Source organism: Nitrosovibrio sp. Nv6, assembly GCF_900110495.1.
GTDB lineage: Bacteria > Pseudomonadota > Gammaproteobacteria > Burkholderiales > Nitrosomonadaceae > Nitrosospira.
In genome coordinates this window covers 1-56,217 of sequence record NZ_FODX01000002.1, presented here as the reverse complement: position 1 = coordinate 56,217, position 56,217 = coordinate 1, and the positions used below count along the sequence as shown (strand labels likewise).

At 53.0% G+C, this 56,217-nt stretch carries 59 protein-coding genes, 1 tRNA gene, 4 pseudogenes and 1 riboswitch (1 of these 65 only partly in view); of the genes and pseudogenes, 38 read left to right on the top strand and 26 right to left on the bottom strand.

The genetic code is table 11. The annotated features are described in order from the left end of the window. From polA to rplS, 5 genes are all read left to right on the top strand, one after another. Nucleotides 1-2,511: the 3' portion of a DNA polymerase I gene (gene polA, locus BMX66_RS07030; protein WP_090880148.1), read on the top strand. 225 nt of this gene lie to the left of the window's left edge; only the last 2,511 of its 2,736 coding nucleotides appear in the window; its start codon lies off the left edge, out of view; it ends in the stop codon at nt 2,509-2,511. Between the two features lie 195 nt (nt 2,512-2,706). Then, complete coding sequence (gene rpsP / locus BMX66_RS07025) at nt 2,707-2,970, top strand: 30S ribosomal protein S16 (RefSeq protein ID WP_090880145.1); 264 nt, start codon at nt 2,707-2,709, stop codon at nt 2,968-2,970. 22 nt (nt 2,971-2,992) lie between these two features. Next, on the top strand, nt 2,993-3,505 hold the full coding sequence (rimM, locus tag BMX66_RS07020) for a ribosome maturation factor RimM (RefSeq protein WP_090880142.1): 513 nt from the start codon (nt 2,993-2,995) through the stop codon (nt 3,503-3,505). A gap of 2 nt (nt 3,506-3,507) precedes the next feature. Further along, the gene (gene trmD / locus BMX66_RS07015) at nt 3,508-4,278 is read left to right on the top strand and encodes a tRNA (guanosine(37)-N1)-methyltransferase TrmD (protein ID WP_090880139.1); all 771 of its coding nucleotides are present in this window, start codon (nt 3,508-3,510) and stop codon (nt 4,276-4,278) included. An 84-nt stretch (nt 4,279-4,362) separates the two neighbouring features. Next, complete coding sequence (gene rplS, locus BMX66_RS07010; protein WP_090880136.1) at nt 4,363-4,779, top strand: 50S ribosomal protein L19; 417 nt, start codon at nt 4,363-4,365, stop codon at nt 4,777-4,779. A 169-nt stretch (nt 4,780-4,948) separates the two neighbouring features. On the opposite strand, the gene BMX66_RS07005 is transcribed toward rplS, so the two are convergent. The 5 genes from BMX66_RS07005 to BMX66_RS06985 form a co-directional block, all read right to left on the bottom strand. Beyond that, nucleotides 4,949-5,527: a c-type cytochrome gene (locus BMX66_RS07005; protein WP_090880133.1), complete on the bottom strand. Its 579-nt coding sequence runs from the start codon at nt 5,525-5,527 to the stop codon at nt 4,949-4,951. A 115-nt stretch (nt 5,528-5,642) separates the two neighbouring features. Continuing rightward, complete coding sequence (locus BMX66_RS07000; protein ID WP_090880130.1) at nt 5,643-6,128, bottom strand: DUF411 domain-containing protein; 486 nt, start codon at nt 6,126-6,128, stop codon at nt 5,643-5,645. Beyond that, a complete protein-coding gene (locus tag BMX66_RS06995) occupies nt 6,125-6,589 on the bottom strand; it encodes a cupredoxin domain-containing protein (RefSeq protein ID WP_090880128.1) in 465 nt (154 codons plus the stop codon). Before BMX66_RS06995 ends, BMX66_RS07000 begins: the two co-directional genes overlap by 4 nt. Before the next feature lie 365 nt (nt 6,590-6,954). Next, nucleotides 6,955-7,926: a CorA family divalent cation transporter gene (locus BMX66_RS06990; protein WP_090880125.1), complete on the bottom strand. Its 972-nt coding sequence runs from the start codon at nt 7,924-7,926 to the stop codon at nt 6,955-6,957. A gap of 46 nt (nt 7,927-7,972) precedes the next feature. Next, nucleotides 7,973-8,176 (bottom strand): hypothetical protein, encoded by a 204-nt coding sequence (locus BMX66_RS06985; RefSeq protein ID WP_090880123.1) that lies wholly within the window; start codon nt 8,174-8,176, stop codon nt 7,973-7,975. A gap of 199 nt (nt 8,177-8,375) precedes the next feature. Next, nucleotides 8,376-8,555: riboswitch (yybP-ykoY riboswitch) on the top strand. 6 nt (nt 8,556-8,561) lie between these two features. On the opposite strand from BMX66_RS06985, the gene BMX66_RS06980 reads away from it, so the two are divergent. Continuing rightward, nucleotides 8,562-9,137, top strand: a complete 576-nt coding sequence (locus BMX66_RS06980; protein ID WP_090880120.1) for a TMEM165/GDT1 family protein — start codon at nt 8,562-8,564, stop codon at nt 9,135-9,137. Nucleotides 9,138-9,248: 111 nt separating this feature from the next. Continuing rightward, the gene (locus tag BMX66_RS06975) at nt 9,249-10,400 is read left to right on the top strand and encodes an aldose epimerase family protein (RefSeq protein WP_255398851.1); all 1,152 of its coding nucleotides are present in this window, start codon (nt 9,249-9,251) and stop codon (nt 10,398-10,400) included. A gap of 58 nt (nt 10,401-10,458) precedes the next feature. Here the strand turns inward: BMX66_RS06975 and BMX66_RS06970 are convergent, their stop codons facing one another. From BMX66_RS06970 to BMX66_RS06935, 8 genes are all read right to left on the bottom strand, one after another. Continuing rightward, on the bottom strand, nt 10,459-10,782 hold the full coding sequence (locus BMX66_RS06970) for a DUF167 domain-containing protein (protein WP_090880117.1): 324 nt from the start codon (nt 10,780-10,782) through the stop codon (nt 10,459-10,461). Continuing rightward, nucleotides 10,782-11,342: a YggT family protein gene (locus tag BMX66_RS06965; protein WP_369826969.1), complete on the bottom strand. Its 561-nt coding sequence runs from the start codon at nt 11,340-11,342 to the stop codon at nt 10,782-10,784. The genes BMX66_RS06970 and BMX66_RS06965 overlap by 1 nt, the downstream gene beginning before the upstream one ends. A gap of 45 nt (nt 11,343-11,387) precedes the next feature. Continuing rightward, nucleotides 11,388-12,200: a pyrroline-5-carboxylate reductase gene (proC, locus tag BMX66_RS06960; protein ID WP_090880996.1), complete on the bottom strand. Its 813-nt coding sequence runs from the start codon at nt 12,198-12,200 to the stop codon at nt 11,388-11,390. Nucleotides 12,201-12,582: 382 nt separating this feature from the next. Beyond that, a complete protein-coding gene (locus BMX66_RS06955; protein ID WP_143058215.1) occupies nt 12,583-13,356 on the bottom strand; it encodes a COG3904 family protein in 774 nt (257 codons plus the stop codon). Between the two features lie 251 nt (nt 13,357-13,607). Next, a complete protein-coding gene (gene mutM / locus BMX66_RS06950) occupies nt 13,608-14,471 on the bottom strand; it encodes a bifunctional DNA-formamidopyrimidine glycosylase/DNA-(apurinic or apyrimidinic site) lyase (protein ID WP_090880108.1) in 864 nt (287 codons plus the stop codon). Between the two features lie 117 nt (nt 14,472-14,588). Then, the gene (locus BMX66_RS06945) at nt 14,589-15,941 is read right to left on the bottom strand and encodes a GldG family protein (RefSeq protein ID WP_090880105.1); all 1,353 of its coding nucleotides are present in this window, start codon (nt 15,939-15,941) and stop codon (nt 14,589-14,591) included. A 20-nt stretch (nt 15,942-15,961) separates the two neighbouring features. Beyond that, nucleotides 15,962-16,711 (bottom strand): ABC transporter permease, encoded by a 750-nt coding sequence (locus BMX66_RS06940; RefSeq protein ID WP_090880102.1) that lies wholly within the window; start codon nt 16,709-16,711, stop codon nt 15,962-15,964. 129 nt (nt 16,712-16,840) lie between these two features. Further along, nucleotides 16,841-17,584 (bottom strand): ABC transporter ATP-binding protein, encoded by a 744-nt coding sequence (locus BMX66_RS06935; protein WP_090880099.1) that lies wholly within the window; start codon nt 17,582-17,584, stop codon nt 16,841-16,843. A 244-nt stretch (nt 17,585-17,828) separates the two neighbouring features. Here BMX66_RS06935 and BMX66_RS06930 point away from each other — a divergent pair, with 244 nt between their 5' ends. From BMX66_RS06930 to BMX66_RS15330, 23 genes and pseudogenes are all read left to right on the top strand, one after another. Beyond that, entirely contained in the window at nt 17,829-19,547 is a 1,719-nt protein-coding gene (locus BMX66_RS06930) for a tetratricopeptide repeat protein (RefSeq protein WP_090880096.1), read from the top strand. 205 nt (nt 19,548-19,752) lie between these two features. Further along, the gene (lolB, locus tag BMX66_RS06925) at nt 19,753-20,265 is read left to right on the top strand and encodes a lipoprotein insertase outer membrane protein LolB (RefSeq protein WP_143058214.1); all 513 of its coding nucleotides are present in this window, start codon (nt 19,753-19,755) and stop codon (nt 20,263-20,265) included. Further along, nucleotides 20,249-21,130: a 4-(cytidine 5'-diphospho)-2-C-methyl-D-erythritol kinase gene (gene ispE / locus BMX66_RS06920; RefSeq protein ID WP_090880090.1), complete on the top strand. Its 882-nt coding sequence runs from the start codon at nt 20,249-20,251 to the stop codon at nt 21,128-21,130. The genes lolB and ispE overlap by 17 nt, the downstream gene beginning before the upstream one ends. A gap of 1 nt (nt 21,131) precedes the next feature. Continuing rightward, nucleotides 21,132-21,206: transfer RNA gene (locus BMX66_RS06915), tRNA-Gln, on the top strand. A gap of 126 nt (nt 21,207-21,332) precedes the next feature. Continuing rightward, nucleotides 21,333-22,283 carry a ribose-phosphate pyrophosphokinase gene (locus BMX66_RS06910; protein WP_090880993.1) on the top strand — a complete coding sequence of 317 codons (951 nt, stop codon included), beginning with the start codon at nt 21,333-21,335 and terminating at the stop codon, nt 22,281-22,283. Nucleotides 22,284-22,420: 137 nt separating this feature from the next. Further along, complete coding sequence (locus tag BMX66_RS06905; RefSeq protein WP_090880087.1) at nt 22,421-23,107, top strand: 50S ribosomal protein L25/general stress protein Ctc; 687 nt, start codon at nt 22,421-22,423, stop codon at nt 23,105-23,107. Nucleotides 23,108-23,205: 98 nt separating this feature from the next. Continuing rightward, nucleotides 23,206-23,781 carry an aminoacyl-tRNA hydrolase gene (gene pth, locus BMX66_RS06900; protein WP_090880990.1) on the top strand — a complete coding sequence of 192 codons (576 nt, stop codon included), beginning with the start codon at nt 23,206-23,208 and terminating at the stop codon, nt 23,779-23,781. A gap of 96 nt (nt 23,782-23,877) precedes the next feature. Beyond that, a complete protein-coding gene (gene ychF / locus BMX66_RS06895) occupies nt 23,878-24,969 on the top strand; it encodes a redox-regulated ATPase YchF (protein ID WP_090880084.1) in 1,092 nt (363 codons plus the stop codon). Nucleotides 24,970-25,427: 458 nt separating this feature from the next. Next, nucleotides 25,428-25,631, top strand: a complete 204-nt coding sequence (locus tag BMX66_RS06890; RefSeq protein WP_090880081.1) for a hypothetical protein — start codon at nt 25,428-25,430, stop codon at nt 25,629-25,631. 224 nt (nt 25,632-25,855) lie between these two features. Continuing rightward, entirely contained in the window at nt 25,856-26,152 is a 297-nt protein-coding gene (locus tag BMX66_RS06885) for an FmdB family zinc ribbon protein (protein WP_090880078.1), read from the top strand. Nucleotides 26,153-26,172: 20 nt separating this feature from the next. After that, entirely contained in the window at nt 26,173-26,844 is a 672-nt protein-coding gene (locus BMX66_RS06880) for a DUF502 domain-containing protein (protein WP_090880075.1), read from the top strand. A 28-nt stretch (nt 26,845-26,872) separates the two neighbouring features. Next, on the top strand, nt 26,873-28,639 hold the full coding sequence (gene aspS, locus BMX66_RS06875) for an aspartate--tRNA ligase (protein ID WP_090880986.1): 1,767 nt from the start codon (nt 26,873-26,875) through the stop codon (nt 28,637-28,639). Nucleotides 28,640-28,757: 118 nt separating this feature from the next. Next, nucleotides 28,758-29,234: a dihydroneopterin triphosphate diphosphatase gene (nudB, locus tag BMX66_RS06870; RefSeq protein WP_255398850.1), complete on the top strand. Its 477-nt coding sequence runs from the start codon at nt 28,758-28,760 to the stop codon at nt 29,232-29,234. 81 nt (nt 29,235-29,315) lie between these two features. Next, nucleotides 29,316-30,416, top strand: a complete 1,101-nt coding sequence (gene nadA / locus BMX66_RS06865) for a quinolinate synthase NadA (RefSeq protein WP_090880070.1) — start codon at nt 29,316-29,318, stop codon at nt 30,414-30,416. Between the two features lie 105 nt (nt 30,417-30,521). Then, nucleotides 30,522-31,274 (top strand): endonuclease/exonuclease/phosphatase family protein, encoded by a 753-nt coding sequence (locus BMX66_RS06860; RefSeq protein ID WP_090880067.1) that lies wholly within the window; start codon nt 30,522-30,524, stop codon nt 31,272-31,274. An 8-nt stretch (nt 31,275-31,282) separates the two neighbouring features. Next, the gene (locus BMX66_RS06855; RefSeq protein WP_255398849.1) at nt 31,283-32,356 is read left to right on the top strand and encodes an L-threonylcarbamoyladenylate synthase; all 1,074 of its coding nucleotides are present in this window, start codon (nt 31,283-31,285) and stop codon (nt 32,354-32,356) included. After that, a complete protein-coding gene (locus BMX66_RS06850; RefSeq protein WP_090880061.1) occupies nt 32,353-33,162 on the top strand; it encodes an HAD family hydrolase in 810 nt (269 codons plus the stop codon). Before BMX66_RS06855 ends, BMX66_RS06850 begins: the two co-directional genes overlap by 4 nt. 113 nt (nt 33,163-33,275) lie before the next feature. Then, nucleotides 33,276-33,716: a phosphate-starvation-inducible protein PsiE gene (locus BMX66_RS06845; RefSeq protein WP_090880058.1), complete on the top strand. Its 441-nt coding sequence runs from the start codon at nt 33,276-33,278 to the stop codon at nt 33,714-33,716. A gap of 15 nt (nt 33,717-33,731) precedes the next feature. Beyond that, nucleotides 33,732-34,223: a 5-(carboxyamino)imidazole ribonucleotide mutase gene (gene purE / locus BMX66_RS06840; RefSeq protein WP_090880055.1), complete on the top strand. Its 492-nt coding sequence runs from the start codon at nt 33,732-33,734 to the stop codon at nt 34,221-34,223. Beyond that, nucleotides 34,220-35,419: a 5-(carboxyamino)imidazole ribonucleotide synthase gene (locus BMX66_RS06835; protein WP_090880052.1), complete on the top strand. Its 1,200-nt coding sequence runs from the start codon at nt 34,220-34,222 to the stop codon at nt 35,417-35,419. The genes purE and BMX66_RS06835 overlap by 4 nt, the downstream gene beginning before the upstream one ends. Nucleotides 35,420-35,442: 23 nt before the next feature. Next, a complete protein-coding gene (locus BMX66_RS06830; protein WP_090880049.1) occupies nt 35,443-36,333 on the top strand; it encodes a phosphoribosylaminoimidazolesuccinocarboxamide synthase in 891 nt (296 codons plus the stop codon). Nucleotides 36,334-36,434: 101 nt separating this feature from the next. After that, nucleotides 36,435-36,644 (top strand): annotated as a pseudogene (locus tag BMX66_RS16130) (recombinase family protein); the annotation flags it as partial. A 4-nt stretch (nt 36,645-36,648) separates the two neighbouring features. After that, entirely contained in the window at nt 36,649-36,879 is a 231-nt protein-coding gene (locus tag BMX66_RS15330) for a LuxR C-terminal-related transcriptional regulator (protein ID WP_199679295.1), read from the top strand. 263 nt (nt 36,880-37,142) lie between these two features. Here the strand turns inward: BMX66_RS15330 and BMX66_RS06820 are convergent, their stop codons facing one another. Further along, nucleotides 37,143-38,072: a hypothetical protein gene (locus BMX66_RS06820; protein WP_090880046.1), complete on the bottom strand. Its 930-nt coding sequence runs from the start codon at nt 38,070-38,072 to the stop codon at nt 37,143-37,145. Nucleotides 38,073-38,515: 443 nt separating this feature from the next. On the opposite strand from BMX66_RS06820, the gene BMX66_RS06815 reads away from it, so the two are divergent. Genes BMX66_RS06815 through BMX66_RS06805 form a run of 3 tightly spaced genes read left to right on the top strand, consistent with a single transcriptional unit; the run spans nt 38,516 to nt 39,996 of the window. After that, the gene (locus BMX66_RS06815; RefSeq protein WP_090880043.1) at nt 38,516-38,758 is read left to right on the top strand and encodes a CopG family ribbon-helix-helix protein; all 243 of its coding nucleotides are present in this window, start codon (nt 38,516-38,518) and stop codon (nt 38,756-38,758) included. A gap of 3 nt (nt 38,759-38,761) precedes the next feature. Then, nucleotides 38,762-39,037, top strand: coding sequence for a type II toxin-antitoxin system RelE/ParE family toxin (locus tag BMX66_RS06810; RefSeq protein ID WP_090880040.1), 276 nt, complete (start codon nt 38,762-38,764; stop codon nt 39,035-39,037). After that, on the top strand, nt 39,034-39,996 hold the full coding sequence (locus tag BMX66_RS06805; RefSeq protein WP_199679340.1) for a tyrosine-type recombinase/integrase: 963 nt from the start codon (nt 39,034-39,036) through the stop codon (nt 39,994-39,996). Before BMX66_RS06810 ends, BMX66_RS06805 begins: the two co-directional genes overlap by 4 nt. Before the next feature lie 38 nt (nt 39,997-40,034). On the opposite strand, the gene BMX66_RS06800 is transcribed toward BMX66_RS06805, so the two are convergent. After that, the gene (locus BMX66_RS06800; protein WP_369826972.1) at nt 40,035-40,229 is read right to left on the bottom strand and encodes a PEP-CTERM sorting domain-containing protein; all 195 of its coding nucleotides are present in this window, start codon (nt 40,227-40,229) and stop codon (nt 40,035-40,037) included. 370 nt (nt 40,230-40,599) lie between these two features. Here BMX66_RS06800 and BMX66_RS15800 point away from each other — a divergent pair, with 370 nt between their 5' ends. Beyond that, a complete protein-coding gene (locus BMX66_RS15800; protein ID WP_199679339.1) occupies nt 40,600-40,740 on the top strand; it encodes a hypothetical protein in 141 nt (46 codons plus the stop codon). Between the two features lie 111 nt (nt 40,741-40,851). On the opposite strand, the pseudogene BMX66_RS16125 reads toward BMX66_RS15800, so the two are convergent. The 7 genes and pseudogenes from BMX66_RS16125 to coxB form a co-directional block, all read right to left on the bottom strand. Continuing rightward, nucleotides 40,852-41,009, bottom strand: a pseudogene (locus tag BMX66_RS16125) (recombinase family protein); the annotation flags it as partial. Between the two features lie 120 nt (nt 41,010-41,129). Continuing rightward, a complete protein-coding gene (locus BMX66_RS06790) occupies nt 41,130-41,888 on the bottom strand; it encodes a helix-turn-helix domain-containing protein (RefSeq protein WP_090880980.1) in 759 nt (252 codons plus the stop codon). A 4-nt stretch (nt 41,889-41,892) separates the two neighbouring features. Beyond that, on the bottom strand, nt 41,893-42,405 hold the full coding sequence (locus BMX66_RS06785; protein ID WP_090880035.1) for an RrF2 family transcriptional regulator: 513 nt from the start codon (nt 42,403-42,405) through the stop codon (nt 41,893-41,895). A gap of 68 nt (nt 42,406-42,473) precedes the next feature. After that, nucleotides 42,474-43,325: pseudogene (locus tag BMX66_RS06780) on the bottom strand (cytochrome c oxidase subunit 3). A 40-nt stretch (nt 43,326-43,365) separates the two neighbouring features. Further along, entirely contained in the window at nt 43,366-43,521 is a 156-nt protein-coding gene (locus BMX66_RS15620) for a hypothetical protein (RefSeq protein ID WP_158593433.1), read from the bottom strand. A 21-nt stretch (nt 43,522-43,542) separates the two neighbouring features. After that, a complete protein-coding gene (gene ctaD, locus BMX66_RS06775) occupies nt 43,543-45,120 on the bottom strand; it encodes a cytochrome c oxidase subunit I (RefSeq protein WP_090880032.1) in 1,578 nt (525 codons plus the stop codon). 127 nt (nt 45,121-45,247) lie between these two features. Continuing rightward, a complete protein-coding gene (gene coxB, locus BMX66_RS06770; RefSeq protein ID WP_090880029.1) occupies nt 45,248-46,384 on the bottom strand; it encodes a cytochrome c oxidase subunit II in 1,137 nt (378 codons plus the stop codon). Between the two features lie 1,425 nt (nt 46,385-47,809). On the opposite strand from coxB, the gene nirK reads away from it, so the two are divergent. Continuing rightward, nucleotides 47,810-49,195, top strand: coding sequence for a copper-containing nitrite reductase (gene nirK, locus BMX66_RS06760; RefSeq protein ID WP_199679338.1), 1,386 nt, complete (start codon nt 47,810-47,812; stop codon nt 49,193-49,195). Nucleotides 49,196-49,496: 301 nt separating this feature from the next. After that, a complete protein-coding gene (locus BMX66_RS06755; RefSeq protein ID WP_090880023.1) occupies nt 49,497-50,507 on the top strand; it encodes a 2-hydroxyacid dehydrogenase in 1,011 nt (336 codons plus the stop codon). 197 nt (nt 50,508-50,704) lie between these two features. Here BMX66_RS06755 and BMX66_RS06750 read toward each other — a convergent pair. Both BMX66_RS06750 and BMX66_RS06745 read right to left on the bottom strand, forming a co-directional pair. Continuing rightward, nucleotides 50,705-51,358, bottom strand: a pseudogene (locus BMX66_RS06750) (IS110 family transposase); the annotation flags it as partial. Between the two features lie 281 nt (nt 51,359-51,639). Beyond that, nucleotides 51,640-53,943: a TonB-dependent siderophore receptor gene (locus BMX66_RS06745; protein ID WP_255398848.1), complete on the bottom strand. Its 2,304-nt coding sequence runs from the start codon at nt 53,941-53,943 to the stop codon at nt 51,640-51,642. Between the two features lie 599 nt (nt 53,944-54,542). On the opposite strand from BMX66_RS06745, the gene BMX66_RS06740 reads away from it, so the two are divergent. Next, nucleotides 54,543-54,818, top strand: a complete 276-nt coding sequence (locus BMX66_RS06740; RefSeq protein WP_090880016.1) for a type II toxin-antitoxin system RelE/ParE family toxin — start codon at nt 54,543-54,545, stop codon at nt 54,816-54,818. 11 nt (nt 54,819-54,829) lie between these two features. Continuing rightward, nucleotides 54,830-55,138 carry a HigA family addiction module antitoxin gene (locus tag BMX66_RS06735; RefSeq protein WP_090880012.1) on the top strand — a complete coding sequence of 103 codons (309 nt, stop codon included), beginning with the start codon at nt 54,830-54,832 and terminating at the stop codon, nt 55,136-55,138. Between the two features lie 275 nt (nt 55,139-55,413). Here the strand turns inward: BMX66_RS06735 and BMX66_RS06730 are convergent, their stop codons facing one another. After that, a complete protein-coding gene (locus BMX66_RS06730) occupies nt 55,414-55,629 on the bottom strand; it encodes a recombinase family protein (RefSeq protein ID WP_121169292.1) in 216 nt (71 codons plus the stop codon). 111 nt (nt 55,630-55,740) lie between these two features. After that, nucleotides 55,741-56,193: an SOS response-associated peptidase family protein gene (locus BMX66_RS06725; protein ID WP_143058213.1), complete on the bottom strand. Its 453-nt coding sequence runs from the start codon at nt 56,191-56,193 to the stop codon at nt 55,741-55,743. Nucleotides 56,194-56,217: the final 24 nt, after the last annotated feature.

The following is a 56,217-nucleotide window of genomic DNA, read 5'->3' as shown; positions in this document are numbered from 1 at the left end:
CGTCCACCCATGCCGGCCGATCTTGCGGCCCAGATATCACCGCTTCATGAATGCATCATTGCCATGGGGTGGCCAATGCTGATCGTGGAAGGAGTGGAAGCGGATGATGTGATTGGTACCCTGGCAAAACAGGCCGAACGCGAGAACATGCGCTGCATCATTTCCACCGGCGACAAGGACATTGCACAGCTGGTGAATCCGCACGTGACACTGGTCAATACCATGACCAACATAACGCTCGATGAAGCGGGCGTGCTCGGCCGGTTTGGGGTAGCCCCTGCGCGTATGCTCGACTATCTGGCGCTGGTTGGCGATACCTCCGACAACATTCCCGGTGTGGCAAAGGTTGGTCCTAAAACGGCAGTAAAATGGCTCGCGCAATATGGCACGCTGGATAACCTCATTATTCATGCGCATGAAATCGGGGGCGTCATCGGGGATAACTTACGCAACGCGCTCGATTGGTTGAGCAGGTCCCGCGAACTTCTCACCATCAAGTGTGACGTTCCGTTGCCGGTAAGTTTGCACGACCTTGGGCTGCAACCGCAGAATACTGCGAAGCTGGCGGAATTGTACGAAAGACTGGACTTCAAAAGCTGGTTGCGGGAATTGCAGCAGGAATCGGGCGCAGGGGCAGGCGGCAATACGCCTTCCGCCATTGCATATGAGCAGTCAGATGCGATGCAGCCGCGCTCGGATCTGGTGCAGGCAGACTATCAAACCATCCTCACCCTATCCCAGCTCGATGAATGGATCATGCACATCAATGCCGGACCACTCGTTTCCCTGGATACCGAAACAACCGGGTTGGACCCTATGCAGGCAGAACTCGTCGGTATTTCGTTTTCCATCGAGCCTCATCGGGCGGCTTATCTACCGCTCGCGCACCGGTATGCTGGCGCACCCCAGCAACTACCCATGGACATCGTGCTCGATAAACTCAGACTCTGGCTGGCGGACCCAACCAAACCCAAACTGGGGCAGAATCTCAAGTATGACAAGCATATCTTCGCCAATCATGGTATCGCGTTGAACGGTATTACCCATGACACGCTGTTGCAGTCCTATGTGCTCGAATCACACCGTTCGCACGATATGGATAATCTTGCGTTGCGGCATCTTGGCGTCAAAACCATCAGCTACGATGAGATCACCGGCAAGGGGGTTGCCCGGATAGGTTTTGAGCAGGTGGAACTCGAACGGGCATCGCACTATGCAGCCGAAGATGCGGATATTACGCTTCAACTGCATCACAGGCTTTACCCTGAAATTGCGAGGGATGGAAAGCTCGATCATATTTATCGATCACTCGAAATGCCGGTAATGGACATACTGTTCGAAATGGAGCGCACTGGCGTACTACTGGACTTGAAGCTGCTGGAAAGTCAAAGCCGTGAACTCGGCGAGAAAATGCTGGCGCTGGAGGATCGGGCATGCCTCATCGCGGGGCAGCCATTCAATTTGAATTCAACAAAGCAAATTCAGGAAGTCCTTTTCAACAAGCTCAAACTACCTGTCATTAAAAAAACACCGGGCGGCGTGCCTTCCACCGATGAAGACGTACTGCAACGGCTTGCGATGGATTACCCACTGGCAAAAGTCCTCCTTGATTACCGCAGTCTCGCCAAACTCAAATCCACTTACACGGATAAACTCCCGCGCATGGTGGACGCCGCTACCGGTCGGGTGCATACCAATTATGCACAGGCAGTAGCAGTGACCGGCCGACTTGCCAGCAACGAACCGAATCTACAAAATATTCCGGTACGCACCGCCGAAGGCCGCCGCATTCGCGAAGCATTTATAGCATCACCAGGGTACAGTATCATCTCCGCTGATTATTCCCAAATCGAATTGCGCATCATGGCGCACATTTCGCAGGACGCGGGGCTGCTCAAAGCCTTCGCCGCGAATGAGGACATACATCGCGCCACGGCCTCCGAAGTATTCGGCGTCCCGCTGGAAGCGGTCGACAGCGAACAGCGTCGTTATGCGAAAATCATCAACTTCGGCCTGATCTATGGGATGTCCGAGTTTGGACTTGCCTCACAGCTCGGCATTGACCGCGCCGCCGCCCGGGCCTACATGGACCGTTACTTTGCCCGCTATCCAGGGGTGGCAAATTATATGCAGCGCACCAGAGAAACTGCCAGAGAAACGGGCTACGTCGAAACCGTACTCGGACGCAGGCTATGGCTGCCGGAGATCAACAGTGCCAATGGCAACCGGAGACAAGGTGCGGAGCGTGCGGCAATCAACGCACCGATGCAGGGCACCGCAGCGGACATCATCAAGCTTGCCATGATCGCCGTGCATGGCTGGCTGGCATCGGAGAACCTCCGTAGTAAACTTATCATGCAGGTTCACGACGAACTGGTACTGGAAGTGCCGGCCGATGAAATCGAAACGATAAAACACGAATTGCCGAAACTCATGGGTAATGTTGCCAGGCTGGACGTGCCGCTACTAGTGGAGGTGGGCGTGGGGCCAAATTGGGAGGTGGCGCACTGACGCACTGACTTCGCTGACTTTTATGCGAGGAATCTTGACGAATTGCGCTAACCTGAAAATCCGGATAGTGGTGGCATCGCTTCATCACTATGCCATACTTGGCGAACAGCAAGTATCGCTTGCTAATGCGGCGAAAACTACCGTAAAATCACCCCCTTTTCGGTTTTAGACCTTCTCCATAGGCACAAACAACACATGGTCATTATTCGACTGGCGCGAGGCGGCGCCAAGAAACGCCCTTTCTTTAATATGGTAGTTGCGGATTCCCGCAACGCCCGTGACGGCAAGTTCATCGAGCGCATCGGCTTTTATAATCCCAGGGCAGCGGAAGGGGAAGAAGCGCTGCGTGTTCAACTCGATCGAATCGCCTATTGGAAATCGAACGGTGCGCAGTTATCAAGTACCGTGACAAGGCTGGTCAAGCAGTTTGGCGCCAAGCAAGAAGCCGCAGGAAGCTGAACCAGGCGAAGCAGTCGGACCAGTGGCGGTAATGGGGCGCGTGATCGGCCCCTATGGTGTGTCGGGCTGGATCAAGGTTTTTCCTTATACCGAATATATAGATGGGCTGCTTGACTATCCGACCTGGTGGTTGGGCAGAGGCGATGGGGAATGGCGCAAGTTCAAGGTCAATGCGGGCGAGGTGCACGGAAATATATTGACCGCTTTACTTGAGCAATATTCTGATCGGACGGCCGCGATGCGGCTGAAGGGCTTGCAGGTTGCGATTCCTCGTACCCAGTTGCCGGTTTTGCCAAAAAGCGGTAAAGACGGCTATTACTGGTCAGACCTGATCGATCTCGAGGTCGTTAATTTGCAGGGCGAAGAACTGGGGAAGGTGGCTGGATTACTTGAAACCGGCGCAAACGATGTGCTTCAGGTGAAAAGTATGAACGAGGATGAAACGGAAAGATTGATTCCGTTCATCAGCCAGGTAATTGCTAAAGTAGATTTGAAGGCGCGCCGGATTACGGTGGATTGGGGCGTGGACTATTAAGCATGACTTGTGAATTTGATGTCGTCACGCTCTTCCCTGAAATGTTTGACGCAATCACTAGGCATGGCGTAACCGGCAGAGCGCACGAAAACGCGGTTTACCGTTTACAGACCTGGAATCCACGCGACTTCACCGAGGACAATTACCGTACGGTAGATGACCGCCCATACGGTGGCGGGCCGGGAATGGTGATGCTGGCGGCGCCACTGGAAAAAGCCATTATTGCCGCCAGGAACAGGCAGATAGCCAATGGTGTTGAAGGGACAAAGGTAATCTATCTTTCCCCCCAGGGACGGCCTCTGGATCATGGCCTGGTTATGGAACTATGCGGATTGCCTGGAATGGTGCTTCTCGCCGGACGCTATGAAGGTGTAGATGAGCGCTTGATAGAGCGTCAGGTGGATTACGAAATTTCCATAGGCGACTATGTCCTCTCTGGCGGCGAATTGGCGGCCATGGTGCTGATGGATTGTCTGGTGAGGCAGATGCCGGGTGTGCTGGGCGACCCCGAGTCAGCCAGCCAGGACTCATTTGTAGCGGGCTTGCTGGATTTTCCCCAGTACACGCGGCCGGAGGTCTACCACGGGAATGTTGTGCCTGAAGTTCTGATGTCAGGCAATCACGCCAGAATCAAGCGCTGGCGCCTACAGCAGTCGCTGGGCCGGACATGGCTGAGGCGGCCGGATTTGCTGGCGTTGAAAATCGAACGTGGCTTGACGGGAGAAGAGAAGAAGTTGCTGGAAGAATTTCAGCACGCCTACGAAACCAATTGAACCATTGAACATTGAACCAATTGCACCAATTGAACCGGATTGAACCGGATTGAAACCAAGGAATAGAAAAGCAAGGAGTTACAAATGAACCTGATCGAACAACTTGAAAACGAAGAAATCAGCCGTCTCGGCAAAACGATTCCCGATTTCGCGCCTGGGGATACCGTAATCGTCAGCGTCAAGGTAGTAGAAGGCGAGCGTAAACGGATACAGGCTTACGAAGGCGTCGTTATTGCCAAGCGCAACCGTGGTCTCAATTCGGCCTTCACCGTACGTAAGGTATCCAGCGGCGAGGGTGTCGAGCGGACTTTTCAGACTTATTCACCGCTGATTGCAAACATAGAGATCAAGCGTCGCGGCGACGTCCGCCGCGCGAAACTTTATTACCTGCGGGACCGCTCCGGCAAGTCTGCGCGTATTCGCGAGAAGCTTCCTGCGCGCGCTACGGTAAAAAAGGGAAATAACGGAGAGAAAGGGATCCCGAAGGCCGAGTTGGCCTAGGTTTTTATTGGCGACTCATTGATCACTCAGTGGCGACTCGCGCTCCAAAGATTGAGCGACGGCCGCACGTATGGGACAACTTGTCAATCTGATCATTAGGGCAGAGATTCCGGCGTAGTCCTGCCCGTAGTCCTGCGTCATGCTCCTTCGATACTTATACCGCAATCCTTCAATTCTGTTTCGGTTGCGGCTTGTTTTCAATCTCCTTATACCAGATATCGTAAACTTCATCCGGCCATAGGGATTTGATCCAGACAATCACGTCGTCGATCTGCTGATTTGTCAATTTTCCGTCCCAGGCCGGCATGCCTCCGGCCGGACTGCCTTCACGGATCATTTGTTCCAACGTTTCAGTTGAGTGATGCCAGGCGTGAGCGCTACCGTCCAAAGGCGGCGGGGGATATCTGCCGTCGGGTCCCTGAATGCGCCATCCTGGAGTGGCTTCACCATTTGGACCGTGACAGCTTGCACAATTTTTGCGATAAACATCTTCACCGCGCTTGATTTTTTCAGGGTCCAATTTACGTGCCGCCAGATTTCTGGGCTGCTCCACGGGTGGGGTAGCAGCCTGCTGCTCTGCAGCAGGCTGACTCACGTCGGCAGGAGGTGCAGGTGCGACGGCAGGCAGCTCAGGCGTCTCGGATTTCGCGGTTGGCGGCGTCGGTGTTGAAGCAGGGGGTTTTGGATCGCTGCAACCCGCAACGAGTCCAATCGTCATACTGATCAGGAGAAAAAGCCGGACGGTCATGACTGCACCGTTTTTGTGCTTACCGAATTCGAATCTTGGACTCCTGGCAAGATAGTAACGGTTAAACGTTTCTTTTTCTGATACGCGCGGACAGTAACAAGAGACTTCATACTCCTCATTTCAGTCTCATCACGGATTCTTTCGGATCAGACGGAAGATGGCGGCTGTAAACTGTTGTGTCGCCTTGTTTGTTTATTAAAAGCACATCGTAAGGATCGCTGCGCGCGCCTTCCATTCCGGGAGAGCCATGAGGCATGCCGGGAGCGGTCAAGCCAACGGCGCGGGGACGTTCTTTGAGAAGGCGTTTGACATCCTGTGCAGGCACATGGCCTTCAATTGCATAGCCATCTACCAGCGCGGTATGGCATGAACCGAGCTTCGTAGAAATCCCCGCTTGCTCGCGGGCTTCCTTGTTGCCGACATCGTGAGTGTTGACAGTAAACCCATGTGCTCGCATATGGTCGACCCACTTGGCGCAGCATTTGCAAGTCGCACTCTTGTAGACATCGACCGTTGTTGCAGAGGCATAAACGCCGGTTCCCATCAGTGAACTGATTAGGATGGATCCGGCTAATACTGATATGTGCTTTGATATTTTCATTTGGCTTCCACTGTGATTGTTCCTTTCATACCTGGGAAATTCATACCTTTGAAATGGCCTGGCAACGGGCAGGCGAAGCTGACTGTGCCGGCTTCGGTAAAATGCCATACCAGTTCCCCGGTCTCGCCTGGATTAACGGTTATCATGTTGGGTTCATCCGGGTGTTCCCTGTCAGGGAATTTTTTCATCATTTTTCCGTGCTTATCAATTTCCTCCGGCGTACCTATCATCATCTCATGCTTCTTTTTCCCGTTGTTCTTAAGCACGAATTTTATTGTTTCCCCCTGTTTCACATTTATTTCAGAAGGTTTGAAGCGATTCTCCACCATTGTTATTTCAACGGTGCGTGAAACCTGGCTGGGATCGCCAGGACTGCCGACAGAGTCGGATATTTCCTCGGCAAGAGCTCCGGTTGAGATCAAGCTCATGGTTAAAGCAGATGCGATCAAAAGCTGTTTCATGTGATTCTCCTTTCTGTAGAGATCCAGCAAGCCCTCTTTCGCGCATCAATTTTATTATCTGTGTTATCGCAATGCCAATATAGCAAAAAAAGCGACAGTCGCCCAATTTAACGCAAAATAGCGATGAAGCGTGAGGCTTTCTCGCACACATTTGTTGTTTGGCGCTGCAAACGGCACACCGCCCACAGTGATTCTGACACCTTCAAGTCCCGTTTCGGCTCGCTTCAGGTAAAAAACCAATATGAAGATGATAGCGGGCGCTTAATGCTCCATTCCAACGATACGAGTGCGATTGTTGCCTGCCAATAGACTGCAAAAACGTCTCCAGAGTTCCTGTTTTCGCCGGTCACCGCCGATTCCATGGCTTACCGTAACCAACCTTTGCGTTTTATGTATAAAAGCGGTAGTAATGCAGCCGTTAATGTCAGGACCATCGAATAAATGAATCCATGCTCCCAGGAAAGTTCGGGCATTACAGCAAAATTCATCCCGTAGAAAGTACCCACAAGTGTGGGTGGCAGGAAAACCGCGGTAATGATAGTGAAAACCTTGACGATCTGGTTCTGTTTGATGTTGAGGATATTCGTCACGGCATTCTGCAGGTAACGCACCTTCTCGTGTTCGAAGTAAGCATGCTCTTTGACTCCCGCCACATCCTCAGCGAGTTCTGTTGTCAATACCTGTAATTCCGCTTCGGTTACGTTATCAATCTCTCCGTTGAGGTAACGCACGGCGCGCGCCAACGATAGCTGAGCTTCGATACACCGCGAAATCAACTCTTCCTTTTCGTTAAGACTTTGCATCGTGCCGATGAGATCGGGTACACCTAACTCCCTTCCTTGTGCATTATACCCATCGGATATTTCGGAAATCTCTTCGGCATTCCGTTCAAGTTCATCTGCAATCCGGTCTATTACAGCGTCCGCGCCGTCGTTGGCCACCTGCAATAACAAACGCAGTACAGCTTTGGGGCTTTTGACATGATTCAACTTGCGGTTCATGCGTTGCAGGGCAAACTCAAATGGATGAAAATCAGGGTCTTCATCGAGAATCGCAACCAACTGCTCGCCCAGGACAAAGGTTACATCGCCGAAACTCGGGGTGGTGTCAATACCTAATTTGAGCAGCTTGGAACGCATATACATGAACATTCCGTCGTCTGCGACACTGCTGCTCTGGGGCCGCGTATCGATGCCAAATCGCTGGCCCAGATTCGCCGTCTCTTCAGCGGTCGGCGCATTGATCTCCAGCCAAACCACATCGTTGTGATTTTCCAGTTGTGGCAGCCCGCGAATGACGGAAAGTGATTGATCGGTCCTGATGATGGTGTGAATCATGGTAAATCCTCCTTCTCTTCCCTGCAATGGGGGTTGCGAGAAAGGCTCAGTTACTCCCTTTCAGGCTTGCGGAGTTCTTCTCATTATGGGAAGGCGACATTGACGACGTTACCGTTTTCTGCTCCGCAGGTTGTACGTAGTGCACTACCGTCATCACAAGTGCGAGCAACAGATACAGCACAATCACGGCCAGGATCACTTCGTTCTCGAGACTCCTATTATTATTCCCGGAAAGATTCTTCTTGGACATGGCGGACTCCTCGTTTCGTAGTCGTTGATAAGCGTATCATGACAGAAAAACAGAAAATAGCAGCCGTATAGAGCCGCCCCTGATCGAAGCTGCCTTCAATTTGGCGGTTCGTATCATCCGCTCCGACCTTCAAGCTGAATGTATTCGTCATAATCATAACCCTGCATACGCCGATAGACACTCTGCAATGGGGCAAGTACAATATGCTTCGTCACTGGGGAGTAGCCTCCTTTCATTACCTTTGAAAGGGCTTGTATCAACATACTTGACCGTCAGGTCGTGGTGCAAGCGGTTCTCATGCCTGGCAAGACCTTTGACCACATTGCCTCCGGACGGCCGGGAGAAGTGTGGTCATTGTTCTTATCCGGCCAGGGAGTGCGAATGCATGGAAGCTTTCCTCGTCTCGACTGGCGTTGTTGCGCTCGCGGAAATTGGCGACAAAACGCAGCTTCTCGCTTTTATCCTTGCCGCAAAATTTCGCAAACCGATTCCCATAGTGCTCGGTATACTCGTCGCTACTTTGTTAAATCATGCTTTTGCCGGCGCTATTGGTTCATTGTTTATTAGGTTACTTGGGCCTGAAATTCTGGGCTGGGTGCTTGGGTTGTCGTTTATCGGCATGGCCATCTGGACGCTCATTCCCGACCGGTTCGATGAGACTGACGCTACCCTTGCGCAATATGGTGTGTTTGTTACTACTCTCGTGGCTTTCTTCCTTGCGGAGACGGGCGACAAGACACAAATCGCGACCATTGCGCTTGCCGCACAGTATCAATTATTTTTCGTGGTTGTGGCCGGTACCACACTAGGAATGATGATTGCCAATGTTCCGGCGGTTCATCTGGGGGAACACATGGCAAATCGTATCCCGGTGCGTCTCGTACATGGTATTGCCGCGGCAATATTTGCGATCATCGGTGTTGCAACACTGCTTGGGGCGGGTGAACGCCTTGGGTTCTGAAGAGATATTTCGGTGAATACTTCGTTGAAAATAAGACACGCAGATATCCTTCACCCTCAACGTTTGCTGCGTTCGCTGCTGTATATTCGGTCCTTGGGGTCCCTGGGGTTCTTGCTCGTACTCTCCGGTTGTGTATCTCCCATCACGCTCAACCGCGCAGTCGGGGCCTATGACGAAGCCATCACCAGCGCAGCATCCAAGCAGCTGCTGATGAATATTGCCCGCGCTCATCACCGCCAGCCCATCCATTTCACCGGAGTCTCGAACGTAGCGGCCACATTCGATTTTCGATTCAATGCGGGGGCTACACCAGCGCTGGGCGGGCTAGCCGGACAGGTGCTGATGCCCATATTCGGCGGCAGTGTCGCTGAAAATCCCACTATCAGCATTGTTCCGGTCGAGGGCGAAGAATTCACCAAACGGCTCCTTACCCCATTTCAGCAGAGCAAGCTCACCCTTCTGCTCCGTCAGCGCTACGATATCGATCTCCTGTTGAGACTGATGGCGCAGGAAGTCCGCATTCAGGACTCAACCCGGCAGGTCGCCTATCGCAATACTCCATCTGATTCGCTGGGCTACGAGATGTTCCGCCGTGTGGTGCTTCATCTCTCAGCCATTCAGGACCAGAACCAACTCTACGCTGAACCATTGATCCTGGACCGCACCTGGACAATCTCCGCCGGCTCGGTCACCGCGGAAGGCTTTCAAGCGTTGGAGAAAGAGTTTCTCGTGCTCTATAACAAACAGGAGAATACCTATACGCTTCGCAAACAAGTGCCGGGTCCGATTCTTATTACCAACTATGATCCCGACACGCTATCTCCGGAGGAGCGCGCGCAGTTGAGCGAGGAGGCAACGGAGTGGAATACCAATGACGTTGCCTTCGATATCCGCCCCAATCGTCCAGGTGGGGAATGGCCCATCAAGGGAACCTTCCGGCTCAGAAGCTTCCATGCAATTCTCGGCTTCCTGGGCCGTTCCATCGGCGATGAGCCGGAATATCATGTCGAGAAAGACCCACGTACTCCACCCATCAAGCGCGACGAAAACCCGATTGCAACGATGGAACTCGTTGTGTCGGACTCTGCACCCCCGGAAGCGGACTTGTCGATTCGCTCACATGACCGCTACTATGCCGTAAACACTATTGGGCCATTGGCTCGCTGGAACCAGGATGCTTTCCAGATGTTATACCTGCTGTTCCAAATGACTATTACCGATTTGCCGCGCACCGGCGTGCCGAGTATCACCATCGCAAAATGATTTGCTTCCGGGAGAGTCATTATGGCTGTCCGGTGGCTGGAATTGGAATTGAGCTCGTTTAATCGATGGTCTTTTTGCATAGCGCATCGGGTCCACGAAGCGGTTGCCTGATTTCAACCACTTTTCGCCGGGATTTTAGTCCTTGTCTGAGTGTCACCTGACGTTGCGGCACATCAAAAGTCTCGGCAAGAAATTCCAGCAGCGCCGCGTTGGCTGCGCCTTCCACCGGTGGGGCGGAAAGCCTGATTTTCAGCGCGTCGCCATGTAATCCGACGGCTTCGGTGCGTTTCGCACCGGATTGTATGTGCAGGGTGAGGATAAGCAACCCACCGTCGCTATCACTGCGGCACCATGGATAAGGCGCCGTGTCAGGTTCAGGCATTAGAACAGACGTGAGATTTCCCTCTCCATCCCGCCGGCCACAAACAGCAGCAATTGAATAATCACCAGCACAAACAGCGGGGACAAGTCGATATTGCCAATGGAGGGGATATACCGCCGAAAAACACCCAGGAACGGCCGGGTAAAACTGTCGAGCACCGGGGCCAGCGGGCTGTATGGATTAAACCAGGAGAGTACGGCCTGCATGATTACCGCCACCATTACAATATAGAGCGTCATCTTGATGATTTCCACCAACGCCAGCAGCGATAGCCCTCCGGCTGCGATGCCGATAGTCGAGCTGAAGTCATAGCCCTGAAGCATATGTATGCCGGCCAGCAATAAGAGCTGTGCAAGCCATGCCAACAGCAACGTGGAAAGATCCATGCTTCTGAAGCTGGGGATTATGCGCCTTGCAGGCTTTACCAGAAAATCCGTAATGGCAATGAGAAATTGCGACAACGGATTGCGATAGGGCGCGCGCAGCAGTTGCATATAAAAACGCAGCAGCAGCGCCAGAGAAAACAGCCCCAGCACGGTATCAAGCAGAAATATCGACATTTGGCTTAGCATATCTCAAATAAAACCTGCAGTACGTTTACTCGTTTACGTTTTACCAAATTCGTCTCCCAGTTCGCGCGAACGCTGGTGCGATAAACGAATCGCACGTTCGATTGCATTTCGGACCCCTTCATTTTCAAGCGAATGTATCGCACGTTCGGTGGTGCCTCCCGGCGAAGTGACCCGAGCGCGCAGGACAGCGGCATCTTCATCGCTTTGGCTCGCGAGCCTGGCCGCGCCGAGGAAGGTTTCGATGCTCAACTGCCGTGCCTGAGCGGTATGCAGCCCTAATTCATGTCCCGCCTTCTGCATCGCCTCGATGAAATAGAATACATAAGCCGGCCCACTGCCGGAGATGGCTGTCACGGCATCCAGCAGCTCCTCGCTTTCAACCCATAGTACAGTGCCTACCGCGCCGAGTATGGCCTCTGCATTCTGTTTTTCCTCTTTGCTTACACCGGCCATCGCATACAAGCCGGTAACAGCCGCGCGAATCAGCGCCGGCGTATTCGGCATGGCTCGCACAACGCGGGTATAGCCAGCGAGCCAGCGGGAGATATCTTTTGCGCAAATACCGGCAGCAATGGAAATGACCAGATGATTCCTGAGAAGCGGCGCAAGCTCCCGCGCTACGATCGCAAGTTGTTGCGGCTTTACCGCCAGCACGATTACGTCAGTATTTGCCACGCCTTGGCCAAGGTCCGCCACGGCTTCTATGCGAAAATCCTGTTTTATTTTCTCGCGCGTTTCTGCGCTGATTTCCACTACTCGGATCTGCGCAGGCGAGTAATCCTGTTGCAATAGCCCGCCGATCAAGGCGCAGGCCATATTGCCGCCGCCGATGAAAGTAATGTTCATATAGACCCCCAGGATGTGAAATTTTTCAATGCCGATTCTCTTATGGACCGAATATGAGAAGCCGAAGAAGAAAAAAAGCAGACTTGCGTTCACACACAGGCTGCGGGAGGGGCCGAACCGTTGTGTCAGCTTACGTGCCTGCCGGATATCGAGAGGTGCATTTCCCCGACAGGATTGCTGAGACTCTCCCCTGGGCTGCCGATTTCCGACATCCTCGGATGACCTTTATCTCGAATCGGACCGATACCCTCATTGTCACGATAACTCATGGTGAGATTTCTGGAAACAAAAGGAAACCAGTTCATTCCACGTTTTGCCAAGTTTAACCCGTTGGATTGACCGCTAATCAAGTGAATAGTCTGAGTTCGTTGAATCCTGCCATTTAGCGCGTTCCTTCAAGGATTGCTGCTCTGCATTCCATTCCTAGGACGAGCTCATTCTCGGAAGTCTCGATAGTCATAGCATTCAAACCGCATTGTCTACGCGATCTAACTTCACGTGCTGCATATTCCGCCCTCGTGATGCCGAGCTGTTTCGCCCGCTTAACGGTGCTGGCTTCATCTGCATATGGGTCATTTTCATTCAATCCATACCCTTGCAGTTCTTTAAATGTCAATATCTTGACACGATCTGGGCTTATGAAAAGAGAGTCCTCATAAAGCCTTGTGGGTATGTTCATTTCATGTAGAAAGGCTAAAATATCCTTTTCCAATGCTTTGTATTTTGCCTTTTGTCCAATTTCTGAAATTTCTTGATCATTTGGTTCGTATGGACGATGTATCCCTACCCGCCCATCGACAGCCCTATTCGTAGCTCCGGCTAGAATGTAGACGCATGCACTTAAACAAACCGCGTCTTTTTCAACAACTGCCATGGCCCCCTTGTTTCTCAAAAATCTGCCTATCTTCAACGCCGCAGTAACGTTACCGCCCCTGGAATCCAGTTTCGCGATAACCGCCCATTGATCTCCAAAAGAGGGTTGCATGTAACTGGCCCACTTGGCCACTTGGGCATAGTCATCTGTTGTGACCGTGTTCTTGACGAAAACAGCCAAGACGGCATTTCCCCCCTTGAAACTTGGTGCCCGGAAATCAAAACCTACATCGCCCCAAGCCCCCGTGGCTACAACGGAGAAGAATAGGAGCAGGCTATTCATAAATATTTGCTTCATGCTTTTTTTCTTAAGAAATAAGCCTATTGCCCCCAGGTCAAGGTTGGGGCTGAAAGTGGGCAAAGTATGCTTGCGCAGCTCACCCCGTTGATCGCAATGTTAGAGATTGAAATGGCGAATGATAGGTATCGCCGAGCCAAAAAACAATCCCGCCGGGGCTGAGGAACCTAATATTTAAACCTTGTAGTTTTTCTTTAGTTTAAAGGCGAGCAAGCATATGGATCAGCCAGACACTGCTAGCTGTTTTCGCTTTTCTTACTTCTGATTGGTTTCTGACAACGTGGGCAATAGAAACTTGAACGCTGGCCCTGTCTGATTTGCCTGATATTTGTACCACACTTCCGGCAGGGCTGGCAGGTTCGGCCGTACACCCAGTATTGCTGCTGGAAATATCCGGGATTGCCGTCGCTGCCCACATAATCGCGCAAGCTGCTTCCCCCCGCTTCAATTGCGAGACCGAGTATTTCCTTTACCGCCTGCGCCAGTCTTTCGCATCTGGTTATTCCAAGCCGGCCAGCGGCAGTTGTGGGATTGATGCCCGCGCGGAAGAGAGCTTCATTAGCGTAGATGTTTCCGACGCCAGCCACAATGCGGCTGTTCATCAATACCTCTTTGATGCTGGCGCTACGGCCCCGGGTTTTTTTGTATAGCAGATTTCCGTTGAACGCATTCGTGAGCGGCTCCGGCCCAAGCCGGGCCAATAACTTATGACAGATAACGTCAGCGGGCGACCACAGCATTGCGCCGAACCGGCGGGGGTCCCTGAAGCGGAGAACCATGCCGTTCTCCAGAATCAGGTCCACATGATCATGCTTTTGCGGCGGCGTTATCGCCGATGCTGTAGATGAAGCTGGCAGTAGCCGCAGGCTGCCCGACATGCCAAGATGGAGGATCAACGTCCCTTTGCCACAGTCGAACAAGAGGTATTTTCCGCGCCGCATCACCTTTCCGATTTTCAGCCCGCAAAGCGTTTGCCCCAGGTCGAGCGGCACCAGCCAGCGCAAATTCGGATTTCGTATCGCGACCCCGGCAATACAGTGTCCCTCGAGCTGGGATGCGATGCCTCGGCGGATAACTTCAACTTCAGGTAATTCAGGCAACTAAAATGTCCGGCATAAAGGGATGAGGGATTGATCAAGAGATTTTAACAGCCGAAGCACAGCATGGCTGGAGAACGCAGCGCAACAATTGCTCTTCTACGGCGATGCGTCACCGGGCTATCTCTTTCTCCGCCTCCGCCATATTATCATCCCACTGGTCAGAAAAATCAGCGGCATAACGATGAGGAAGCCCCAGGCCATGATGGTTAGCGTTGACTCATTCAGGGACAGGCTGCTATCCACCGTCGCACGGGGTTGAATGGCGATAAGGTCTTCGTCGCCGGCGAGCCAATTGACGAGATTAATGCCGAAATCCAGATTCTTGCCATGGCCCAGATAGGTATTGGCAAGAAAATAGCCACTGCCAATGACAGCTATACGCTGCTCGCGTTCATGCAAGCTGCGGCTCAGCGCAGCGGCGATACTGACAGGACCGGACACATCATACATGGTATCGAAGACAATGCCCGTGTCCAGCTTTCCAGTTTCCACCCACCCGGTTTGGGCGGCTTCCACCAGTGAGACGCTGCGCCATTCCTCGTTGTCATTAACGGTGATCTGACGGGCAAAAGGAAAAACAGTAATGTAATCGAAATTATTTGTGACCGGATGCTGTCCATAATTGGCGCCCACCGAAAAAGTGATAGGCGCCTTTAGTTGCCGCGCTTGAGGATCGATGACGACGCCCGGTGTGAGAGTCAGTTCCAGCTTCTCGGCCAACGGTTGCAGTCCGTGCAGCGGCTCCTGGTCCAATAGCCATAAAAGATTGCCGCCGCTCTCGATGTACGCCAGCAGCTTCTCCACTACGCCTTCCGGAAGGTCCACTTGCGGCGAAGAAATAATCAGCACGCTCGTATCAGGCGGCACATCCGCGGCAATAGCAAAGTTGAGCGTTTGAATCCTGAAACCGTTGGCTATCAATTGTTTCCCAAATTCGCCCAGGTCAGCGCTGGCGGCGCCATCGAGCTTGCGCTCGCCATGGCCGCTGAGAGCCATCACCAGTTTGTCGTGGGAACGGGCTAGCCGCATCAGCAGATTGATCAGCGCGCGCTCATTAAAGCTGATGAGGTGCTCGCGTCTGCCATTCAATTCAATTACCATTTCTCCATTGGTCTGGACTCCTGCCGCCTGCGCGAGTTTTGGCTGTTCGGCGGGATCAATGAACGTGACATCGAAATCTGGCTTGATACGCTGATAAGGAGACAGAAAATCCCTGATTTTTTTGGAAACGTTCCCAAGCTGCGCGTCTTGACTGGCATAGACAGTGGCCAGGATCGGGCCGTCAATCTTTTCCAGCACTTCCACACTTGCCTCGCTCAAGCTATTACGTTCATTCTGGGTGACATCCCACTGGGTGCGTGTTTCCCACGCCAGATAACCTGGCAATCCCACCAGAGATACCAGCATTATCGCAAACAGGCCGTTTCGCACCAGCCAGTGCGCACGCAGCTTTTCATTGACCATGGTCATATCGAGGATGTTGCAGAGCGTTAGCCGCGCATTCGTTCGTTATCAAGCCTGCGAACGGATAACATCAGAAAGATCAGAGTAAAAAGTGCGAAGTATGCCAGGCCAAAAGTGTCGATCATCCCGCGATTGAAACTTTCATAATGGGCGAGCAGAGAAAAGTTGCGCGCTATGCCTGCGCCATCCTCATCCGCGGCCACGGTATCCATGACCCATAGCCCGAGTAGCGCGCCCATCGCACCGGCGCCGGCGGTTGCAGGCTGGGCGCTGAGACAGGAAATATAAAGTCCGAGTGAGACGAAACAGGCGGATATGAGAAACAGGCCCGCGATATTGCTCAGCAATAAACCAAAATCCAGCCGGCCCCCTGCCAGCAGAGAAAGTGATAATGCGGCAACCAGGGCAATCAGGGCAGATAAGAAAATCATCAGACCGAGAAATTTTCCTATCACGATTTCGGCTATCGAAATGGGTGCGGAAACAAGGAAAGGCAGAGTGTGATTGCGGCGCTCCTCAGCGATGAGACGCGCAGTTAAAAGGGGAGTCGTCATTAACAGTACTATCGCTGCCGTTGCGAATAACGGCGCAACAATCGTTTCAGTCACTCCGGGCGGGTTGGCGATCTTGATCAGTTGTGGCTGAATTTCCAGAAAGGTATCGAGATGCGCCAGGAAAACCCAGGTCAACACCAATTGCACCAGAGCAAGTATCAGCCAGGCCAGCGGCGAGCTGAACAATATTTTCAGTTCCTTCTGTGCAACGGCTAGAATCATGATATTAAACTTTTGAAGTCTCCCGCGAAGATTCTGATAAGTCCGATTTTGCCGGCCTCGTCGTCAACCCGGTTGTCCCTTGGCTTTCAAATGAGTGAGCGCCGCGCGAGAACATAAGCGGAGCCTGGCTTATACAGTAGCCTGATTCATGGTGAGGCGCACGAATGACTCCTCCAGGCTAGTTCCTTTTTGTTTTAGCCGGCCTATGGAATCGTCAAACACTGTGCGTCCCTCATGCATGATCTGGACCCGATCACACACACTTTCAACCTCAGACAGGATGTGCGTCGAAAGAATGACGCTGCGGTCTGCGCCGAGTTCACGAATGAGGCTGCGCATTTCTCGCATCTGGTTGGGGTCGAGCCCCGCTGTCGGTTCATCAAGCACGATGACATCAGGGTCGTGAATGATTGCCTGGGCAATTCCTACCCGTTGCTGATAGCCTTTTGACAGCGAGCCGATCAATTGCTCGCGGTTATTGCTCAGTCCGCACCGTTGCGTGATTTTAGCCAACGCAGAACGAATAATCCTGCTTTCGACCCGATGCAGCCTGGCGGCAAGGCGCAGGTATTCGTTTACTGTTAATTCCCGGTAGAGCGGCGGTATCTCGGGCAGATACCCGACGCGGGCCTTGGCGTCCCGCGGCTTGAGCAGCAAATCTATACCGCAGATCTCAACCCTGCCGGCGCTTGGAGCCAGGTTGCCGGTGAGCATGCGCATGATTGTTGTTTTGCCTGCCCCGTTGGGTCCGAGAAATCCCAGGACTTCACCACGCCTCAGTTCCAGGTTGATATCATGCACAGCGACCCGAGTACCGAAATAGCGGCACAGGCCGCGAGCCAGGATGGCTGTGGAGCCGATTTGTTCAGTCATTGGAACGCCTCGATAAGCTGGAATTTGCCAAAATCGCTCCTTATCCGCGACTTCTACGTTTCTTTACGTGATAAGAGAGCTCATATGGAACTTTGACTTGCAGAACTGTCCCTATAAAAGTGCTTGCAGCGTCCTGGTTCAGTTGTCCACTTGTGATAAGCGTAAAATATACCTAATATGTGGACTGTACTGAAGGACAACCCCGCCATTTACAGCCTTTTTCGAACCTTGTCTGGATTTTCCCATGAGTCTTAAAATTCCCGGCGCATTACCGCTGCTTTTTCTTGCTGCCTGTTCGCAGATTCCTGCCAAATCCGATATCAAAGCGGATAAGCCGGTAGCGAAGATCGGAGCTGGACAATCAAAATTACCCAGTCAGGATTTGACTCCTCCCATGCTGTTCGATTTCCTGGTGGGGGAAACGGCTCTGCAGCGTGGCGACACGGAAATTGCGATTCGTACTTATCTCAAGCTCGCGAAAACCACCCGCGATCCGCGTGTGGCCCAGCGGGCCGCTGAAATTGCGCTTCAAGCACGTCAGCCCGCGCCGGCGCTTGAAGCAGCGCAAATCTGGGCTGAACTTGATCCGGATTCCGTTGGCGCCCGCCAGACCCTGGCGGCGTTGCTGGTAAATTTCGACAGACTGGATGAGGCCCGGCCCCATCTCGAAAAACTGCTGGCCTCTGCGGGCGATAATATCGATGAGGCTTTTATGCAATTGAACAGCCTGTTAGTACGAAATACCAACAAAAACAAGACGTTCGAACTGGTGAAGCAACTTGCCCAACCGTATCCAAAACTGCCCGAAGCCCATTTTGCCATATCCCAGGCAGCATGGTTTGCCGAACGTTTCGATATCGCACTGGCAGAGATGAAACGGGCATTGGCACTTCGCCCGGAATGGGAGATAGCGGCAATTTATCAAGGGCGGATACTGGCGCGAAACTCCAACGCCGATGCGCTCGAATTTTTTGAAGACTATCTGAAGGATTATCCCAAAGCCAACGACACGCGAATTACCTATGCCCGGTTATTGCTGGCGGAAAAGAATTATAGCAAGGCACGCGAACAGTTCCAGCAATTGCTGGAGGAGAATCCCAATAATCCCGATGTTGCCGTGGCTGTCGGGTTGCTATCGATGGAATTGCAAGAATATGATCTGGCCGAGTCGAATTTCAAGAGAGCGTTGGAGTTGGGTTACAGAGACCCAGGCATGGTGCGCTTTTATCTTGGCGGCATCAATGAAAAAACCGGGCAAATTGATACGGCGATGGACTGGTATCGCTCAGTGACGAGCGGTAGTCAATATATTCCCGCACAAATCAAATACGCAATCCTGCTGAGCAGAACCGGCAAAATGAACGAAGGCCTGCAGCACCTGCGCAGTTTGCCGGTCACGAATGACCAGCAAACCGCACAGTTGATAATTGCCGAGGCGCAATTGCTGCGGGAAGCGGGGGGTTACCAGAAAGCGTTTGAGCTGTTGAGCAGTGGCCTGAAAAAGCTTCCCGACTATCCCGAGCTGCTCTATGATCGAGCCTTGGCGGCAGAAAAAATCGGTAAGTCCGACATCATGGAGCAGGACTTGCGTAAGCTGATCCAGTTAAGGCCGGACCATGCTCACGCCTACAATGCACTAGGCTACGGCCTTGCGGAACACAGCAACCGCCTGCCGGAAGCGCTGGAGCTCATTGAAAAGGCCATCAAGCTTTCCCCGAATGATCCTTACATCATTGATAGCCTGGGGTGGGTGCATTACCGCATGGGCAATCTCAATCAGGGGCTCAGCTACCTGAAACAAGCATTCGGAATGACTCCGGATCCGGAAATCGCGGCTCACCTGGGTGAAGTCTTATGGGTGCAGGGGACAAAGGAAGAGGCGACAGAAGTTTGGCGGGCAGCGCTCAGGAACCATCCCGATAACGAGGTGTTGCTCAGCACCATGAAGAAATTCATGAAATAGTGCAACAACGTTGGGAAACATCATTTCTCATGTTGGTATAACACTGCTTCACTCCGTGATCAGGGTATTTCCACTGTTAAAAAATCGCTTTATTTTCTTTTGGTGGGGTCTCATTTTATGTGCGCCACTTTTTTTTGCAGGCTGCACAGCTCTTCCGCATAAAAATAATGTAGCCCGCACCCTCGTCACTGAGCCTGTTGCGGATATGGCTGATGCGAGGGCGGCCGATTTTGGACTTGTCGGTCGGGTGTCGGTGAAGGGTGGCGAAGAAAGTTTTTCCAGTGGAGTACAATGGCGTCATACTGAAAGAGGCGATGAAATTCTTCTTCTTTCGCCATTGGGGCAGACTTTGGCCCAGATTCAGCATCGGCCTGAAGGCGTGTATCTGACTACCGCGGAGCAGGAGAGTTATTATGCTGCCGATGTAGAAAGCCTGACCGATCAGGTGCTGGGTTGGCGCCTGCCTCTCACTGGTTTGCAGTACTGGGTACAAAGCGTGAACTCGCCCGCTACGGCATCCGCGATAGACCTGGACATGGACGGGCGCGTAATGGCTATTCGTCAGGACGGATGGGAGATCCATTATTCGGGTTATCCGCAGGTGCTTCCAGTACAGGCTACCCAGGCCCGGACTACGCACCCCCGGTTATTGACGCTTAAACGCAACGGCCTTCAGATAAAACTTGTGATAGATGACTGGTATGCTGGAACCCGCTGAAGCCCATGTAGATTCGACGGCTAAACTCTCTTGCCCGGCGCCGGCAAAGCTTAACCTGTTCCTTCATGTGGTCGGACGCAGGGAGGATGGCTATCACCTGTTGCAAACGGTTTTTCGATTCGTGGATTTTTCCGATCGACTTCATTTTGCGCTCCGGACCGATAGCGCGGTCAAGTTGCATACGCCAACTGCCGGAGTGCCAGAAGACAACGACCTGTGCGTGCGCGCCGCCAAGCTGCTGCAACAGGAAAGCGGCACTTCAGCCGGTGTGGATATCTTTCTGGAAAAACGAATTCCGATGGGAGGCGGGCTGGGCGGCGGTAGTTCCGATGCCGCCACGACATTGCTGGCGCTCAACCGTTTATGGGGGTTGGCCTGGCAAAGGAGCCGGCTTTTAAAACTGGGACTCAGACTGGGGGCGGATGTGCCCGTGTTCATTTTTGGCGAAAATGCCTTTGCTCAAGGCATCGGCGAAAAACTTTCGCCCATTGCCCTGCCTCCCGCGTGGTATCTGATCCTGACCCCATCCGTACACGTGTCAACCGCGCAGGTTTTTACCAGTAAGGAATTGACACGAAACACGATTCCAATCAAAATACCGCCCTTTTCCGTGGAGTGCGGGCACAATGATCTCGAGCCGGTGGTTTGCCGGACATATCCCGAGGTGGCACGCCACCTGGAGTGGCTCAAACGGCTCGACAATTCACGGATGACGGCAATGACCGGTTCCGGCGCCTGTGTGTTTTCCGAGTTTGCCACGGAGCGCGCAGCGAAAGCAGCGCTGGCGCAGCTTCCATTCGACATGAATGGTTTTGTGGCACAGGGATTGAATCGCCATCCCATGCATGATTTTGCGGAACAGTAATTGGGGAGTCGCCAAGTGGTAAGGCACCGGATTTTGATTCCGGCATTCGTAGGTTCGATCCCTACCTCCCCAGCCAATTTTCAGGTCTTGAGATTCAGGACCGGCCAGACGGCCGGATGGTGCTTAAGCTGTTTGTATTTGTTTGCATTCGCTTGGATACCCCGGTTCCCGATTCATGTTTTCAAACTTATCGCTCCCAGTCATGGCCTACGATAGCTTGATGGTTTTTACGGGCAATGCCAATCCCAAGCTAGCGCAGGATGTTGTGCGGCACCTGAATATTCGTGTAGGACGCGCAACGGTCGGCCGCTTCAGCGACGGCGAGGTAATGGTTGAAATTCTCGAGAATGTGAGGGGCAAGGACGTATTTGTTTTGCAATCCACCTGCATGCCCACCAACGATACGCTGGTCGAATTGCTGGTGTTGGTCGATGCGTTGAAGCGGGCATCCGCCGGGCGGATTACAGCGGCAATGCCTTATTTCGGGTACGCTCGTCAGGATAGAAGGCCGCGTTCGGTACGAGTCCCCATTACCGCCAAAGTCGTGGCAAATATGTTGACGAGTGTAGGGATAGACCGGCTTTTGACTATGGATCTGCATTCAGACCAGATTCAGGGGTTTTTTGATATTCCCGTGGATAACATTTACAGCATGCCGATCCTGCTGGGCGATCTATGGAAAAGCGACTACCAGAATCTGGTAGTGGTTTCTCCCGATGTAGGCGGGGTAGTGCGGGCCAGACAGATGGCGAAGCGCCTTGAATGCGATCTCGCAATCATAGACAAACGGCGCCCTAAAGCGAATGTGGCCAAGGTAATGAACATAATCGGCGAGGTGGAGGGACGCACCTGCGTAATCATGGATGACATGGTGGATACTGCCAATACGTTGTGTGAAGCAGCCCGGGCCCTGAAGGAGCAGGGGGCGGAGCGCGTGCTGGCGTACTGCACCCATCCGGTACTGTCGGGCAAGGCCGTGGAGCGGATCGAGAATTCCGCCCTGGACAAGCTGGTGGTCACTGATACCATTCCGCTGCGGGAGGATGCAAGGGCCTGCGATCGCATTTACCAGTTGAGTGTGGCAAGCCTGCTCGCGGAAACAATGCTGAGGATCAGTAATGAAGACTCGGTGAGTTCCTTATTCATGGAGTAAGGTCTCTAGAAGATTCGTACATATGCAGAACAAAGAAGGAAAGAGACCCGTATCGCAATTGGGTTCGTACGTCGTTCACAAGCTTTTATTAATCGGGTCATCTGGTCGCGGATGATCCACATTTTGGAGAAAAACAGATGCAAATTGAAATCAGCGCCAAAAAGCGCACATTGCAGGGCAAGGGTGCGAGCCGCCGCCTGCGAGGTTCCGGCACCGTGCCGGGAGTCATCTATGGCGGAGAAAGTCCGGCGCAAGCGATCCAACTGGATCATAACAGTCTTTATCATCAGCTCAAGCAGGAAGCCTTCCATGCTTCCATCCTGTCGATGGAGGTAGAGGGGCAGAAAGAACGAGTCCTGTTGCGCGACATACAAATGCACCCGTTCAAACTTCAAGTGCTGCATATCGATTTCCAGCGGGTCGATCCGAATAAAAAAATCCATATGAAAGTACCGCTGCATTTCATGAACGAGGAAATTGCGCCAGGCGTAAAACTTTCCAGCGGTATCGTCAGCCGCGTGCTTACCGAGCTGGATGTTTCCTGCTTGCCAAAGGATCTGCCTGAATTCATTTCGGTGGATCTGGCTGATCTGGCTGCGGGAAACACAATCCACTTGAGCGACCTGCAACTCCCTGAAGGCGTCGAAGTTCCCTCACTTGTCAAGGGTGACGATTTACCCGTGGCAACCATAGTGATTCCGCGGGCAGTGGCAGCCGAGGAAGCGGCAGCCGGAGTGGCGGCGGCGGATATCCCGACCACAGTACAGAAGAAAGAAGGCGTAGCAAAGGAAGGTGAGAAAAAGGACGCCGGGAAAAAGAAATAATATCGGCAGGCAGTATTCATGTGGGCCCGCTGGAGTCATATCGGTTCCAGCGGGCTTTTCCTTTACAAACGAGCACATTCTTTTCCTGTTACGTCCAAATGAAACTCATCGTCGGTCTTGGAAATCCTGGCAAGGAATATGCGGCTACTCGCCACAATGCCGGCGCCTGGTGGTTATTCCGTCTGGCGGATGAGCTGCGTATCACGCTGAAAGCGGAAGCACGATTTCATGGTTTGTGCGCGCGCGTCGGCCAGGGCGATTCAGAGCTGTGGCTGCTCAATCCCCAGACCTACATGAATGCCAGCGGAAAAGCGGTGTCAGCCTTATGCCGCTTCTATAAAATCCAGCCCGAACGGATTCTCGTGGTTCATGACGAACTGGATTTGCCGCCTGGAGTCTCCAGGCTGAAGCTGGACGGCGGGCTTGGCGGACACAACGGGTTGAAGGACATCGCTGCCCACCTTGCCACCAGGGAGTTCTGGCGCCTGCGCATCGGCATCGGCCATCCCGGGGACAAAAATGCCGTGGTAAATTACGTATTGCAGCCTCCGCGCAAGGAAGAAGCGGCGTTGATAGACGAGGCCATTCACAGTAGCCTGAAGGTCTGGCCGCTCATCGCGGAAGGCAATTGCCAGGCAGCGATGATGAAGCTGCATACAAAAAATAAAGAATGAACGATAAGTCTTGAGAAAGATCAGCGGTTCATTTCATCTTTCCACATTTCAGGCACTCATGGTCTGGAATCCAATCTTTTATAGTTCGAAAAACTTATGAGTCTGAAATGCGGTATCGTTGGTTTGCCCAATGTGGGGAAATCCACCCTGTTCAATGCGCTGACCAAGGCCGGTATAGCTGCCGAAAACTATCCCTTCTGCACCATCGAGCCCAATGTCGGCATCGTCGAAGTCCCCGATAAGCGTCTGGCTGCGCTCTCGGAGATTGTCAAGCCGCAAAAAGTACAGGCCGCTATCGTCGAGTTCGTTGATATCGCCGGTCTTGTTGCGGGCGCATCCAAGGGCGAAGGATTGGGCAACAAGTTTCTTGCCACCATTCGCGAGACCGACGGCATTGTCAATATGGTGCGCTGCTTCGTCAATGAAAACGTCGTGCACGTGGCCGGGAATGTCGATCCGGTTTCGGACATCGAGACTATACAGACCGAATTGGCGCTGGCCGACCTCGCGACGGTGGAAAAGGCGCTGCAACGTGAAACGAAGCTGGCCAGGTCTGGCGATAAGGAGGCGGTCAAGTTCGTGGCGCTACTGGAAGCAACGCGCGCACACCTCGACCAGGGAAAACCCGTCAGAAGCATGGGACTGGATAGGGAACAACAGCAATTGTTGAAGCCGCTCTGCCTGCTGACTGCCAAGCCAGCCATTTATGTAGCCAACGTCGACGAAAAGGGCTTCAGTGAAAATCAGCTGCTGGCCCGTGTGGAAGAATATGCCGCGCGCGAAGGCGCGCCGGTAGTGGCGATCTGCGCGGCCCTCGAGTCGGAAATTGCAGAAATGCCGGACGAGGACAAGCAGATTTTTCTTGCCGACATGAATCTGGAAGAACCAGGACTGAACCGTCTGGTTCGCGCCGCCTACCAACTGCTCGGGCTCCAAACTTATTTCACCGCCGGCGTGAAAGAGGTGCGCGCCTGGACCATATCAAAAGGGGATACGGCCCCGCAGGCAGCGGCTGTCATCCACACCGATTTCGAGAAAGGTTTCATCCGCGCCGAGGTCATCGCTTATGATGATTTCATCGCTTGCAAAGGTGAGCAGGGAGCGAAGGAAGCGGGAAAGATGCGGCTGGAAGGGAAGGAATATGTGGTCAAGGATGGCGATGTTATGCATTTTCGGTTTAACGTCTAGTCCGAGGACTTTTTCTGTAGTGCCCAATGCTGTACAGAAACACAAACAAAGCTTAGTAAAACTGGGATAAGCTTTAAACACGAAAATCGTTGAAAGTTTGGCGGTTAGTATCGGCAAAAGAATAAAGGACCTACTGTTGAACTAGGACGTCCTGCGTCCGAACCCAATGACAAGCTGACCATGATCAGGCTTCAGTCGGAAAAAAGCGGATATAAAAGGGGGTACAAACCGAGCCCGTAGAGGGTATGGGGGAGATCTGGTGCGGGTTTCAAAGGACAATTGCGGCTTAATGTCTAAGCTAAAACGGCTAGCCCCGCGACGTTTCAAGAATTTGTCCCACTTTCTCGGGCGGCCGGTCGGCTCAACGACTAATTGCTTTTTATCAGTTGAATATTCGCTATCCACGATGTAGAGGCCAGCAGGCAACAGGATGACGAAATATGAAAAAGGAGGCGTGAATGATATACAAAATCCTTATTGCACCGGTCGAACCATCAATAAATGACGGGCCCAATTTCAGCGGCGTTCTTGCAGCTTACGATATCGACGCCAGCTCGGAAAGTGTAGCTCGGGATCTGGCATTTACTCGATTTTGCGAGGAGACTCCTTATCGCTCTCACAACCGCGATGACTACACCATCCATGTGCAGGAATCAGCCTGAATAGACTCCATCTATTTTTGATGTTTCGAGAGACAAACATCTCTGTACGGATGTTTTATCATCCATTACACTGAATTCTCAGGTCAGCTATCCCGACATCTTTATGGATGCGTTCTTGCCGCATCCATATCTTGCAATCCCGCTTGCAGCCCATATTTCCCGGTTAAGCAAGTGGTTGAGGTATAATTCCATTTTTTTCGATTCTGCTTTATTGGAGGACTGTCATGCCAATTTATGAATACCGTTGCGGGTCCTGTAGTTTTGAAAAGGAATATCTGCAAAAGGTAACTGATGCGCCGGTTGCGGCTTGTCCCGCATGCGGCAGCGATGCGTATGCCAAACTTATCTCCGCTGCGGGCTTTCAATTGAAGGGCAGCGGTTGGTATGTAACCGATTTCAAGAATGGCGCGAAGCCGAAAGCAAAGCCCGATGCAGAAGTACCTGCAGCTGCAAAGAGTGAGACCGCTGCACCAACCGCACCGGCAGCCAGCGCCGCATGCCCCGCTTCCTCTGCCGACTAAACGGCGCGACACCACTTAACATGAAACGTTATTTCATCACCGGGCTTCTGATCTGGGTACCTCTCGGCATCACGGCCTGGGCGCTGAAATTTCTGATCAGCACGATGGACCAGTCGCTGCTGCTCCTGCCGGCCAGCCTGCATCCTGAAACCGTGGTGGGCATGTATATTCCCGGTATGGGCGTAGTGCTGACGTTGCTGGTGGTTTTCCTCACGGGTCTGCTCACGACAAATATCATAGGTCAGCGGCTGGTGATTTTCTGGGAAGGCGTGTTATGGCGCATTCCGGTGGTGAAATCGATCTATTATGGTGTAAAGCAAGTCAGCGATACGCTGTTTTCCAGCCAGGGCGAGGCCTTCCGCAAGGCGCTGCTGGTGCAATATCCGCGCGAGGGTTCATGGACTATCGCATTCATGACCGGGTATCCGGGCGGCGATGTGGTCAACCATCTCAAGGGAGAGTATGTAAGCGTTTACGTACCGACCACGCCTAATCCCACTTCCGGCTTTTTTCTGATGATGCGGAAAAGCGACGTGATCGAACTCGACATGAGCGTAGATGCGGCGCTGAAATATATTATTTCCATGGGCGTCGTCACACCCGGCAACGGCAAAAAAAATCCCGGCCCATCCCAGGCAGTATTGTTGCATGGTACCGGTTCCGTCGGTTCCGCATCAAGCGACAAATCCTGACTTTATCTTTTCTGATTACAGACTCGTCATGCGCACTAACTACTGCGGCCTCATCAATGCCCAATATCTGAATCAGGCGGTGACCCTTTACGGCTGGGTGCATCGGCGCCGCGATCATGGGGGCGTCATCTTTGTGGACCTGCGCGACCGTGAAGGTTTGGTGCAAGTGGTGTGCGACCCGGACAATGCGTCAGCTTTTCAGATCGCGGAGAAAATTCGCAACGAGTTCGTGCTTAAAGTCACGGGCAAGGTGCGTCATCGTCCGGCCGGTACAGCTAATCCTAATCTCGTCAGCGGTGAGATCGAAGTCCTGGTACAGTCCATCGAAATTCTCAACACCTCGCTGACGCCACCCTTTTTGATGGACGACGAGAACCTGAGCGAAGCCGTGCGGCTCGAGCACCGCTTCCTCGATCTGCGGCGCCCACAGATGCAGGCAAACTTGCGGCTGCGCTACAAGGTGGCGATGGCAGTCCGCGTGTTTCTTGACCAGCATGGCTTCATCGACGTGGAAACACCGATGTTGACCAAGTCGACGCCGGAAGGTGCGCGTGATTATCTGGTGCCGTCGCGCGTCAATACCGGACATTTTTTTGCACTGCCGCAGTCGCCGCAATTGTTCAAACAGTTACTGATGGTTGCCGGGTTCGATCGCTACTACCAGATTACCAAATGCTTTCGCGATGAAGATTTGCGTGCCGATCGCCAGCCTGAATTCACGCAGATCGATATCGAGACATCCTTCCTGAATGAAGCCCAAATCATGGCGCTGATGGAAGAGATGATTTGCGGCGTGTTCAAAAGCGTAATAAGTATTGATCTGCCAAATCCGTTTCCCCGCCTGACACATACCGAAGCAATGTCTCGCTACGGCTCCGACAAGCCGGACTTGCGGGTCGCGCTGGTTCTGACCGAGCTTACCGACGTGATGCAGGAGGTGGAATTCAAGGTTTTCCGCGAGGCTGCGCTTAAAACGAACGGGCGTGTGGCGGCTCTACGGGTGCCCGGGGGTGGGACGTTATCGCGCAAGGAGATCGACGATTACACCATTTTCGTAGCGATATACGGTGCGAAGGGGCTTGCGTACATTAAAGTCAATGCCTTGGAGAAGGGCCTTGAAGGCTTGCAGTCGCCGATACTGAAATTCCTTCCGGAGACGGTAGTGCAGGTTATTCTGGAGCGCACCGAAGCAAAAAATGGCGATCTCATATTTTTCGGGGCCGACAAGGCCCAGGTAGTGAATGAGGCATTGGGCGCATTGCGCGCCAAGGTCGGGCATGACCTTGGGCTTGCGAAGGCCGGCTGGAAGCCCTTGTGGGTAGTCGATTTTCCAATGTTCGAACGCGACGACGAAGAAAATCGCTGGAAAGCTTTACATCATCCGTTTACTTCGCCTGCCGACGGTCACGAGGATTTGCTCGAGACCGATCCCGAGAGGGCGTTATCCAAGGCCTATGATATGGTGCTGAACGGTTCGGAAATCGGCGGCGGCTCGGTGCGCATTCACCGCCAGGAAGTTCAGTCGAAAGTATTTCGGGCCTTGAATATCGGCGCTGATGAGGCATGTGAGAAATTCGGCTTTTTGCTGGAAGCGTTGCAATATGGCGCGCCGCCTCATGGTGGCATTGCATTCGGTCTCGACCGTATCGTTACCATGATGGCGGGGGCGGAATCAATCCGTGAGGTTATCGCCTTTCCCAAGACACAACGTGCACAATGTCTGCTGACCCATGCACCCAGCACGGTGGATGAAAAGCAATTGCGGGAGCTGCACATCAAGCTTCGCCAGATGTAGTACGTCAGAACATAAGAGTCTGGGAGCATGGAAGCGCGGAGATCCGGATAAAAAACAACCATTGTTCGGGAGCCGGAATGGTTTTCCAATCTCTATTCCTCGCGGCGACCACTTCGCCGTGAAAATCTATAAGACACCGGTTTCCGTTCTGGTAATTATCCACACGCCCGACATGCAGGTTCTGCTGCTGGAACGGGCCGATCACCCCGGCTATTGGCAATCGGTAACGGGGAGTCAGAATCAGGAAGAAACACTTGCGCAAACCGCCGTGCGGGAAGTGGCGGAAGAAACGGGACTGGATGCTGGGTGCTATCAGTTGACGGACTGGAACATTCAGAACGAATACGAAATTTATGAAGAATGGCGCTGGCGATATGCACCCGAGGTGACTCGCAATACCGAGCATGTGTTTGGTTTACTCGTGCCGGAACCTGTCCCCGTACTGGTAGCGGCACGAGAGCACCTGCGCTATATCTGGTTGCCCTGGCAGGAAGCGGCGGAAAAGGTTTTTTCGCCGAGCAATGCGGAAGCGATAAGGAAGCTGGCAGCAGTCAGAAGCAATGGACGTGATGGAAACGGTTCAGAGGCTCCTTGAGGTCCGGCCGAACCAATGCCAGGTATTTTTGTCTGATGTTTTACTTTACTTACGGTTTTTAAAGGAAAAACAGGAGTAGCCATGCAAGCGGAAGCCATTGCATTTGAACGTTTCGACACCTTGAAGGATGATGACTGCGCGCAACGCATCGTGGAGGCCAAGGCGACGCTCGGGAAGCGCGCGGTAATACTCGCCCATCATTATCAGCGTGCGGACGTTTACAAACACGCCGGCCTGACCGGCGATTCCTTGCAGCTCTCGCGCCTCGCCTCGGGAACGAATGCTGATTATCTGGTGTTCTGCGGCGTGCATTTCATGGCTGAGGTAGCCGACATTCTATCCAAACCGGAACAGGTTGCTATCCTGCCGGACCTTTCCGCCGGCTGTTCGATGGCTGACATGGCAAGCCGTTTCAAAGTGGAGCGTGCCTGGCGCGAATTATCAGAAGTGCTGGATCCCGATGAAGCGGTCACCCCTGTAACCTACATCAACTCCGCCGCGGATCTCAAAGCCTTCTGCGGGGAGCACGGCGGCATTGTCTGTACTTCCAGCAACGCCGTGAGGATTTTGCAGTGGTCCTTTTCGCGCCGTGAAAAAGTGCTGTTTTTTCCGGATCAGCATCTGGGACGCTGGAGCGGACATAAGCTTGGAATTCCAATGGACGAAATGGCGGTGTGGGACTTTGATGAACCGATGGGCGGGCTTACTCCGGAGCAGATCAGAAAGGCCAGGATTCTGCTCTGGAAAGGACATTGTTCCGTCCATCAGATGTTCCAGCCACAGCACATACTGCGGTTTCGCAATCAGCACCCAGACGGAAAGGTAATTTCACATCCCGAATGCAGTTTTGAGGTCTGTAAAAATTCCGATTACGTCGGTTCAACCGACTATATTATCCGGACCATCCGTGAGGCGGAGGCAGGAACCCACTGGCTGGTGGGTACCGAGTTGAATCTGGTCAGCCGTATTGCAGAGGAGTTCAAGCCCGAAGGCAAGATTGTACAATTCATGGCATCGACCATCTGCATGTGCTCCACCATGGCGCGCATTGATCCGCAACATCTGGCTTGGACGCTGGAAAATCTGGTGGCAGGAAAAGTGGTAAATCAGATCAAAGTGCCGGCAGACGAAGCGGTACTGGCAAAGCTCGCGCTGGAGCGGATGCTGGAGGTTTCTCTATAATGAAAAAGCATTATTTCGCCACTGCTGCTTGGGGACGGGGATTCTCGGGCAGCCAGTATTCCAAGTTTTCAGGCAACCTTCTGACTCAGGCCTGTTGTTCACTATATGCTCGATAGACTGCATATTGCCACCTACAATATTCACAAAGGTTTTTCTCATTTCAACCGGCGGGTAATGGTGCATCAGTTGCGCGACAGTTTACGCGCGATGAATGCTGATATCATCTTTTTGCAGGAGGTGGTCGGCCAGCACAGGGGGCACGCGGCGCGTTTCGAGAACTGGCCGCACAATCCCCAGTACGAGTTTCTGGCCGATTCGATCTGGTCGGATTTCGCCTATGGAAAAAATGCCGTGTACGATGAAGGGCATCATGGCAATGCGATCTTGAGCCGCTACCCTATCATGCGCTGGGACAATGTAGATGTTTCCGCGCATCGTTTCGAGAACCGTGGCATGCTCCATTGCGAAATCTGCCTTCCCGACTGGCCGGAAAATCTGCACTGCATATGCGTTCACCTGGGACTGTTCAAACGCGGACAGTCGCAACAGTTGCAAGCGTTGGAGCAGCACATCGAGCGCCTCGTCCCTCGTCATGCGCCCCTGGTTATCGCCGGTGATTTCAACGATTGGCGTGAACTGGCCAGCGGGATTCTGGTTAAACGGCTTGAGCTGACCGAAGCGTTCGAATTGACGGGAGGGAGAGTGGCGCGCAGTTTTCCGTCCGTGTTGCCGCTATTTCGCCTCGACCGCATCTATGTCCGCGGTTTTCACGTGGAAAAGGCGCAGGTGCATCAAGGCCATCCCTGGTCAAAAATTTCCGACCATGCGGTGTTGTCGGCGCAAATGGTACGTAGATGACGGCGGAAATGAATAGCCAGATTGTTGCCGCCGCCGCCCTGCTGAAAGCGGGGGGTATTGTGGCCTTCCCGACGGAAACGGTTTACGGCCTTGGCGCGGACATCTCTCACCCGTCCGCAGTGCAGCGCATCTTCGAGATCAAAAAACGGCCCGCGGATCATCCGCTCATTGTCCATATCGCCGATTCATCCCGCTTGACTCACTGGGCGCAAGAAGTGCCGGAACAGGCGTGGCAGCTCGCTGAACACTTCTGGCCCGGTCCGCTGACACTGATATTGCCGCGCAGTCGCCATGTACCGGAAAATGTAACGGGAGGCCAGGATACGGTGGGATTGCGCGTGCCGGATCACCCCGTCGCGCTTGCTTTGCTGAACGCATTGGGGCATGAAAAAGCCCTTGCCGCACCGTCGGCCAATCGGTTTGGCCATATAAGCCCCACAATGGCAGCCCATGTGCGCGAGGAGTTGGGCGAAGCAGCAGACTTGGTTCTGGACGGCGGGCCGTGCAGAGTTGGCCTGGAAAGCACAATAGTCAGTATTGAGGGCGGCACTGCCACTATATTACGACCTGGCGGTATCCCACTGGCAGCGCTGGCAGAAGTATTGAATGGAAAGATTGCTTTACCCGAAGGAGCAAAACGCGCCATACGTGTACCGGGTGCGCTCTCTTCCCATTATGCCCCGCTAACGCCACTGGAGCTTTGGCAGTCGGACGATATACGGCGGCGCGCTTTCGAGTTGGCGGAGAAAGGCTGGTGCGCCGCAATAGTGGGCTGGTCAGCCCAATGTCTCCAGCACTCGGAGCGAGGACATGAAAAGATCGTGTATTTCTCCATGCCCGCTGAACCAATGGGCTATGGCCATCAACTGTATGCAACTTTAAGACGGGCGGACCAAGAGCGATTCGACTGTTTGCTGGTAGAAACGCCTCCAGATAAACCCGCCTGGATGGCAATCGCAGATCGATTGCGACGCGCGAGCCGCACGCTGGATATCGAAGGTCTAATTGAGGATCATGATTCTGCGAGAGGACAGAATGACGCAAATGAGTCCGTATATGGACGGGAAGCAGGAATAAAATGAATAGTAAAGTTCAAGCGGTACTGTTTGACGTTGATGGCACGCTGGCTGATACAGAGCGAGACGGGCACCGTCTTGCATTCAATGCCGCGTTCGAAGAATTGGGCCTTGACTGGAATTGGGGCGTAGCGCTTTATGGCGAGCTGCTTGCGATAACCGGTGGCAAAGAGCGTATTCGCCATTACATGGAAAACCATACCCCTGCCGAGTTGGGCAGAAGCGGACTCGATGGCTGGATCGCCGGCTTGCACAAGGTTAAAACGAAGCACTATGTGAGTTTGCTTGAAAGCGGCGGGATCCCATTGCGCCCGGGCGTGGCGCGCCTCATCCGGCACTTGCGCGACGCGAACATAAAAATTGCCATCGCCACCACTACGACACCGGAAAACGTAACTGCGCTTTTAAAATCTACGTTGGGGGAAGACTCCCCCGGCTGGTTTGAGGTTATTGGCGCAGGCGATATAGTCCGCGGAAAAAAACCTGAACCGGATATTTATCACTGGGTCCTTGATCAATTGGGATTGCCGGCACAACAATGCATAGCAATAGAAGATTCGGAAAATGGGCTGAGAGCGTCGCTTGGAGCGGGACTTGATACGGTCATTACTGTGAGCGATTACACGCGGTCGCAGGACTTCAGCGGAGCGGCGCTGGTATTGTCGGACCTGGGGGAGCCGACGCAGCCTTTCGCTGTACTTGAAGGGAATGTGCCGCACAGCGGCTGGGTGGACACGGAATTGCTGCTGACGCTGAAAGATGAATCCGCAGGGAGCTGTGGAATATATCTGTCAGAAAAAGCTGTCAGATGAGTCGTAGAATCGTTTTCAATCGAAATCCGATCAAACCGAAATTGGAATTGTCACCTGGAAGAGGTAGTATTGTCCCCAATTGCTTACTCTGACAATTTCTGACAACAAAAATAATGCTGCGTACCCGCACAGTCAACTATTCCCGCCGGACGCTTCACCTCTTTGAAGGGGCCGGACTCATCGTTATTGCCTTGGCCACCATATTCGCCGGTTACCAGGAAACCATGCTGATGATTCACAACGGCAGGGTTACGCTGGCGGATCTGCTGTTGATGTTTCTCTATCTGGAAATCCTGACAATGGTGGGGTTATATTTCGAGTCGGGCAAACTGCCGGTGCGGTTTCCCCTTTACATTGCAATGGTAGCCATGGCGCGCTATGTGACTGTGGACATCAAGGAAATGGATAACATCCGTTTGATGGGCGTCTCGGCATCCATCGTGCTTATCGCGGTTGCGGTGCTGGTCATCCGCTACGGACATGTGCGCTATCCCTACCTGGAAGACCTGGAGGATCTGGCGGAGGCTTCCAAGAAAACCAATCTCCGAGACTGACATGGCAGGCGCTGAATGAACAATCCTCTGGTAGGCGTCATCATGGGCAGCGATAGCGACTGGGAAGTAATGAAGCACGCAGCCGCTATATTGAATGATTTCAATGTGCCTTATGAGGCTGAGGTGGTTTCCGCGCATCGCACGCCGGACCGCATGTTCGAGTATGCGGAAACCGCGGTCGAACGAGGATTCAAATGCATCATTGCGGGCGCCGGCGGTGCCGCGCACCTGCCGGGAATGATTGCCGCCAAAACTGTCCTGCCAGTGCTTGGTGTGCCGGTTGCCTCGCGGCAGCTTCAAGGTCTTGATTCGCTTCTATCCATTGTACAGATGCCAAAGGGTATTCCTGTCGCCACTTTCGCCATAGGCGAGGCGGGAGCGTTCAATGCAGGGTTGTTTGCCGTCGCACTGCTGGCGGTAGAAGATACAAAACTTGCCAGTCTTCTTGTCCGATTTCGCGAAACCCAGGCAGCGAAGGTTGCGGCAATGACGCTTCCCAGGTTATGAGCATCATGCCGGGAGCAATGCTGGGGCTTCTCGGCGGCGGCCAGCTCGGCCGCATGTTTACCATGGCTGCTCAAAGCATGGGCTACCGCGTCACTGTAGTGGATCCGTCCGACAGGAGCCCATCCACCGGCATCGCCGATCGGCATTTGCGTACCGATTACCTCGACAGCGATACGCTGCGTGAGCTCGCATCCACCTGCGCGGGCGTCACCACTGAATTCGAGAACGTACCCGCTGAATCTCTCAGGATACTTGCTGAACGCTGTGTGGTCAGTCCGGCTGCAAACAGTGTAGCGGTTGCACAGAATCGAATTCTGGAAAAGAATTTTCTCGCCGCCAACGGGTTCGGCGTCGCGCCATATGCGGTAATTCAGAATTCGCAAAATTCGAACAATTCGCACAATCTGAACGGAGCGTTATCGCATAAGCAACCTGAACTGTTTCCCGGTTTATTTCCAGGTATTCTTAAAATAAGCCGGTTCGGTTACGACGGCAAGGGCCAGACAAGAGTAAATAACTCCATAGAACTCGACAGGGCGTTTACCGGCATGAAGCGGGAGCCATGCGTGCTGGAAAAGCAGTTGCCGCTGGAGAGCGAAGTGTCTGTCATCGTCTCGCGCGGATTCGATGGTGAAGTGACCACTTTTCCCGTGTCAGAGAATCAGCATCGCAACGGCATACTCGATGTCAGCATTATTCCCGCCAGGGCGTCGCCCGCAATTATTCAAAACGCCCGGGAAATTGCGATTCGCATTGCCGAGAAGCTCGATTACCGAGGTGTATTATGCGTGGAGTTTTTTGTTCTTGCCAACGGTCGGCTGTTGGTAAATGAAATTGCGCCCCGCCCCCATAACAGCGGCCACTATTCAATTGATGCCTGCGTTACCTCCCAGTTCGAGCAACAGGTGCGAGTACTTTGTGGCCTGCCGCTCGGCAGTACCGCCATGCATGGGGCGGCGGTGATGGTGAATTTATTGGGCGATCTGTGGCAGAAAGGGGAGCCGAAGTGGGAACAGGTGCTGCGGCATCCGTATGTCAAATTGCATTTATACGGCAAGCTTGATGCCCGGCCCGGACGAAAAATGGGCCACTATACTGTGCTCGCGGAAACCGTTGAAGCCGCATTGCAGCTTGCGCTGGAAATCAAACAATCGTTGGAACAACAGTTGCTGGAACATCGGGCACCAGTAAATTAGTACATGCGCAAAGATAAAAAGTCATGACTGCTCAAACCGCACTGTTTGAAACAACCATACAAAGCCTGCGTTTCCTGCACCGCGGAAAGGTACGCGATATATATGCAGTGGACGAAGACAAGCTGTTGATAGTCCAGACAGACCGGCTTTCCGCGTTCGATGTGATTCTGCCAACGCCGGTCCCGGGCAAGGGAATGCTGCTGACCGCGTTATCCGGTTTCTGGTTTGAAAAACTGGCTCACATCGTTCCTAACCATCTGACCGGCATTGCGCCGGAATCAGTGGTGGCCGAGGGCGAGCGCGAACAAGTGGCTGGCCGCGCATTTGTGGTGAAGCGGCTGAAGCCGCTGCTGATCGAAGCCATCGTACGCGGCTACGTCGCCGGTTCAGGATGGAAGGACTATAAAAACAGCGGCATGATTTGCGGCATCATGCTCCCGGCCGGATTGCAGGAAGCTGCCAGGATACCTGGCGGGGCGATCTTTACGCCTTCAACCAAAGCTGCGGGGGGAGCACATGATGAAAATATCCCATTTACCGACGCAGAAAAACTGCTGGGCAAGGGATTGGCTGCGCAGGTGCGAGACAAGGCCATCGCGCTTTACTCGGAAGCCGCGGATTACGCGATGACAAAAGGCATCATTATCGCGGATACCAAATTCGAATTCGGACAGGACGCCGCAGGCGGGCTTTATCTCATAGACGAAGCCTTGACTCCCGATTCGTCCCGCTTTTGGCCGGCCGACCGGTATGCGCCGGGAAGAAATCCGCCCAGCTATGACAAGCAATTCGTGCGTGACTGGCTGGAAGCGCAGGACTGGGACAAGAAAGCGCCCCCACCCGCGTTGCCTCCCGATGTGCTTGCCAGGACCAGAGATAAATATCAGGAAGCCCTGCGGCGATTAGCCGGTTAGCTGGGCAGGGGCAATAAGCGAGTGCGTTGCATCGTGTATGGCCACGAGCAATTCGGTAAACCGCATCGGGAAGCAAGGCGGATCACCAGCAACGTCAGCAGGTGTTGAACCTCGCACAAGCACGAAAAATAGACGTTATTCTGGTGACAGAACTGATGCGCTGGGGACGATCAACATTGGACTTGTTTCATACGCTCAACGACCTGCACTCCTGGGGTATCTGCCTGATCGCGCAAACGGGACTGCAGTTTGACCTAACGACGCCACAAGGAAAACTCATTGCCACGTTGATGGCGGGCTTAGCGGAATTCGAGTGTGATCTACTGCGTGAGCGAGTACGATCCGGAGTCACGGCGGCCCAAGCCCGTGGTTGTGGTGTTCGGCCGGCGCCTTGGACAGCGAGTAAAATCAGACAAGTTGGCGCCGAAGGTATTGGCGTTGGTGGCCGCTGGGCAATCCTACCGCCAAATCGGCAGGCAACTAGACTTGAGCAAAAATACCGTACTGGAAATAGTCAAACGTCAACGTGCGAACAAAATGACGTAAGGTGCGTAAATTTCCTTTCGTGTGTTGTCAACGACTATGGAGTCGTGTCTGAAATCTTGACGTGATGCGGGTTTCCGAGCGCTCTTACGCATTTACGAAGGAATCAGCCAGAGAGCAGCCGACGGCGCCAACACACCATTTTAGCGACTCAAGCCTTAGTCAACGCGCGCAATTGACGCGCTGGTGGTTCTTAGCGTGCTTTAAAACGCGAATCGTGTCTTCACCTCCTTTACTATCCATTCCCATCGCACCTTCTGTGTCTTTTATGTGAGTTCCGCGTCGCCGACCGCCGTGTCTCCAAATTGTTCCAACTTTTGGATAACAATCTCTTTGCATTTTTCCCACTCCTCTGGATCAAAATAGGCAGCCACCCCTCCCCCATAAATTACCTTGGACTCTGAGCTGAATATTCCTAGTATAAAATCCCAGCTACTATGTGCCTCGTTTGAATCAAGGCCAATGAAGCCAATTTTTAGGGAGCTTTGCGCGCGCTGGACAGGTGTAAAGCCAAAGTCCGCCGTGTGATTATTTTTACTTTTCACATCAAAATTCTTTTCCAGTAACTCTTTTACGCTTTCTTTTCCCGCGCCGCCATTAAGATGCTCTAGAATTTGCGTAAACAGGCCAACTCCTTCCTTAACGGGGAACATGACATTAGTAACTACGTCAATAATGTCCGTGAGCCTCATGCTTCCGCCATGTTGGTTTGAAAAGCTTTGGCGATGATCGCGGTCGAATGCGAGCCATGGAGTCTTGGTCGTCGCGACGTACTTGATCACATCGGTGACATAAGCTGTTCTCGATTGTCCGTCGTCTTTATATTGTTTATAACCCTGAGCGAAATACTCATGGATGCTCCATGGGGTGCTGCAGTTATTGTCATAGGCCCAGCCCATGTCGGGGCTCGTAGACGTCGCATATCCTAGTGCCACATGGAACATCCAGCTTTGCGTTTTCAGGATCATCAGTTTTTCTGCAAAGCTAACGTCGACGACGGCGACAATTTGCTCACACAATGAAGTGGCATTCTTCAGTATTTCGTCGTAAGTAGGTTCCTGCTGTTCGCGCTCTTTTCTCTCAGGCCTAGCAAGTAGCCGATGCAACCGGACATGCGTTGGAACATCGTATACTTCATTATCACGCGAAATATCGTATGCAAATTCGAGAAGGTCTGCCAGATTGTCTTTGTTCATAATGTTCTCCCAAGTCACCTTAACACCGTTTCATCGAAAATCGAGTCATCGAGCTTGGACGTGGCTGCCTCGCCCTTCTTGCCCCATGTTTCGATCTGTTGTTAAAAGACAGCATTAAGCGCTTGAATGGATGAGTTGGATAGCTGTAAGAATATGCAGCTTGCAAATCCGAATGAAAGTGGCTCCTTTTTAGATAGCGACCGCGTATTTCCCTTTCGTCAAACCTCCCCTAATACTTGATAAATAATTCGCGGAAATTTTAAGTATTTGCTGTAGCACAAGGCTTCCCTTGTGCTACAAATCAATGAATGATAAAGGACGTTATCATTCACTAATGGTTAATTTTAAGTTGGTCAAAAATATTACTTCATGTTCATGTTAGAGCTGGACAATCTCAATCTTAATGATTAGTATTGATTGAGATCGTTTCAACTGGATTGGATATGAATACTCGCGTCGTCACCGCACACATTCCTAATGAGCTTGCTGAACAAATTGATCAACTGGCTGCTCGACTTGATCGTCCCAAGGGCTGGATCGTAAAACAGGCGTTGACCTCTTGGGTTGCCCTTGAAGCAAAACGCCACCAGCTCACCTTGGAAGGTATGGCGGACGTCGATGCCGGACGCCTGGTCGATCATGCTTCAATTGAAGCCTGGGCTGCAAGCCTCGACAAGCCGGCTTAATTCATGGTGCTTAAATGGACGGTTAGCGCTGAGCGCGATCTTGTTCGCCTTCACGCCTTTCTCGCTCCAGTAAATCCTACAGTTGCGGCAAAAGTAGTGAAGCAGTTGGTGGCAGGCGCGCAGCAGCTCCTTGCTTATCCGCAGCTCGGAGTACCGCTCGACGAATTTTCACCCCGTGATGTACGTCGAGTAATTGTGGGGGATTACGAAGTGCGTTATGAAGTTGTCGACAATATGATTTATATCCTTCGCCTCTGGCACGCCCGGGAAGATCGATGATGACACAGGCGCTAGCCTATCCGCTTCACGGATCAGTGGCACTGCCGGCGTTGTTTTCTCCCACCCCGGATGCTGGCAAGCGCTTCATCGAGTTCTTCACTGCCAATATCCGTAATCCAAATACCCGTAAGGCCTACGCCTGGGCTGTAGGGGAATTCGCCACCTGGTGCGAGACTAACGGACTGACTGAGCTGTGCGACATCGAGCCGGTTCATGTTGCAGCCTATATAGAAATATTGTGGCAACGGTTGTCAGCACCTTCCGTGAAACAACATTTGGCTGCAATCCGTATGCTGTTCGATTGGCTGGTGGTTGGCCAGGTCCTCGCCACGAATCCGGCGAGCTCGGTACGAGGCCCGAAGCATTCAGTCAGAAAAGGCAAGACGCCTGTCCTGGCCGCGGATGAAGCACGCACCTTACTGGATTCAATCGATACCAGCACCCATGTGGGCTTGCGCGATCGCGCCCTAATTGGCTTGATGGTCTATACATTTGCCCGCGTTGGCGCGGCACTTGGGATAAAGGTCGAAGATGTCTATGTACAAAGCCGTCGCACCTGGGTACGGCTACATGAAAAAGGCGGAAAGCAGCATGAAATGCCCTGTCATCACAACCTGGATGAATACTTGCACGCTTATATAAATGCCGCCCAGTTGACGGAAGCCAAAAGCATTCTGTTCCGCACAGCGCTTGGCCGCACCGGGCAGCTGTCCGATCGGCCAATGAGCCAGGCCGATGCATACCGCATGATCCGCCGGCGCGCCACGGATGCAGCTATCCTCACCCGTATCGGCAATCACTCCTTTCGCGCTACAGGTATCACGGAATACTTGCGTAATGGTGGAAAGCTGGAAGTAGCGCAGCAAATGGCTGCCCACGAGAGCGCGCGCACGACCGGGCTCTATGACCGGCGTAATGACCAAGTCTCCCTGGATGAGGTCGAGCGAATCGTGATTTAGCTAAAAACGCGCTGCCGAACTTAGCTCAAGCAGGGGGTTTAATCCAGCAGGCGCTTTCGCCGAGCCACGAATCCGACCAGGATCAGGCCGGCGAGCATCAAGGCATAGGATTGAGGCTCAGGGATAACTTGGACTGAAGCAAGGACCACGACCTGTCCCGCGTTATTGATGTCGACGGCATCAAATAGAACAGTCCCGGCCGGCAACTCAACCAGTGAATTGAGGTCGGTCATGCCCACGCCATTGGGGCCGGTGATGAAAGCACGATTATTACTTTCCCCCACCACCTGCCCGGCGTCATTGATGCCAAAGGCTATACTGTCAGGTCCACCCAGCGTCCCGAGCCTAAGACCTTCTCATGGCTGAGTTAATTCGTTTATCGGTGTTATCACTCTCTCCCATTGTTATTCGGATCGACCCGGTTCACTGCTCTATCTACTCTCCCATCAGGTAAAGGCCTCGGTAGGCAAAGAGCGCGTTTGCGCGATATGCGCCGCTTCCTCAACCTCTTTCTGTTCGATATAACTTTAAACAGGTCAAAGTAGAAAAAGAAAAGGACTAAAAGGAGCCCAGCAAGAATCTCACTCCCAAAAGGATTAACGAATGGCTGCACGTGCACGTTGGGAAACGGCGCAACGTTGGTATGAGGTTGAGCTTGTTCGTGACTTAATAGGCGATTGGGTCGTTGTGCGCCGATGGGGCAGCAAAGCTTCAGGCGATACGGAGAACTGTCTCTTGTGGTAGAGGGAGAGGCCGAGGGATGGCAATTTATTGAAAAGATCCATCTAGTGAGACTACGGCGTAGGCCCGCTTACTGGCGTGTCTATTAACATGGCCCGGCCCGCCTGCAAATCCTTAGCCGAGAGGTTTTGTTCGGTTTGCACCTGCTGCGGCCTGTTCTCGCAACTGAACAATCTTCTCTGCGTTGAGTGCCGGCTTCCTGCCCTTGTAAACTCCTTTGGCCTTTGCCAGGGTTATTCCTCCCGCTGCCTCTCCTTGATGAGCGCGCGCTCAGCGGGGTGAGATAAGATCAGTACTGACGCTTAGCTTGTCGGGTGATACAGTGTTTTTTTTCTGCCGAGCCCTTATCGATTGATGCTGAGGCACAAGGAAACAGTGGGGTTTTATCAGCTTTAGGATAAAGCCGGCCGATAATTGGCGACCCGTTGCAAGCGCTCCAAATCGTTGAGCTTGATACGCCGGCCTTTGCTGGTAACAAGCCCACCATCCTGAAGTCGGGCAAAAACCCGACAAACAGTCTCCTCGGCTAACCCCAAATAATTACCGATATCGCTGCGAGACATGCTTAGGTCGAATTCAATCATGGAATAATGGCGTTGTGCAAACTGCTGCGAAAGGCTAAGCAGGAAGGCCGCCAGCCGCTCTTCGGCGTTGTGCTTCCCAAGCAGCAGAACCAGTTCCTGGGTATGGCGAACCTCCGCACTCATGATCTTGAATATCTCGTATTGAATGGCTGCATCTTTCCTGGCCAGTTCTTCAAAGCGGTCGATCGAAACCTCGCAAACAGACGTAAGCTTGGTTGCGCGGGCCTCGCAGTTGTGCTCCCGCATTTGCATATCCTCCAATCCCAGCAGTTCTCCCGCTGTATGAAAACCTATTATCTGAACTCGGCCATCTTCGGAAGTGACGCATGTTTTGACTGATCCCCCCCGAATTACATACAAATGTTCGACGGACTGGCCCATGCGGTAGAGCGTTTCCCCACGCTTGAGCACCTGTTTCCTTTTCACCACACGATCGAACAGGGATGCATCGCCACTCTTCAGCCAAAGAGATACGCAGAGCTTGTATGCACCACAATTTCTGCAATCCTGCGGCACGCTTGCGGCTGGGTCCGCGAGGGGCCCTCGTTTCGGTAGGACTTCAGGCATATCTTCACCGCTCATCATGTTGCTTCGATGCGGTACCACCGCTCGCACCATCCTCCGTTTCCAGGCATCCTAGAGCTGCGCGCGGAATATCGGTTAACTGGTATTCGCCGCTCGTTACCCCCGCCGCAAGGATTTCCAGCGTCTGGGTCTGCAGAAGACTGACTATCTGCTGCTTGATCGGCCACCATTTCGCATGCATCGGGCAGGCCGTCTTTTCACTGCAAACCTTGAGCCCCAGTACGCACTCTTCCGTGAATCCCGGACCCTCTGTAAGCTTCACGATCTGCATCAGACTGATTTTATCGCAGCTTTCCCGCAGGCAAAAGCCGCCCTGTTTACCGCGAAAAGAATATAACAAATTACCTCGACATAATTCTTGCAAAACCTTCGCAAGATAGGTAGGCGGTGACCTCAAGCGTTCGGCAATGGTACGATTCAATACTGCCACGCCTGGAGGTTGTGTGGCCATAAAAATAAGCGCCTGAATGGCATATTGAGTTGTGCGAGACAGAATCATCGCTAAATTATCACGCCATCGTGTAAGAAGGTTAGGAAATGCTCCGCGGCAGAAAGCTCTGGTAGCCTTTATATCAGCCAGTACACAAAGATAAACAATCCCAGCCAGACCACGTCGACGAAGTGCCAATACCAGGCGACACCCTCGAAACCGAAATGGTTCTCGGGGGTGAAGTGTCCCGCCATTACGCGGCACCAGATGACCAGCAGCATGATGGAGCCCAGCGTCACGTGAAAACCATGAAAACCAGTCAACATGTAAAAGGTCGCGCCATAGGCGCCGGTCGTCAGCTTGAGATTTAGATCGGAATAGGCGTGACCATACTCATATGCCTGCAGGCCGACGAACAGAAACCCCAGCGCAAAGGTGAGAAACAATCCCAGCTTGAGCTGCCCGCGTTTGTTCAGCTTCAACGCCCAATGCGCCCAGGTGACGGTCACGCCCGATGTCAGCAGGATCAGGGTATTGATGGCCGGAAGTCCCCACGGACTCATGGGCATGAACTTCTCCGCGATTCCGGGGCCGGCGGTGGGCCACTCGCCAACAAAGTCTGGCCAGAGGATTTTGCTCCCCAACCCCGCCAGATCCGGAATCGAAAAGATGCGCATGTAAAACAGGGTGCCGAAGAAGGCGGCAAAGAACATGACCTCGGAAAAGATGAACCAGCTCATCCCCCAACGGAAAGATTTACTCACTTACTGGTTGTACACCCCTGCCTCACTTTCGCGGGCCACGGTGCCAAACCAACCGAACATCATGTAGATGAGTATAGCGAAACCTATTGCTAGCAATCCGTAGCCCAGCGGAAGCTTGTTGACGGAAAACGCCGAGCCAAAACCCATGAATAAAAGCGCGATCGACCCTGTAATAGGCCAGGGCGATGGCGCTGGCACGTAATAATAACCCTCTTCTTGACTCATCCCGCTCTCCCGCTTTAAACAGTTGATACCGTCAGTCCGGTCAACAGCAGTACGTTTCCAACAAATAGTAGGTCACCGGCAGCGCCAGAGATGAGACCAGGAGAAATAGCGCTGTTTTGATGGAGGCGAGGCGCGTCCCGATCTCCACGTCTTCCGGCATATCCAGGTTCCCGGACATGTTTGCCTGCTTTGACATATCATCCTCCTATCTCCACTATTATTTGATGACCGGGGGCGTCTCGAAGCTGTGATATGGCGCTGGCGAAGGCAGCGTCCACTCCAGCGTTTTTGCCCCATCCCAAGGCTTGGCCGGAGCCTTGGCCCCGCCACGAATGCATTTCAGCACGACATAGAGAAATAGCAGCTGTGTAGTGCCGAAGCCAAAGGCACCAATGCTGGATATCATGTTGAAATCGGCAAACTGCAGCGCATAGTCCGGAATCCGGCGCGGCATGCCTGCCAACCCCAGGAAATGCTGGACGAAGAAGGTGAGGTTGAAGAAGAACATCGACAACCAGAAATGCCATTTGCCAAGCGTTTCGTCATACATGTGCCCGGTCCATTTCGGGAGCCAGTAGTAGGTCCCCGCGAATATGGCGAAGAGCGAGCCGGACACCAGCACATAGTGGAAGTGGGCTATCACATAGTAGGTATCCTGCACCTGAACGTCTATCGGAACTATCGCGCATACCACGCCGCTAAAGCCCCCGATGACAAACAGAAAAATGAAGCCGATGGAAAAAAGCATGGGCGTTTCGAAAGTCATGGAACCGCGCCACATGGTTGCAGTCCAGTTGAACACCTTCACCCCCGTTGGCACTGCGATCAGCATGGTCCCGTACATGAAAAACAGCTGGCCGGTAACCGGCATGCCTGCTGTAAACATGTGGTGCGCCCAGACGATGCAGGACAGGATTGCGATGGATGCGGTGGCGTAAACCATCGAGGAGTATCCGAACAAGGGCTTGCGGGCGAAGGTGGGGATGACCTCGGACACGATGCCGAACGACGGCAGGATCATGATGTAGACTTCCGGATGGCCGAAGAACCAGAATATGTGCTGGAACATCACCGGATCGCCACCGCCGGCCGCATTAAAGAAATTGGTGCCAAAGTTGCGGTCCGTCAGGAGCATGGTCACTACCCCGGCCAGCACCGGCATCACCAGCACCAGCAGATAGGCGGTGATCAGCCAGGTCCAGACGAATAAAGGCATCTGCATCAGGGACATTCCCGGTGCCCGCATATTAAGAATGGTGGTGATGATGTTGATCGAACCCATAATGGAGGAGGCGCCAAGGATATGAATAGCGAAAATCATCATATCCATGCCGATGCCCATCTGCACCGACAGCGGCGGATAGAATGTCCAGCCCCCTGCGGGCGCTCCGCCGGGCACGAAGAACGAGCTCATGAGCAGCAGTGCCGCCGGCGGCAGCAGCCAGAAGCTCCAGTTGTTCATGCGCGCGAAGGCCATATCCGGCGCACCGATCATCATCGGTATTTGCCAGTTGGCGAAGCCCACGAACGCCGGCATGATGGCGCCAAACACCATCACCAGACCATGCATGGTGGTCAGCTGGTTGAAAAACTCGGGTTGGACGATCTGCAAGCCCGGCTGAAACAGCTCGGCCCGGATGGTCAGCGCCATTACGCCCCCTGTCAGGAACATGGCGAAGCTGAACCATAGATACATGGTGCCAATATCTTTGTGATTAGTGGTGGTTATCCAGCGCATCAGGCCACTGGGGTGGTGCTCGTGCACATGCCCGATATCTTGTTCTACTGCCGCCATGTTGTTCTCCTCAACACTATTTTTTTTAAAAATAATTGCAAACCATCATCACCGCATCAGTTGGACGCATGGCTGTAGTATGCGTAGCGATATCGCGATCTACTGCTGCCATGATTTTCTCCTGATGCTATTTTCTTAACTGGTTGATTTCGGATGGTTGCACCAGATCGCCTGCCGTATTGCCCCAGGCATTGCGCTCATAGGTGACCACCGCCGCGATTTGCACGTCAGACATGTGCTTGAATGCCGCCATCGCCGTGTCAGCCCTGCCGTTCATGACGATGTTGATATGCTCAGCCCTGTTCCCGACGGCGATTTTGGAACCGTCCAGCGCTGCAAACATCCCTGATATGCCCTTGCCGTCGGCCTGGTGACAGGCCACGCAGTTTGCGGCGTATACCTTCTCGCCTTCGACTTTCAACTCATCCATCGTGAATTCCTTGTTGACGTCCATCCTCGCCGCCGCCAATTTGGTCTTTTGCTCGCTCACCCACTGGGCGTACTTCTTCGGTTCCACCGCCTCCACCACGATCGGCATGAAGCCGTGCTCCTTGCCGCATAGCTCGGCGCATTGCCCGCGGTAGGTGCCGGGCCTGTCGGCCGCGAACCACGCGTCGCGTATGAAGCCGGGAATTGCGTCCTGCTTGACGCCCAGTGCAGGTACCCACCAAGCGTGAATCACGTCGCTGGCCGTCAGAAGTACGCGTACCTTCTTGCCTACCGGCACCACCACGCGGTTGTCAACTTCCAGCAGGTAATTCTCGCCCTTGGGCGCAGCATTCTCGATCTGCGCCTTGGGGGTGGAGAGGCTGCTGAGAAAATTGATCCCCTCCCCTTCACCCGTCAGGTAGTCATAGCCCCATTTCCACTGGTAACCAGTAGCCTTGATGGTGATGTCCGGACTGGAGGTGTCCTTCATCGCGATGACCGTCTTGGTTGCAGGGTAGGCCATGGCAACCAGAATGAAGATGGGAATAATCGTCCAGATGATCTCGACCGTGGTGCTGTGATGGAAGTTTGCAGCCGGGTGTTCCAATGACTTGCGGTGCTTCAACACCGAGTAAAACATTACCCCAAACACGCCTATGAATATCGCCAGACAAATCCACAACAGCATCGTGTGCTGGTCATAAATCTGCTGCGCAATAATCGACTGTGGTTCGGGCAAGTTCAACTGGTGGGGATCCGCTGCCGTCAGCCCCAACCCGGAATAAAACGCGATTGCCAATGCACCCATGATGGTTGGTGCTGCTTTACTGCCCATATCTCCTCCGCTTGATACCTGGTAAGCCTTGTATAGCGCCAATCCAAAAGCATGGGCTTTTTAGTCTCTCCAGCCAGAGCCCCCGAGATTAGCCGCATTTCAAGATAATCGGACTCTCTTATCCGGTATGGAATCGTATTCCCCAGGGAAAAACAAAACCTTGATCAATGTCAACTTAGCTACGGTTTTTCTGGAACAGCAGGCGGCGTACCTAAGTTTGCAGACGGAGGGAAGAGAAGGGAAAACTGATGAGGTTCAAATGAAGAAACCCGATTTACCGAAGATCAGATTATGGACTCTGAAGGGACCGACAGCGGGGTTGCGGTCACGTGGGAACGGATGGGCTTTGACCAAATTCTCGTGAAGAGCACACGATTTACCGTGCGGCCGGAATTCGACAACTCGTGTTTTTTGATTCGCATCTGTGCTACGAGACGCGGCAGATGGTTGCGGATTTTCGTGCTGTGTGTGTTTGTGAATGATTTTTCTTTGCAGCTGCTTCATCTGGGGTCGGTAGCCCCAATTAATGCTAACAAATTAGGGGCTTCCCCTCGCGCAGCATAATCATCTAGGGACGCAGACCTTGGGCAACGTTGTAGGAGGGAACAGGCTCGTCCTCGCACCAGTCGTTGTCGGTAGCTGGGCCTCTGCCATCAACCTCTGCTAAACACAAATTACGATTGATCCAGCCGGAAATTAGGTAGACAATCATTTTTATGTGCCTTGGCACCCAATGTAAATCATCGAAATCGATGGCTTAACGCCGTTTGCGAAGCAAGAGGCGTTAGGCGCGAGGCGAGCCTGCATCTAATCCAGGAGGAACAAGTTGCGCTCGGTGACACTGTGCAATAGCAGTGGAGGACTGTTAATAAAAAGCAGTGATCCGGCGGAGCAGCACCAAGGCGTTCGAAACCCTGATAAGGAAGCACCCTTATTAGGGGGCGTATGGCTATGAAATAACGGTGCCTGTGGCGCAGCTCCCCGCCCCAAGGTCAGCGTTGTCCCGCCTGTTCGGGCGGCCCCCTCGTCCTATAAGGAACCGTGGAACATGGACGAGGCTTTCCAGGAACTGCTCAAGCTTGCGGGAACAAGCTGGACCTTGATTGCGTCAAGGCGCTTATCAAGAACCGGACTCAGCTGGAAGAGATCAGGGAGCGCTTCCAGGAAAGCTCTTTCTCGTAAGTGGGTTAAGGAACTGGATGTGATTCAGCAATACTTCGCTTATCTGTGACATTTGTGACATTTGTGACATTACTATCATCCAATCACCTGATGGCAGTGGCGCCCACTGGGTGAGTCATTAGACATCTCCATGAATCCCCGAGTTCGCTTACGAATCTGCCAGCCACCACAGAAGGGGGCTTCATGGCTATCCAAGGTTTGAATCTTGCCAGGCATAATGTTTAACTCACCTCAAGGAAAAACATGCGAAAGCTGGTTTTTTTGTTCGGCACTACCTGCGCACTGGCCCTTGCCCAGCTATCTTTTGCGGCTAACCATAACCATCTAGGCAGTGTCACCTACATGCCTGATGCGACCTTTACCTTGCGCACCGATATCGCGGACGGAAAGCTGGTGTTTGTCGGTGAAACGGATGCAATCGCAGGCAAAGTCAACCCTGACCTGAAAGTACCCGAGGGGGCAGTTGTCCAGATCAACCTGATCAATGGGGATGGCGCGATCCACGATATTGCCATTCCCGAATTCGTGGCAAAATCGGACAATATTACTGCAAAAGGTGCAGCCACCTCCATCGTGTTCCAGGCAAACCGGACTGGCAGCTTTGAATACCTCTGCACCCTCCCAGGTCATAAAGCCGCAGGAATGTTCGGTCAACTCATCGTGGGAGAACCGAAGGAGAAGGTGCAAAGCAGCGTGATCGATGTGGCGCAGGATCCCTATGCGGTTGGCAAACCTGTCGGCAATCGCCAGCCAAAGCACTTGACGCTGGATCTGGAGTCAACCGAGATCGAGGGCCGTCTCTCGGATGGCAGTACGTATAGGTTCTGGACCTTTAACAATAAAGTGCCGGGCCCGTTTGTGCGCGTTCGGGTGGGCGATACGATTACTGTTAATCTGAGTAATGCTCAAAACAGCACTCACATTCATTCGATTGACTTCCACGCTGTGACTGGCCCGGGCGGTGGCGCAGCGGTAACTCAGGCAGCTCCTGGCCAAACCAAGAGCTTCACCTTTAAAGCGCTCCATCCGGGACTGTTTGTTTACCACTGCGCTACTCCGATGGTCGCTCAGCACATTACGAATGGGATGTACGGATTAATTCTGGTTGAGCCTGAAGGTGGCCTGCCGAAGGTCGAAAGGGAATTCTATGTGATGCAGGGCGAGCTCTACACCGCGCAGCGGCATGGTGCAGCGGGCTTGCACGAGTTCTCGCTTGAAAAGCTCCTCGCTGAGAATCCGGAGCACATCATGTTCAATGGCACCATGGATGCGCTCACCAAAACCTACAAAATGGAAGCCAACCTGGGAGAAAACATACGTATCTACTTCGGTGTTGGCGGCCCGAATCTCACCTCCAGCTTTCACGTCATTGGCGAGGTGTTCGATAAGGTTTATGATCAGGCTTCGCTCACCAGCCCACCGCTAACTGATGTGCAAACCACGCTTGTCCCGCCCGGCGGTGCTACCATAGTAGAGTTCAAGGTCGATTACCCGGGACGTTATATTCTGGTCGACCACGCTCTGTCACGCATGGAGAAAGGGCTGGCGGGTTTCCTCACCGTCAATGGCAAGGCAAACCCGGCAATATTCGACAGCCGTGAAAAAATCGACGCCGCATCGGGGCATTAAAAGCATCTTGGAACTAGACAGAGGTGTGTAGAAGCGTTATCCGTACTCGTCAATTCTACGTTGAACCAGTGAAGCAATCAGCGGCAATGCTGGGCTGACGGTATTGCGCAATTGTTATTGTCCAATTCACTCTATAAAGGTTGGTTGCTGCAGTCCTTATCCAGCGCTATTGCCTCTTTTATACTTGCGGTTAAATCCAGTATCAGATGGATAAGTAAGCGGCCCCCGAATTCAGCTGAGATTTTTGACGTCGAGCTTCCTCTGCTAGGTAGCAGAGTGGGAATCCAAGCAAGGAAATTGCATGAGAGTAGCTGTTTGCAGCGCACAGTCCTATGACCGTCAATTCTTGACGGAAGCTAATCATGACATTGGGCATGAGCTCGTGTTTTTCGAATCGCACCTGCGCGACGAGACGCGGCAGATGGTTGCAGGCTTTCCTGCTGTGTGTGTTTTCGTCAATGACACGCTCGACGCTCGAGTGCTTGAAACTCTGGCCCTACAGGGCACGCGACTGATCGCGCTGCGCTGTGCCGGCTTCAACAATGTGGATATTCAGTCGGCCAGCAGCCTTGGGCTACGTATCGTGAGAGTTCCGGCTTATTCGCCCCACTCGGTAGCAGAGCACAGCGTGGGACTGATGCTTGCGCTAAACCGGCACCTTCACCATGCATATAACCGGGTGCGTAACGGTAATTTCGCCTTGCAGGGGTTGCTAGGGTTTGAGCTGCGCGGCAAAACCGTCGGTATCGTCGGCACTGGTCGTATTGGTGCGGCAGTCACGCAAATACTGCATGGATTCGGTTGTCGCCTGATCGCCCATGATCCGCAAGAAAACCTGGAATGCATCAGCCTGGGCGTGGAGTATGTGGCGCTCGAAAAACTTTATGCCGAGAGCGACATCATCACGTTGCATTGCCCATTGAACCCTCAAACATATCGTTTAATCGACAGCGCGGCGATCAGCCAAATGAAACGCGGCGTGATGCTAATCAACACCAGTCGTGGCGCAGTTATTGATACGCGGGCGGCGATTGAAGGACTGAAGTCCGCAAAAATCGGTTCCCTTGGACTTGACGTGTATGAACAGGAAGGCGATCTGTTCTTCCAGGATTTGTCTGATCAGGTGATACAGGATGATGTGTTTGGACGCTTGCTGACTTTTCCAAACGTGCTGATTACCGGTCATCAGGGGTTCTTCACTGCCGAAGCGCTTTCGAGCATCGCACAAACTACCCTGCAAAATATCACCGTTTTCGAGCGAGACGGAGTATGCCAGAATGAAGTAAAGGTTGATTTGCTCATAGCAGATTAGCTCATCATTGTTTTCAACACAGTTCATTCCAAAGCATTCGGCTCAGCAGGTGAAGCATAAGCTTATTTGCCTAAACTGATGCACTTCGCTACAGGGGCGCGAATAACAATGTCTGTGTAATATGAGCACGGCATAGTAAAGCATTAACGTGAAAGAACTCACCCTTAAGACGAACGCGGGCCTGACCCCTGACAGTCATGGCTGCCGGTGAGTTCGCCTTGCAGCGCGCCGAACAGTTCTTCACGACTGGCCTTGAGTCGCCGACTGGCAAGCTCGAGTACCTGATGGGGCGGCCAACCGGCAACGATAGCCTTGACCATGGCGCGCGCCGACTGGCCGTGCAGGTCACTGACCACCACGCCGAGGCGAATGCCGCCGTCGGTCAGTACCTTGTGCAGGCGGTTCTTCTCGGACGACAGCTGCCCGACCAGTTTCTGCCGCTGGCGCGCAATCAGACGCAACTCGCGCAGCGCCATGGGCGGCACGAACGAGGCGCGCAGCAGTCCGGCACGTGCCAGGGTGGCAAGCCATTGCGCATCGCCGACGTCGGTCTTGCGACCGGGAACATGCTTGACGTGCCGGGCATTGACGACCTGAGCGCAAATGCCGGCCGCCTCCAGTGCGGCATACGGACTTTTCCAATAAATGCCGGTGCTTTCCATCACCACTTTATCAGGCGCAAGCGATGCCGCCCACTTTGCCAGTGCGCGCCGATCCCGCTTGAATGCACCAAATTGCCGCTGCTCAATACGCATCGTCCCGTCCGATTCTTCGATAATTGCGCAGGCCGTGATCTGCACCTGATGAACATCCAGTCCGATAACGCGTTTATGAAGTGCCACCAGTTCCATACCACCTCCTTTCGAATTCCACTTAAAAGCGGAAGGTGGCAGGTGCCGAAACTGAAAGGGCCTGAAGGCGACAAGTCGCCAACGGCCGGTTTAACGTGCGCTCTCTATGGAAGCAATCCGGGGTGCGAGTCAGTTCGACGGGTCACGTTAGGTTGCGGGGTTCGTCCGCCAAAAAATTGCGCGACCTCTTCCCGCCACCTTCCACCCCATAGTTTCTTTCATCATCAGGGGTGGCGCCAGCCGCAATGACCGTTAGGTTGAAAGATAATCCTCTTGAGAACCTAGAAATTGGCTATGATCATTGCACGCGCGGCAATCGGCGAACCCGGCAGGATATTGTTATTGTTGTGGGCTGCCGCTATATACTTCGTGTCAAACAGATTCTCAATGTTGACCTGCACCCGCATATGACGGCTGAGTCTGCCATATAACGCCGCATCCACCCGCACGAAATCAGGCAGAACAACAGCATTATCGATTGCCGCAAACATATTGCTGCGGCCAATAACGCCGAATGCGGCACCCCAGTTAGGCGTAAAGTTATAACGATTCCAGAGCGAGAAACTATGTTTGGGCAGTTCAGCCAGGATTGCACCTTTTTGAGCATTGCCGGCCGCTTGTGTAAGCACGCCTTCCTGATATGCATAACCACCCATGATGCTCCATGCAGAAGTAACTCTGCCGCTTATGCCCACCTCTACACCCCTGACACGCTGGCCTTTGCCTAGCATAGTGAGCTGTGACACATTTGGATCCTGGATAATCATGTTGGTTCGATCCAACTGATAGAATGCGGTGGTAAGAGCCAGGTTGGGGCGAATATCCCATTTGGCACCTGCCTCCACATTGATGAATCTTTCCGGGTCCAACGACGTATTGTTTACGTTCAGTGAAGTCAGTTGATCGCCAGCACGTGGCACATACGCCAAACTGTAGCTCCCATAGATAGAGACCGGCTCGATTGGCTTGTAAACCAGCCCGAATCTGGGCGAGATCAGATCATCCCTAGATTGAAGATTGTTGGTACCCCTGTTGTCCTGGAAATCGACTTCAAACCTATCGTAGCGCACCCCAAGAATCGCCTGTAACTGGGGCAGAATGGTGATCTGGTCCTGTATATAAACCCCTGCAACACTGGTGGAAGTGTGGAAGTTTGCATCGCCGGGCCTTGTGGTAAACGTGATCGGCGCCATTGTGCGCGGGTTGCTGATGGACACCGTATCGATCAGTGTGCCGCCGCCGGGATTCAAACCCGTTCGCCGCCGGTTATCTGTGATCTGGCGGCCTACTTCGACACCGGTCACCAGCTCATGTTTGAACCATCCCGTGTTGAACGAGAACAAGAGATCTGTCTGGTTGAAAAAATTTTCCCGATCAGTCTGATTGTTATAAGCGGCAATATCCACCATTCCTGCTGCGGTCACACGGCTATTCGCGAAGACGTTCTGGTAAAACTTGTCATAAATTGCATAGCGCGTGCGATTGCGGAGTGTGACTGCGTCGTTGAACTGATGTTCGACGAGCATGTTGATGGATTTCGCGTTGGTGTCTGTCGGGCTGCGCCTGGGGTCTCCAAAAAATGTGGAAGAATGGGTATTAAGAGGACGCCCCTGGAGCGTACCTGGTATGCCCCTGTCGGCGATGCGCTCGTCCTTGAACAACTCCATGTTCACGACGACTTTGGTGTTTGCACTAGGTTTCAGCGTAACTGTCGGGCTGATGCCAAAACGCCGGATTTCTACCCCATCGCGATAGCTGTCGGAGTTCTCGAACAACCCGTTAAAACGGAATGCGGCCACATCATTAATGGCGTGGTTTATGTCGGCCGTGGCTCGCTTCTGGCCATACGAGCCGGCCTGGAATGTAAATTCGCGTATCGGGTCCCAACCCGCCTGTTTCGTCACCCGATTGATTACACCGCCGGAGCCGCCACGCCCGAAAAGCAATCCGTTGGGGCCTTTCAATACTTCGATGCGTTCTATGTTGTACCAGTCCCGAAAATACTCAACATCATCGCGCAGCCCATCCACAAAGAAGTCACCGGTTGAGCGAGTGCCCCGAAAAACCAGCGCATCCCGATTCCCTTCCCCGGATGACACACCCACGCCCGGCACATAGCGCACCGCATCGGCCATGCTTCGAATGGACTGATCCTGCATTAATTCCTGCGTCAGTACGCTCACTGATTGGGGCACATCACGCAGCGGAATATCAAGCTTGGTCGACGAAATACTTCTAGGGGCAGCATAACCGCCAGCATCACCTGGCGTACTTGCAGTCACCACAACCGGCGGGAGGGTCGCCGCTTCAGCCGATTGTATGACATATCCATAGTCCTGCGGCACTGCCTGCAGACCGCTTTCAGCGAGCAAATGGTTCAATCCCTCCTGTACCGAGAAACTGCCGCTCAGCCCTTGGGTCGTGGCATCTTTTAATTCCTCGGCAGCGAAAGAGAAATTAACCCCCGTTTGTTTGGCAAAACGCTCGAGAGCATCTTTTAGCGGGCCCGCGGGAATATGAAATGCCTGCACGGTGGTACTCGTCCCGACGTCTGACTGTGCAAAGGCAGGCAGAGATAGTTCCATAGCCGCGATTCCAAAACCAATTAGTGTGCTGCGCACTGCCATTGCCAGAGAAGATTGGCAAAAACTATATTTTGCCCACCCGGCATTACGATGGGAGGCAGCAATAACTGAACCGCATTTTGTAATTTTGTTTTTCACAGCCAATACTCCCTTTCCCCATCGGGGAATCAGTAACACTTTGGCTGGCTTGCCCTGAAGGGACTGGCTGGCTGAAAATCGCGGGTTAGAAAACCGGGGTTAACGGACAAATAGTATTGTTGTTTCCTCGATTTATCTTTATGAAGGTATCTAACTTACTGTAGTGACTTTATTTTTTGCGAATGATAATACTTATCATACGCAAAAGCAAAACCTTTCTAACTTTGTGGTTGATGCGCCGGATCAGATACAGCACGGCTGCTGCACTGAGACAAGATCTTCGTCATGACAGAATCTTTCGCGTCAAAATGAGGTCGACAACAAGGTGCAGCGCGTATCTTTATAGCCGATTGCTGCGCACCGGCAGCTGCTTTAAGCCCTGCGGCTAACGCCGTTTCTTACTCCAGGAAATCAAGGGTCTGTTATGATTGACGTACCCCATAACCAATAGTATTGTTTAGATGATCAAGAGCTTTAGATCCAAATACACCCAGAAACTTTATCACCAGAAATTTGTGAAGCGATTTTCAGGCTTCGACCGGCAGGCCATCAAGCGGCTGCGCATCCTGGATAGCGCCGATACCCTTGATGCATTGAAGGCGCTGCCGAGTAACGCTTTCGAGGCATTGCTTGGAGATCGGGCTGGACAGTACAGTATCCGCATCAATATGCAATGGCGCATCTGCTTTACCTGGAACGATGGGGCAGAGAACGTCGAGATTGTGGACTATCACTAGTGGAGCAAGATATGAAGAACCTGACAGAACCTATCCATCCGGGAGAAATCCTGGCCGACGAGCTGGAAGCCATCGGCATGACGGCTGCTGCCTTGGCGGTACGGATCGGGGTACCTAAAAACCGTCTTTATGAAATCATCAACGAGCAGCGCGGCGTGACCGCCGATACTGCCATGCGCCTGGGCGTATTCTTCGGCACCGGCCCCAATTTATGGCTGAACCTACAAAAATCCTATGAGCTGGACGTAGCCCGGCAAAAGATCGGGGATAACCTGAAAGCCATAAAGCCTTATGATAGAAACGCCGTTACCCCGGCATAGCCAATTTTCATGAATTTCCCTCTCTGTTTTTGCAATGCCCTTATGCAACAAACAGATCTAAAAAAACAACGCCTTGCGTTGTCCGTTCCAGATAGCAAAAGGGACCGTTTTTCGCAGAGCGTGAAAAACGGATGGGCTTGGTCTATTTTTGACCGAAAACCTATCCTGAAACTATCTCTCGAAATTAACTCTCCGAAAAGCTAAAGCGAAGTTGAGTTTCGGGAGAGAAATTAGAAAAGGCGAGCAGAGGGTTTTGAAAGAAATTCCCTAAATAATTAGGGTAAGGCCGAAGGCGGCGTCAGAAAAGTTTTTTGTGAAGGGGCACCTTCCCGCATGAACTCCAGCGCGGCTTCAAGCTGTGCACAAACGGCAACCGATGATGTCTGCTCCCGGAAGATTTTTTGACACTTGACGCCTTCAAGTTCTCTCAACTGGGACTCGAAACCAGCCGTTTGCTCGATAGTTGAAGTTCTCGCGTAGCCAATGGTCATTTTCCCTCACACTAATTTAAGATGCTGTAACTGCCGGTAGCCGAGGACTGACTTGCTCGCCGTGGCGAAGGGCTTAGCCCTACCTGGTCGGAAGAATCAAGGCCAAGAGATCTAGTAATTTTCCTTACTAGCTGCACCGCTTATCGGTTGCAGCAACTCCCTGGTGTTGTTGGAAGGATCAACCTGATTCACCGCCCTGTCCACCTTCCACCATATGAATTCTTCGGCTGGCAACGAACGGGTCCGCGCCATATGTACGGCGTCGGTAACGGAATTGTCCGGGTCCATCCAGCGCCAGGCATCCGCGGCCTCCAGCACAACCGGCCTGCGGTCGTGTATATCCACGATCCCGCCCTCGAGAGTCGCAATGACGAAGCCTACGTTCGCGGCCTGCCTATCGCGTCTGAGGTTTGTTATTCCAGCCATGAAAACGGGCTTGTCCACTTTACGCGTGATGTACCAGGGTTGCTTGCAGCCGCTCTCACTCTCCATTGTGCCGAGTAGGAGATCGGCGTTGCCGCCAATCCCCCCTCTAAGAACCGTGCGTGAGAGTTTCCACCTCACACGGCTCAAGCCTCAACGAACGCC

Coding starts and splice junctions, on each gene's coding strand:
- BMX66_RS06880 (WP_090880075.1), top strand. CDS start 26,173: ATGAAACGTTATTTCATCACCGGGCTTCTGATCTGGGTACCTCTCGGC.
- BMX66_RS06800 (WP_369826972.1), bottom strand. CDS start 40,229: ATGACCGACCTCAATTCACTGGTTGAGTTGCCGGCCGGGACTGTTCTA.
- BMX66_RS06740 (WP_090880016.1), top strand. CDS start 54,543: ATGATCAAGAGCTTTAGATCCAAATACACCCAGAAACTTTATCACCAG.
- BMX66_RS06830 (WP_090880049.1), top strand. CDS start 35,443: ATGACTGCTCAAACCGCACTGTTTGAAACAACCATACAAAGCCTGCGT.
- ctaD (WP_090880032.1), bottom strand. CDS start 45,120: ATGGCGGCAGTAGAACAAGATATCGGGCATGTGCACGAGCACCACCCC.
- BMX66_RS07000 (WP_090880130.1), bottom strand. CDS start 6,128: ATGAAAATATCAAAGCACATATCAGTATTAGCCGGATCCATCCTAATC.
- BMX66_RS06985 (WP_090880123.1), bottom strand. CDS start 8,176: ATGTCCAAGAAGAATCTTTCCGGGAATAATAATAGGAGTCTCGAGAAC.
- BMX66_RS15800 (WP_199679339.1), top strand. CDS start 40,600: ATGGCTGCACGTGCACGTTGGGAAACGGCGCAACGTTGGTATGAGGTT.
- BMX66_RS06755 (WP_090880023.1), top strand. CDS start 49,497: ATGAGAGTAGCTGTTTGCAGCGCACAGTCCTATGACCGTCAATTCTTG.
- BMX66_RS07005 (WP_090880133.1), bottom strand. CDS start 5,527: ATGACCGTCCGGCTTTTTCTCCTGATCAGTATGACGATTGGACTCGTT.
- lolB (WP_143058214.1), top strand. CDS start 19,753: ATGGCTGATGCGAGGGCGGCCGATTTTGGACTTGTCGGTCGGGTGTCG.
- BMX66_RS06835 (WP_090880052.1), top strand. CDS start 34,220: ATGAGCATCATGCCGGGAGCAATGCTGGGGCTTCTCGGCGGCGGCCAG.
- BMX66_RS06955 (WP_143058215.1), bottom strand. CDS start 13,356: ATGAATAGCCTGCTCCTATTCTTCTCCGTTGTAGCCACGGGGGCTTGG.
- nadA (WP_090880070.1), top strand. CDS start 29,316: ATGCAAGCGGAAGCCATTGCATTTGAACGTTTCGACACCTTGAAGGAT.
- BMX66_RS06940 (WP_090880102.1), bottom strand. CDS start 16,711: ATGATTCTAGCCGTTGCACAGAAGGAACTGAAAATATTGTTCAGCTCG.
- BMX66_RS06980 (WP_090880120.1), top strand. CDS start 8,562: ATGGAAGCTTTCCTCGTCTCGACTGGCGTTGTTGCGCTCGCGGAAATT.
- aspS (WP_090880986.1), top strand. CDS start 26,873: ATGCGCACTAACTACTGCGGCCTCATCAATGCCCAATATCTGAATCAG.
- BMX66_RS06945 (WP_090880105.1), bottom strand. CDS start 15,941: ATGACCATGGTCAATGAAAAGCTGCGTGCGCACTGGCTGGTGCGAAAC.
- BMX66_RS06905 (WP_090880087.1), top strand. CDS start 22,421: ATGCAAATTGAAATCAGCGCCAAAAAGCGCACATTGCAGGGCAAGGGT.
- BMX66_RS06970 (WP_090880117.1), bottom strand. CDS start 10,782: ATGCCTGAACCTGACACGGCGCCTTATCCATGGTGCCGCAGTGATAGC.
- BMX66_RS06810 (WP_090880040.1), top strand. CDS start 38,762: ATGGTGCTTAAATGGACGGTTAGCGCTGAGCGCGATCTTGTTCGCCTT.
- purE (WP_090880055.1), top strand. CDS start 33,732: ATGAACAATCCTCTGGTAGGCGTCATCATGGGCAGCGATAGCGACTGG.
- BMX66_RS06860 (WP_090880067.1), top strand. CDS start 30,522: ATGCTCGATAGACTGCATATTGCCACCTACAATATTCACAAAGGTTTT.
- BMX66_RS06910 (WP_090880993.1), top strand. CDS start 21,333: ATGGCCTACGATAGCTTGATGGTTTTTACGGGCAATGCCAATCCCAAG.
- BMX66_RS06885 (WP_090880078.1), top strand. CDS start 25,856: ATGCCAATTTATGAATACCGTTGCGGGTCCTGTAGTTTTGAAAAGGAA.
- BMX66_RS06855 (WP_255398849.1), top strand. CDS start 31,283: ATGAATAGCCAGATTGTTGCCGCCGCCGCCCTGCTGAAAGCGGGGGGT.
- coxB (WP_090880029.1), bottom strand. CDS start 46,384: ATGGGCAGTAAAGCAGCACCAACCATCATGGGTGCATTGGCAATCGCG.
- BMX66_RS06995 (WP_090880128.1), bottom strand. CDS start 6,589: ATGAAACAGCTTTTGATCGCATCTGCTTTAACCATGAGCTTGATCTCA.
- BMX66_RS06805 (WP_199679340.1), top strand. CDS start 39,034: ATGATGACACAGGCGCTAGCCTATCCGCTTCACGGATCAGTGGCACTG.
- BMX66_RS06790 (WP_090880980.1), bottom strand. CDS start 41,888: ATGCCTGAAGTCCTACCGAAACGAGGGCCCCTCGCGGACCCAGCCGCA.
- BMX66_RS06745 (WP_255398848.1), bottom strand. CDS start 53,943: ATGGAACTATCTCTGCCTGCCTTTGCACAGTCAGACGTCGGGACGAGT.
- BMX66_RS06785 (WP_090880035.1), bottom strand. CDS start 42,405: ATGATTCTGTCTCGCACAACTCAATATGCCATTCAGGCGCTTATTTTT.
- BMX66_RS06930 (WP_090880096.1), top strand. CDS start 17,829: ATGAGTCTTAAAATTCCCGGCGCATTACCGCTGCTTTTTCTTGCTGCC.
- BMX66_RS15620 (WP_158593433.1), bottom strand. CDS start 43,521: ATGTCAAAGCAGGCAAACATGTCCGGGAACCTGGATATGCCGGAAGAC.
- rplS (WP_090880136.1), top strand. CDS start 4,363: ATGAACCTGATCGAACAACTTGAAAACGAAGAAATCAGCCGTCTCGGC.
- BMX66_RS06850 (WP_090880061.1), top strand. CDS start 32,353: ATGAATAGTAAAGTTCAAGCGGTACTGTTTGACGTTGATGGCACGCTG.
- trmD (WP_090880139.1), top strand. CDS start 3,508: ATGACTTGTGAATTTGATGTCGTCACGCTCTTCCCTGAAATGTTTGAC.
- BMX66_RS06730 (WP_121169292.1), bottom strand. CDS start 55,629: ATGACCATTGGCTACGCGAGAACTTCAACTATCGAGCAAACGGCTGGT.
- rpsP (WP_090880145.1), top strand. CDS start 2,707: ATGGTCATTATTCGACTGGCGCGAGGCGGCGCCAAGAAACGCCCTTTC.
- pth (WP_090880990.1), top strand. CDS start 23,206: ATGAAACTCATCGTCGGTCTTGGAAATCCTGGCAAGGAATATGCGGCT.
- BMX66_RS06990 (WP_090880125.1), bottom strand. CDS start 7,926: ATGATTCACACCATCATCAGGACCGATCAATCACTTTCCGTCATTCGC.
- proC (WP_090880996.1), bottom strand. CDS start 12,200: ATGAACATTACTTTCATCGGCGGCGGCAATATGGCCTGCGCCTTGATC.
- BMX66_RS06890 (WP_090880081.1), top strand. CDS start 25,428: ATGATATACAAAATCCTTATTGCACCGGTCGAACCATCAATAAATGAC.
- BMX66_RS06935 (WP_090880099.1), bottom strand. CDS start 17,584: ATGACTGAACAAATCGGCTCCACAGCCATCCTGGCTCGCGGCCTGTGC.
- BMX66_RS06820 (WP_090880046.1), bottom strand. CDS start 38,072: ATGAACAAAGACAATCTGGCAGACCTTCTCGAATTTGCATACGATATT.
- BMX66_RS06965 (WP_369826969.1), bottom strand. CDS start 11,342: ATGTCGATATTTCTGCTTGATACCGTGCTGGGGCTGTTTTCTCTGGCG.
- BMX66_RS06735 (WP_090880012.1), top strand. CDS start 54,830: ATGAAGAACCTGACAGAACCTATCCATCCGGGAGAAATCCTGGCCGAC.
- BMX66_RS06815 (WP_090880043.1), top strand. CDS start 38,516: ATGAATACTCGCGTCGTCACCGCACACATTCCTAATGAGCTTGCTGAA.
- BMX66_RS06845 (WP_090880058.1), top strand. CDS start 33,276: ATGCTGCGTACCCGCACAGTCAACTATTCCCGCCGGACGCTTCACCTC.
- nirK (WP_199679338.1), top strand. CDS start 47,810: ATGCGAAAGCTGGTTTTTTTGTTCGGCACTACCTGCGCACTGGCCCTT.
- ychF (WP_090880084.1), top strand. CDS start 23,878: ATGAGTCTGAAATGCGGTATCGTTGGTTTGCCCAATGTGGGGAAATCC.
- ispE (WP_090880090.1), top strand. CDS start 20,249: ATGCTGGAACCCGCTGAAGCCCATGTAGATTCGACGGCTAAACTCTCT.